Here is a 57,458-nt window from a genome sequence, read left to right on the forward strand (position 1 = left end):
TTGGTCAGTACTTGTCGCCGCCGGCCTGGCCGTAGGCGTCCAGCACGGCGCGGGCGTCGTCGCGGCGCAGGTCACGCACCACTTCGATGCCGCGCTTGTTCAACTCGCCGATCCAGTCTGCCGGCAGCGGGCCCTCGTCGAACTCGGTCAGGCTCATCACGTCTTCCGAGCGCGCGCCAATCAGCAGGCGATCAATGCCGGCCCAGATCGTGGCGCCGTAGCATTGGCAGCAGGGCTGCGAGGAGGTCGCCAGCGTGATCGGCGCGGTCAGCGCATTCAAGCGTGGCGTCTGCATCTTCTGCTGGGCCAGCATGTACACCAGGGTTTCGGCATGGGCCAGCGAGCAGCTGTGCGGAATCACCCGGTTCACGCCGGCGGCAATTACCCGATGGTCGGGACCGAACAACACCGCACCAAACGGACCACCGGTGGCGGCCTCGATATTGCGGGCGGACAAGGCGATGGCCAGGCCCACCTTGTCTTCATCGCCCGGATACACCGCGCTCATGTCGACCGCCTCATGCACCCATGCGGGCAGCGTCAGATGCACCTGGGCGTACAACAGGCTCATGCCTTGGCCCAGGTATCGCGCAGAGTGACGCTGCGATTGAACACCGGCTTGTCGGCTGCGTGGTCGTAGCGATCGGCGACGAAATAGCCCAGGCGTTCGAACTGGAACGATTGTTCGGGCGCGGCGCTGGCCGCGGCCGGTTCGACATAGCCGGTGACGGTGCGGCGCGAATCCGGATTGAGGTAGTCGCGGTAAGTCTTGCCTTCGGCTTCGTCATCCGGATTGGGCACGGTGAACAGCCGGTCGTACAGGCGCACTTCGGTGGCCACCGCATGGCGCGCGCTGACCCAGTGGATGGTGCCCTTGATCTTGCGCTCGGCGCCGGCCATGCCGGGACGCGATTCCGGATCCAGCCAGCCACGCAGTTCGACGATGCGACCTTCGGCGTCCTTGATCACTTCATCGCAGCGGATGATGCCGGCGCCGCGCAGGCGCACTTCGCCGCCGGTGGTCAGGCGCTTGAAGCCCTTGGGCGGCACTTCCTCGAAATCCTCGCGTTCGATCCAGAGCTCGCGCGAGAACGGCACTTCCCGCTTGCCGAAGCTCTCGTCCTTGGGATGGTTGGAGAAACTCAAGGTTTCGACGTGATCGTCCGGCAGGTTGGTCAACACCAGTTTGAGCGGATCAATCACCGCCATGCGACGCGGCGCGGCGGCATCCAGATCGTCACGCAGCGCGCCTTCCAGCAGGCTGTAGTCGAGCAGCGAGTTCTGCTTGCTGATGCCAACGCGGTCCACCATCAGGCGCAGCGCCGAGGGTGTGTAACCCCGGCGGCGGATGCCCTGCAGGGTCGGCATGCGCGGATCGTTCCAGCCATCGACCAAGCCGTCGTTGACCATCGCCAGCAGCTTGCGCTTGCTCATCACCAGGTAATTGAAGTTCAGCCGCGAGAACTCGATCTGGCGCGGCTTGCTGGCTTCCTTCGGCAGGCCGCGCGCCAGCAGCGGCGCAATCAGTTCGGGCGAGTGGGCCAGATCGGTCTTGTCCACGCACCAGTCATACAGCGGGCGGTGGTCTTCGAATTCCAGCGTGCACAGCGAGTGGGTGATGCCCTCGGCGGCGTCGCTGAGCGAATGGGCGAAGTCGTACATCGGATAGATCGGCCAGTCGTTGCCGGTGTTCTGGTGCTCGACATGCTTGATGCGGTACAGCGCCGGATCGCGCAGGTTGATGTTGCCGCTGGCCATGTCGATCTTGGCGCGCAGCGTGCGCGCACCATCGGCAAACTCGCCGGCGCGCATGCGCTGGAACAGGTCGAGGTTTTCTTCCACGGAGCGATCCCGCCACGGCGAGTTGCGCCCCGCTTCGGTCAGGCTGCCGCGGTACTCGCGGACCTGCTCGGCGGTCAGATCGCAGACAAAGGCATCGCCCTGGCGAATCAGCTTGAGCGCGGCCTGGTAGAACACCTCGAAGTAGTCCGAGGCATGGCGCAGATCGTGCCAGTCAAAGCCGAGCCAGCGCACGTCGTCCTGGATGGCGGCGACGTATTCGGGATCTTCCTTGGCCGGGTTGGTGTCATCCAGGCGCAGGTTGCAGACGCCGCCGAATTCGGCGGCGATGCCGAAGTCCAGGCAGATCGCCTTGGCATGGCCGATATGTAGATAGCCGTTGGGCTCGGGCGGGAAGCGCGTCTTGATGGCCTGGTGGCGGCCGCTGGCGAGATCCTCGCGCACGATCTGACGGATGAAGTCGCGCTTTTCCGGGGACGAATCGTCCGGGCTGGCGTCGAGGGGAGCGGCGGTGTTCTCGGACATGCGGGGGGCTGGGCGCTGAATAACCAAACCGCAAGTTTAGCCGCTGGCCCCCGCGCCTGCTCGTCCCGTGGCCCGCCTGCGAGGGCAATCCTGGCGCCGCCGCGCCCGCCAGCTTCTTCACACGGATGCCGCGCGGCAGCGCCAGCGCCTATCCTGTGCACTTCATCGTCCGCTTCCGAGCTGCCCCCCATGAGCCGTCCCGTCCTGATCATCGGCAACAAGAACTACTCGTCCTGGTCGCTGCGCCCCTGGTTGTTGTTGCGCCATTTCGGCGTGGAGTTCGATGAAGTGCGGCTGCTGCTGGATACCCCGGAGTTCTTTGCCGAGGTCAAGCGCTACTCGCCGACCGGCAAGGTGCCGGCCCTGTGGGACGGCGATCTGCATGTATGGGATTCGCTCGCCATCAGCGAATACGCCAATGAGCGCTGGCTGGACGGTCGCGGCTGGCCGCAGGGGCGCGAAGCCCGTGCGCTGGCCCGCACCGCAGCGGCGGAGATGCACTCGGGCTTCGCCGCCTTGCGTACCCAGCTGCCCATGAACAGCCGCCGCCAGCCCGATGCCTATCGCTGGGACGACGCCGCGCAGCGCGACATCGATCGCGTGCAGGCGATCTGGGGCGAATTGCGCGCCCGATTTGGCGGGGCAGGGGATTTCCTGTGCGGTGAGTTCGGCATTGTCGATGCCATGTATGCGCCGGTGGCGATCCGCTTCCAGGGCTATGGCGTGCCGGTGGACGACGTCAGCCAAGCCTACATGCAGGCGCTGTTCGCGTTGCCGGCGATGCGCGAGTGGCGCGAGGCCGGCGCGGCCGAAAGCGAAACCGTTCCCTACACGGATGCGGTCAGCAAGCCGTTCTGACGTGCGCGCGATCAGCCCGGGGGTAGACTGCAGATCCCTCGTTGTTGAATCCTCGCTGGAGCCGCCCATGCATCTGGCTTACCTCGCCGACAACCTGGTCGACGCTCACCTGGTCAAGCACGCGCTGGAAGATGCAGGCCTGCCGGTGTTCGTGTTTGGCGAGTCGCTGATGGGCGGCATGGGCGAACTGCCGTTGTTCGGGGTGCTGCGGGTGTGCGTACCGGATTCGGCCGGCGAACAGGCTGATGCCATCGTGGCGGGTCTGGCGCTGGGCAGCCCGGTCGTGGGCGAGGATGACGCGAGCTGGGACGATGACGGGACGATCGTTCCGGTCTGAAGACGGGACGGCCCGCCCTGTCACCGACTTGCCGACACGGCTGGCCGCAACCCCGCGCGGCGCTTGAAAGTCGGCCTGCGACGCACCAGATCCAAGGCAGTCCTGACGAGCCGAGGTTTCCATGCTGGGTATTGGCGCATTCAAGCAACGCATGCCGCGACCGGAAGAAGCATTGCCCGGGCGCTCGCAGCCCTTGCCGCTGCATGACAGCCACTTCGTGCATGGCCGGCCGTTGCGGGTGGATACCACCGGCCTGCTCACGGTCGAGTTCGGTCTGGGCTGTTTCTGGGGCGCCGAGCGCAAGTTCTGGTCGCTACCGGGCGTCTACACCACTGCCGTGGGCTATGCCGGCGGTGCCACGCCCAATCCCACCTATGAAGAAGTGTGCTCCGGCCTGACCGGCCACAACGAAGTGGTGCGCGTGGTCTACGACCCGAAACAGATCAGCTTCGAACAGCTCCTGCAGGTGTTCTGGGAGAACCACGATCCCACTCAGGGCATGCGCCAGGGCAATGACGTAGGCACCCAATACCGATCCGCGATCCTCTGCCACAGCGCCGAACAGCGCGATGCAGCCCTGGCCAGCCGTGAGGCTTACCAGCAGCGGCTGCGTGAGGCGGGGTATCCGGACATCACCACCGAGATCGTCTACCCGGCGCCGGAGTTCTACTTCGCCGAGGACTACCACCAGCAGTACCTGGCCAAGAATCCGAACGGCTACTGCGGGCTGGGGGGAACCGGGGTGAGCTGTTCAATCGGCCTGGATGCCTGAGAAGGCGTCGCACGCACCAAGCGAGCGGTACTCGCCCGATGAGTCGAGGTGGCCGTCGCGAGCGGCAAGGGACGTCCGTCTCCGATCATGAAATTGATTTCGCTTGCAACCGATGCTTCCGCTTCATGACTTCCTTCATGGGGAACAGCGGCCATGTGAAAGGGGGGCATCCCGGCCACTAGGCGTGAATTTCTTGTCTACGTGCACAGCCAAATCACTGATATATAAGGATATTTTCTAGTCAGAGTGTAATTTACATTCCGCTCATCTCCGTAAAACTTACGTTATTCTTCGGTCACCAGGCGTTTAACTTCGCGCCTGCCATTCGATTCGGGGATGCACGTTCCTGGTCTTCAATATTTGACACGAGAGAGAGAGCACTGATGACTACCCACAAGGGTCGTAACTATTGGTCGGCGGGCGTCAAACGCACCGCGCTGAGCCTCGCACTGACTGCCTGCTTCGCGGGCGGCGTGCAAGCGCAATCGAACACCTCGGGCTCCGTTTTCGGTACGGCTGCGAGCGGCGACACCATTACTGTCGTCAACACCCAGACCGGCCTGAGCCGTACCGTCACGGCCAATGCTGATGGCACGTACCGCGTCTCTGCACTGCCGGCCGGTGACTACAAAGTCACCCGTTCGAGCGCTGCAGGCGAATCCAGCGAGCGGACTACGCGCGTCAACACGGGCGCCGGCGCCAATGTGTCGTTCGTGACGGCTGCTGCTTCGTCCGAAACCAGCAATCTCGACGCCGTGACTGTCATCGGTGCCTCGGCCGTCAACCCGATCGACGTTTCCTCGGTCGAGTCGGTCACCATCCTGACCGAAGCCCAGATCGATCGCATCCCCGTGCCGCGCAGCGTCACCAACGTCGCACTGCTGGCACCGGGCACCGTGCGCGGCGACGGCCGCTTCGGCAACCTGGCATCGTTCGGTGGTTCGTCGGTCGCTGAAAACGTCTACTACATCAACGGTTTCAACGTCACCAACATCGTCAACGGTCTCGCCTTCTCGGAGCTGCCGTTCGAAGCCATCCAGGAACAGCAAATCAAGACCGGCGGCTACGGCGCTGAATTTGGCCGTTCGCTGGGCGGCGTGATCAACATCACCACCAAGCAAGGTACGAACGAGTGGAAGGCCGGCGCCAACGTCTTCTACAGTCCCGATTCGCTGGCCTCCGGCACGCCGCTGGCCTACGACCCCGAGCGCGATGGCAGCTACCGCATTGTCGACACTGACTCCAAGAAGGACTCCGTGGTCTACAACGTGTATGGCGGCGGTCCGCTGATCAAGGACCGCCTGTTCTTCTTCGGCCTGTTCCAAGGCACAAAGGAAGACGAAATCCTGAACTATGCCGCCGGCCATGACAGCAGCACGCTGGACTCGCCGCAGGGCCTGGTGAAGTTGGACTGGTACATCAGCGACAACCACCGTCTTGAATTGACCGCGTTCCGTGACAAAGAAGTCACCGACGGCATCACCTACAGTCGCGCAGACGGCGACTTCACGATTGGTGGGGGCACCCGCACCGGTACATTCCGCACCGAGACGGGTGGCGACAACTACATCGGCCGTTGGACCGGTTACATCACCGAGAACCTCACCCTGTCGGCCCTGTACGGCAAGGGCAAGTACTCGCGCGGTGAAGTCAATTCCAACGCCGCCGATTGCCCGGTTGTCATCGACGTCCGCAGCAGCGGCACGCCGCCGCTCGGCGCCAGCGGTTGCTGGGTCGGTACCGGCGTGGTCGGTATTCCCGATGCAGGTGACGAGCGCACTGCATGGCGCTTCGACGGTGAGTGGGTGCTGGGCGACCACACCGTCCGCTTTGGTCTGGACGACGAAACCTTCGAAACCGTCGACGGCAGCGAGTACTCGGGTGCAGGCTACTGGCGCTATCTGAATGCGTCTCCGGGTGCACGTCTGGCGAACGGTGCCATCGTGCCGGACGGCGTGACCGAAGTCGTCCGCTTCCGCTACTTCGGTAACGGCGGCAACTTCGAAACCCAGAACAGCGCGTGGTACCTGGAAGATACCTGGCAGATCACCGACACCCTGAACCTGTACGGCGGCATCCGCAACGAATCGTTCAAGAACCTCAATTCGAACGGCGGTGCATTCGTCGACATCAAGGACACCTGGGCGCCGCGCCTTGGCTTCTCGTGGGACGTCAACGGCGACTCGACCTTCAAGGTCTTCGGTAATGCTGGTCGCTACTACATCCCGGTCTATTCCAACACCAACGTCCGACTGGCTGGTGCCGAACTTGATTACCAGGAGTTCTACACCTTCTCCGCGATTGATCCGGTGACCGGTGTTCCGACCCTGGGAACCGAAATCGGCACGCGCTCGTACACCAGCAGCGGTGAAGTCCCCGATCCGCGCGCCGTGGTCGACAACGATCTGGACCCGATGTACCAGGATGAATACATCGCTGGCATCCAGTTCCAGCTGGCTCCCAACTGGACCGCAGGCGTACGTGCGATCTATCGCGAGCTGAAGTCGGGCATGGACGATATCTGTTCGGGTGACGGCGCTGAAGCCTGGGCTTTGCAGAACGGCTACAGCGAAGATCAGGCTGGCGCCATCGCCGAAGCCCTGAGCCACTGCTTCCTGACCAACCCGGGCCAGAATCTCTCGGCCAATGTTGATCTGGATGGCACCGGTGAGCTGTCGGTGGTCAACATCCCGGCTACGGCAATCGGCATTCCGGAAGCCAAGCGCAAGTATTCGGCCCTTGAGTTCATGCTGGAAAAGGCGTGGGACAACAAGTGGTTCATGTCAGCTTCGTATACCTTCGCCAAGAGCAAGGGCAACACCGAAGGCTACGTCAAGTCTGATAATGGCCAGGGCGACGCAGGCATCACCCAGGACTTCGACTATCCGGGTCTGATGGACGGTTCCTACGGCTACCTGCCGAACGATCGTCGCCACAGCTTCAAGCTGTTCGGTGCGTACGCTCTGACCGACGAACTGCGTATCGGTGCCAACCTGCTGGTGCAGAGCGGTCGTCCGGTCAACTGCTTCGGTATCTACCCGGCAGACGGCCCGGATCAGCACGCGTCCGGCTACGGCGTGGCTTCGTTCTACTGCGGCGCCAATGGCAGCTACGACTACGCCAACAGCCTGCACCCGCGTGGTACCTCCGGCCGCGTGCCGTGGGTGCGTACGCTGGATCTGCAGTTGGCCTATGAGCCGCAGTGGGCTCCGGGTCTGAACTTCCGCATCGACGTCAACAACGTTCTCGACAGCGACGACTACTATCGCGTCCAGGACAACTGGGACGCCGGCGCGGGCGAGAAGATTTACGACTACAAGAATCCGCGTGGCTTCGTCGCCCCGCGTAGCGTGATGTTCTCGATTGGCTACGACTTCTAATAGCTGCTCGAATTTGTAGATGAGTCAGAGGGCCGCCATGGCGACATGGCGGCCCTTTTTTGTGCAACACAGCATGAAACGTTCACTTATTCTTTACAAATCAGAACGTAATTGTAATTTTGTAATTTTTCGTAAAGAAGGTCTTACGCTCTGCGCGACCGGCTCGCCGGTTAACAAGGTGTTAATTATCCGGGATTACCCGGAGGCCCATAAGTCCTGAGCGGAGAGAGCGCAGATGGCAAGTAACAAACGAAACTGTTTTTCCAAGCATGCAAAACGCACTGCGCTTAGCTTGGCGCTAGGTGCATGTTTCATCGGTGGTGTTCACGCGCAATCCAATACGGCCGGCGCCATCGCAGGTCGTGCCTCGGCCGGCGATACGATCACGATCACCAGCCCGAGTACCGGCTTCACCCGCACCGTGACGGTCGGCGCCGACGGCACCTTCCGCTTCTCCGCGCTGCCCACGGGCCAGTACACCGTCACCAGCAGTGCCGGTGGCAGTCGCAACGTTGCAGTCAATGTGGGTACGGCAGCGAATGCCGATTTTGTGTCTGCAGTCGCGAGTGGTGGTGGCGCCACCACGCTCGACGCCGTGCAGGTCGTGGGTACGGGTTTCATCAATCCCATCGACGTCACTTCGGTGGAATCCAACACCATCCTGACCGCAGAGCAGATCGCCAAGATTCCCGTGCCGCGTGACACCACCAGCGTTGCGCTGCTGGCTCCGGGCACCGTGCGTGGTGATGCTGCGTTCGGCAACCTGGCTTCGTTCGGTGGCGCATCCGTCGCCGAAAACCAGTACTTCATCAACGGCTTCAACATCACCAACTCGTTCCGCAGTCTGAACTTCTCGCAGGTGCCGTTTGAAGCCATCGCCGAACAGCAGATCAAAACCGGCGGCTATGGCGCGGAATTCGGTCGCTCGCTCGGCGGCGTAGTCAACCAGGTCACCAAGCGCGGCACCAATGAGTTCCACGCTGGCGCCAACATTTTCTACACGCCGGAAAGCCTGACCGCCAATACCGACAACATCTACCTGCGCAACGGCACCCTGCGCCAGGACAATTCGCGTGATGAAGGCTGGGCGGCTACGGCGGCCGTATGGGCCAGCGGTGCGCTGATCAAGGACACCTTGTTCGCCTACGCGCTGCTGCAGTACGGCAAGACCGAAAACGATGCCTGGGGCAACGTCCTGTCGCCCAACAACACCAACACCAAGGTCAAGAATCCGAACTGGCTGTTGAAGATGGACTGGCGCATCAATGACAGCAACCTGCTGGAATTGACCGCCTTCTCCGACAAGCAGAAGACGGACATCGACACCTACGTCAATCCGCTCGGCCAGGTCGCACGTGAAGACTACATCGGCACGCTGAAGAACGAGCAGGGTGGTGAAAACTACGTGCTCAAGTACACGGGCTACTTCACCGACAATCTGACCTTCTCGGCATTGGCTGGCCACGGCGAATTCTCGCGTGCGCAGAAGCTGATCACCGCCGATGGCCAGAACATCAGCTACAGCGGCGACCTGAACCAGACGCTGGGTGGTTGCCCCTTCATCCTGGACGTGCGTCCGGTCTATCGCCGCGACATCACCGGTGCGTACTACAGCCGATGCAACGTGGCGGCTGGCGCGCTGTTGCAGCGTGACGATTCCAAGGACACCCGCGATCAGTTCCGCATCGACGTGGACTGGCAGCTGGGTGATCACTTGCTGAAATTCGGCTACGACCTGGACGATTACGAGTCCGTGGCCGGCCAGGCGAACGAAGGCGGCCTGCTGTGGCGCTATTCGACCATCGATCCCACCCCGCTGCTACCGGCTTCGGGTGACGAGTTCGACGTCGTCCGTCAGCAGACCACCACGTCCGGCGCCGTGCTGGAAGTCAAGCAGCGCGCGTTCTACATCCAGGACAGCTGGAACGTCACCGACACGTTCATCGCTTACCTGGGTCTGCGTTGGGACACGTTCGAAAACATCAACGGTTCCGGTCAGAGCTACGTGAAGATCGACAACCAGTTTGGTCCGCGTCTGGGCTTCTCGTGGGACGTCAACGGCGATTCGACCTTCAAGCTGTTCGGTAATGCCGGTCGCTACGCCCTGCCGCTGACTCCGAGCGTGGCCTTGCGTGGCGCCAGCGCCTCGGTGTTCACCCGCCGCACCTGGAACTTCACCGGTGTGGATCCCGTCACTGGCGAACCCGTCCTCGGTACGCCGCGCAACAACATCTCCTACCTCAACGGTGAAGATGGTCGTGGCAAGGATCCGCTGACGATTGCTTCCAAGAACCTCGATCCGCAGTACCAGGACGAGTACATCCTGGGCTTCCAGGCGGCGCTCACCCAGAACCTGAGCCTGGGCATGCGCGGTATTTACCGCGAGTTGAAGGCGGCGATCGACGACAACTGCGACTACACCGCCATCATGGACGCAAACGGCCTGACCCCCGACGAAGATGGCGTGTGGCGTAATGCCGACGGTCGTGCCGCCAACATCCCGGGTCCGGGCTTCCCGTACTGCCGCATGTTCAACCCGGGTGAGGACGCGGTGTTCGTCACCGATCTCTACGGCGACGGCAACTACGTCACCAACACGATTGAAGGCTCGCGTCTGAGCCCGAAGGCCAAGCGTACCTACTCGGCCCTGGAAATCTTCGTGGACGGCAGCTGGGACAAGTTCTTCCTGCAGGGTTCGTACACCTACGCCAAGAGCAAGGGCAACACCGAAGGCGGCGTGAAGTCGGACATCGGTCAGGCGGACACCAACGTCACCCAGGACTTCGACTACATCGAGCTGACCGAGAACACCTTTGGTTATCTGCCCAACGATCGCCGCCACAGCTTCAAGCTGTTCGGCAACTACGAGATCAGCGACGAGTGGTCGGTCGGCGGCAACCTGCTGGTGCAGTCGGGTCGTCCGTACAACTGCCTGGGCGTGCTGGATCGCGATCCCAACCGCGAACCCGGCGATCCGCCGAGCCAGCCGCGCCCGATTGGTACGTACAACCCGCATCCGTACGGTGCCTCGTTCATGCGCTGCAACAACGTCCCGGTACCTCGTGGTACGGCCGGACGTCTGCCGTGGACGACGAACTTCGACTTGAACATTGCCTACCGTCCGTCGTTTGCCGAAGGCCTGCAGTTCAAGGTCGACGTGTTCAACCTCTTCGATACGCAGAAGACGATCGGCGTCAACGAAGTGGCGGAAGATCCGGTGTCGGGCCTGCCGGTGGAGACCTACCTGTCGGCGGCTGCGTTGCAGGCGCCTCGCACGGTTCGCTTCATGGTGCAGTACGACTTCTGATCCACTGCGTCACGCAAGACAGGGCGGCCACCTTCGGGTGGCCGCTTTTTTTTGCGTATCATTTGTCAATGACCGTTTCGATCGTAGAGTTGAGCCGCCAGGCAGAGCAGTTCGCGGGCCAGCGTGACTGGGATCGCGCCAAGGCCGTTTACCACGCCATCCTGGCGCAGCAGCCGCAGCACGCGGCCACCCTGGTGCAGCTTTCCTACGTGGAATCGTTGCAGGGCCACTACCGCGCCGCGCACGATTACGCCTTGCACGCCGTCCAGGCCCATCCGCGCGACCTGGACGTGGTGGCGGAGCTGGTCAAGCGGCTGCGCACCTTCAACGAAGCCGAGGCATTGCACGCGCTGCTGGCGAGGCTGGGGCCAACCGACCGCATTCCTATCCCCTTGCTGATCGCGCTGGCCGCGCAGCTGAGTTATCTCAACGAGCAGGACAAGGCGCTGGCGCTGTTGGACGAAGCCAAGCGTGGTGATCCCGACTACCCACCCACCTTGCTGGCGCGCGCGCAGGTGCTGACCTACCTGGGCCGCTTCTCCGGTGCCGAGCAGGATCTGCAACATTGCCTTCGACGCGCCCCGGACATCGCCCAGGGCTGGTGGCTGATCTCGCGCCTGCGCAAGCAGAGCAGGGACGCCAACCACATCGATCGCCTGCGTCGCCTGCTGGCCATGCCGGGGCGGCGCGCCGAGGATGTCGCGATGCTCGGCATGTCCCTGCACAAGGAACTGGACGACATCGGTGACTACGCCGGTGCCGGCGAAGCGCTGAGCCTGGCCTGCCGCGCCAAGCGCTCCACGCTGAAGTACGACAGCGACGAATCGCGGCGCCTGGTCGATGCGCTGATTGCGTTGCCGGTGGCCAAGCCGGTGGTGCTACCTGACGATGCGCCGGCCCGCACGCCGTTGTTCATCCTGGGCATGCATCGCTCCGGCACCACCTTGCTCGAACAATTGCTGGACGGCCATAGCCAGGTCCATGGCGTGGGCGAACTCTACGACTTCACCAGCCAGATGCGCTGGGCCACCGATTACCATTGCCGCGGCGTGATCGATGAGACCCTGGTGCGCCGCGCCCATGCTGGCGTGGATTTCGCCAGCGTCGGCGCGGGCTATCTGCGCAAGATGGAATGGCGGCTGGACGCGCGGCCCTGTTTCACCGACAAGCTGCCGTCCAACTTCCTCAATATCGGTTTCATCTGCCAGGCGCTGCCGCAGGCGCGCATCCTGCACATGGTGCGCGACCCGGTGGAGATCTGTTTCTCCAATCTGCGCGAGTTGTTCTCCGACGCCAACCCGTACTCGTACGACCAGCGCGAGCTGGCGCTGTATTACCGCCAGTACGAGCGCCTGATGGCGCATTGGAAGCAGGCGTACCCGGGGCGGATACTCGACGTGGATTACAGCCGCCTGACCCGCGACACCGAAGCGGTCCTGCGCGAGGTCAGCGATTTCTGCGGCTTGCCGTTCGAACCGGCGATGTTGGCCTTGCAGGACCGCAAACGCGGCGTGGCCACCGCCAGCGCGGTGCAGGTGCGCAACCAGGTGGTGGCGCTGGAGAAGCCCAAGTGGGCGCCCTACGAAAGCTACCTGCAGCCCCTGACCCAGACCCTGGCCAACCCGGGCTGACCGCGTTTTACCCGGGCCCCGACGGGCCTGATGCCGCTGCCGGATCGGCCTTAAACCTTTCCGGCGATCCCCACATCCAAGGGATATGCTCAACGCCGCCGTGACCGATCTGATGCCCGACGCCGCCGCCACCACGGCCGCCGAAACCGACCACTCGCTGGTGCGGTTGGCCATTGGCGGCGACATGCAGGCCTTTGAAGCCATCTACCGCCGCCACGCCAGCCGCATCCACGGCGTGATTCTCAGGCTGGTAGGCGGGCATGGCGTACGCGCCGAGGACCTGACCCAGGAAGCCTTTGTGCGCGCGTGGCAGGCGCTGCCCAAGTTCCGCTTTGAGAGCGCATTCGCCACCTGGCTGCACCGGCTGGCGGTCAACACCGCCTTGATGGAACTGCGCACCCGCCGCGCCCAGCCGCTGTTCGACGACGACGAAGAGCGCCTGGACGACCTGGGCCTGGCCGACTCGGCGGGACAGAACACCGCCCTGACCATGGACCTGGAACGCGCCGTCGCCACCTTGCCGCCACGCGCGCGCGCGGTGCTGGTGCTGTACGACGTGGAAGGCTGGAAACACGAAGAAATCGCCAGCGAATTGGGCATGGCGGTCGGCAGCTCCAAGGCGCAACTGCATCGTGCGCGCCAGCTGCTGCGCGAAAGATTGGGAGAACCTGCATGAACCAGAATGACGAATCGTTGCGTTGGAAGCTGCGTGGCCTGCGCCAGGATCAACCGCCCGCGCGGGATCTATGGCCGGACATCAGCGCCCGTATCGCCCAGCTTCCGCCGCGACAGGAAGAAGCCCCGCTGCAACGCCTGTCCGGCGTGCGCCGCTTCGCCCCTTGGGCCATGGCCGCTTCGCTGGTGCTGACCGTGGGGCTGGCCTGGCAGGCCACCCGGGTGGCGCCGCAAGATCCGGTCATTCCGCGCGAGGCGGCATCGCTGACCCGCGACTACCAGGGCGCATTGGCGCAGATGCAAGGCGCCGAAGCCCATCCGGAATTCGGCGTCGCCCTGCAGGAGCTGGATCGCAGCGCCGCGCAGATCCGCGCGGCCATCGATCACGATCCTAACGCCATGTTCCTGCTGGAACAGTTGCGTCGTACCTATGCCAAGCGGCTGGCGCTGACCCAGCGCGCGGTCATGAGCTGAAATCCCAAGGAGCCTGTCATGCGTGCCATTCCGACCTCACTGCTGTACCTGTCCCTGCTGGTGGCCTTGCCGGCCCTGGCTGGCACGCCGATCAACGAAAGTCGTCCGCTGGACGCGCGCGGTCGCATTGAAATAAGCAACGTCAAAGGACGCATCCAGGTCCGTGCCTGGGACAAGCCCCAGGTCAAGGTGACCGGCACCCTGGGCGATGGCGTGGAGCGCCTGCGGGTGGAAGGCGATGAGGAAAATCTCAGCGTCGTGGTGGAGTACCCGCAGAACAACTGGGGCGGCAAGGCCGGCCCCACCGATCTGCAGCTGATGGTGCCGTTGCGGGCCGAGCTGGATATCAGCTCCGTGGCGGCTGACGTGGATGTCGAGGGCGTGGCCTCCGGTGAGCTTTCCATCGACGCAGTCAGCGGTTCGGTGAAGGCGGTCGGTGCGCCACGATCGGCCGACGTCAATTCGGTCAGCGGCAGCCTGGATCTGGTGTTGAACAGCGCCGACGTGGAAGCACAGACGGTCAGCGGCGACTTGAAGTTGCGCGGACGCCTCAACGGTGAGGTCAGCGCAGAAACGGTCTCCGGCGGCATCGAGCTGGTGGTCAACAACGAACGCCTCCGCGAATTGACCGCCAATACCGTCAGCGGCAGCATCCGGGTCACCACCGGACTGGCGCAGCGCGGCGAAATCCAGATGGAGACGGTCAGCGGGGATGTGCTGCTGATCTTGCCGAAGGACTTGTCGGCGCAGGTGCGCGGCGAGACCTTCAGCGGCGACCTGCGAGCCACCGGGGTGACCATCGAGAAGCGCCGCGGACCCGGCGCCAGCTTCCAGACCCGCTACGGCAGCGGCGAAGGCGACATCCGGATCGAGACCTTCTCGGGCAATGCCGAGGTGCGGCTGCAGTGAGTCTTGGGCAGTGACAGCAAGAAGAAAGCCGCGCAATGCGCGGCTTTTTTCTTGGGCGGTCCGCTCGCGTGGGCCGCTCAGAGATCCTGTTCGTAGCGCACGTAGGGCACGGTGCCTTCGTCGGCGGCGTCGTTGCTCAACGAGAAGGGATTCTTGCCGCGGCTGATCACGTTTTCCGCACCCACCGTCAGCTGGCCGCTCCAGGGCATGCGCCAGGTCACGCCCAGGCCCAGGCCTTCCCACTTGCCGGGCTGGCCGGGCACATCGACCACGCGGCCGATGATGTTGGCGCTGAAGGGGCCGTAGCCGCCACCGACGCTAATGCTCTTGCTGTTCCAGCGATCGGCCAGCGCGGGCAGGTCAGAGGCGGGGACCAGGCGCGCCTTGGCCACGGTGCCGCCAATCGAGACAAAGCCTTCGCGACCGATGTTCTTTTCGCCGAAGACGGCCAGGTCGTTCTGTTCGATGCGGTTGCCGGCGCTGCGGCCCGGCGACAGCCAGGCGGGCAAGGTGTCACGGCCGGTACCGGCGGACAGGCCCAGGCGGCCCCCCGGTCGGTTGAGGGTGGTGCCGACGCTCAGGCGCTGGCTGCCATTGGCGCTGGTGTAGTCGTCGTCCATCGCCGCCAGCATGCAGTGGCTGGCCAGGTTGCCGATGTTGCCGACGATACCGCTCTGGCGGTTGCAGACCAGGCCGAGCGAATCGCCGGCGTCCAGCCCGAAGGCGGCGTCCAGGGTGTTGCGTCCAAAGCGCCAGCGGGCGCCTGCGGTGGCTTCACCAGTGGGTTCCAGCAGCAGCACGGCTTCGACCTTGCCGCTGGTGTTGTTGAAGATGGGCAGGGCGGTGGCGTTGCTGCGCTCGGCCTTCTGCGCCTTGCTCTGCGCAGACGCGCCCGTCGCTACGCCCAGGGCGAGCAGAACGGCTAGCGGTAGTCGCAGATTTCGCAGTTTCATGGCTCGCTTCAGACCCCGGATCAGATTTCGGAGTTCCCCTCCCGAAGGGGAACTGATGCTATGCCGTTTATGTTTCTTTAACAAGTCCCCGCGCCAACTTCAGCCCACACTACACCTTACTGAAGCCTTGCTGGCGCCTCTAATCCGACAGACGGAAGGGCAAAGAGTTCCCGGATCTGATTGGTATCGAACTGGTATTTCTGCCCACAAAACTCACAACGGACCTCGGCCACGCCATCGGCCAAGGCGGCCGTGGCTTCTTCTTCCCCCAGCGACTGCAGCATCGCGGCCACCCGCTCGCGCGAACAGGAACAGCCGAAATGCAGGCTACGTTCGGCCATGCGCTCGGGGGCTTCCTCATGGAACAGGCGGTGCAGGAGCTGGTGCGGCTCGGTCGCCAGCAGCTCTTCCTCGCCCAGGGTGTCGAACAGGGCGCCCGCGCGGTTCCAGCCATCGGCATCGCCTTCGTCGCCGGGCAGCTTCTGCAGCATCAGCCCGGCGGCCCGCTGGCCGTCGGTGGCCAGCAGCAGGCGCGTGGGCAACTGCTCGGACTGGCGGAAGTAGTCCTCGAACGCCTCGGCCAGGGTCGGCGATTGCAGGCCCACCAGGCTCTGGTAGCGCTGGGGTTCGCGCGGGTCCAGGCCCGGGTTCTCGATGGTGATGGCCAGCAGGGCGTCGTCGCCCAGGCTGCTCAGATCCCGCGGCGCATCGCGGCCTTCTTGCAACTGGGCGATGCCGCGCAACTGCCCGGCGGCCGTGCATTCGGCAAACAGCGCACGCAGCGGCCCGCTGCTGCGCAGTTGCACCGACAGGCGTCCGTCCACCTTGGTGTGGCCGGTGAACAACACCGCCGCCGTGCAGGCCTGGCCCAGCAGTTCGGCAGCGGCCGGCGGATAGTGCTGGTGCGAGAGCAGTTCGCGCCAGCTGGCATCCAGGTGCACCAGCACGCCGCGCACACCGGCCCGGGGCAAGAGGAAACGGATCTGCAGGTCGGATTCGGTGCTGGTGTTCACGGGTACCTCGTGGTTCGGGTGCAGGAGAAGTGGCCGCCTCGGCATAATGCGGCCCTTCACTGAGAAAGGATGAGGCAAACGATGGGGGCAGATCCGGCCTTCCTCAAGACGGCGACCACGGCCGCGCGGCCCCGGCGTCGCCGCTGGCTGCGCTGGCTGCTGGCATTGCCCTTCCTGTTTGCCGCAGCCAGCGTCCTGCAGGTGGCGGTGTTGCGCTTCGTCGACCCGCCGCTGTCTGCCTTCATGGTCGCCCGCCAGCTGGAAGCCTGGGGCCAGGGCGATTGGGGCTTCCGGCTTTCCTATGCCTGGCGGGACCTGGACAAGATTGCACCGAGCCTGCCGGTGTCGGTGGTGGCGGCGGAGGACCAGAACTTTGCCGAGCACAGCGGCTTTGACTTCAAGGCCATCGAAAAGGCCCGCGTCCACAACGCCAAGGGCAAGCGCACCCGCGGGGCCAGCACCATCAGCCAGCAGGTGGCCAAGAACCTGTTCCTCTGGCAGGGCCATAGCGCGCTCACGCGCTGGCCGCGCAAGGCGGTGGAAGCCTGGTACACCGTGTTGATCGAAACTCTGTGGCCGAAGAAGCGCATCCTGGAAATGCATGTCAACGTGGCCGAGTTCGGTGATGGCATCTACGGCGCGCAGGCCGCCGCACGGCATTTCTGGGGCAAGGATGCGGCGCGATTGAGCCCGCTGGAAAGCGCACGCCTGGCCGCGGTGCTGCCGGCGCCAAGGCGCTACAGTGCCAGCAAGCCGGGCCCGTACGTGCAGCGGCAAAGTGCGCGCATCCAGCGGCAGGTGCGGCAGATTGGCGGCACGGCTTACCTGACCACGCTGGACTGAGGAGGTCGCATGTCGCAGCCGCAGCTCACCATCGTCGTCGCCGCGCACAACGAAGCGCGCGCGCTGCCGCTCCTGCATCCGCGCCTGGCCGCCACGCTCGATGGCATCAAGCAGATGCGTTGCCGCGTGCTGTACATCGACGATGGCAGCACCGATTCCACCTGGCAGGTGCTGCAACATCTGGCCGCGCAGGACGAGCGGGTCGGCTTGCTGCGCTTGTCGCGCAACTTCGGCAAGGAAGCGGCGCTGACCGCGGGCCTGGATTTCGTCGACGAAGGCGCGGCCCTGTTGCTGGATGCCGATGGCCAGGATCCGCCCGAGCTGATTCCCCGCTTTATCGAACTCTGGCAGGCCGGTTACGACAACGTGCATGGCACGCGCAGCCAGCGCGATGGCGACGGCTGGCTCAAGCGGACCACCGCGCATGCCTTCTATCGTGTGATCGGGCGGCTGTCCAAGACCCCGATACCCGCCGACACCGGCGACTTCCGCCTGCTCTCGCCACGCGCCCTGGCCGCGTTGCGGCAACTGCGCGAACGCCATCGTTTCATGAAGGGCCTGTTCGGTTGGGTCGGATATCGTCAGACCGCCATCGAATACCACCGCGCGCCGCGCCTGGCCGGCGACAGCAATTTCGGTTTCTGGAAGTTGTGGAACTTCGCCCTGGAAGGCATCACCAGTTTCTCCACCGCGCCCCTGCGCGCCGCCACCTATCTGGGTGTGATGACCGCGTTGCTGGCCTTCGTGTTCGCCGTGTGGGTGGTGGTCAAGGCGCTGCTGTGGGGGGATGCGGTGGCGGGCTGGCCCACGATGATGACGGTCATCCTGTTCCTGGGGGGCGTGCAGTTGGTGGCACTGGGCCTGATCGGCGAATACCTCGGCCGGCTCTACGAGGAATCCAAGCAGCGTCCGCTTTATCTGGTGGACGTGTGGCAACCCGCGGCGGCAGGAGTATCCTTGCCCCAGCCGGGACATGCCCATGTCGGGCCCTTGGCTCCGGAAGGAGACAGCCATGCGCACGGTTCGCCATCTGCTGGGTTCGAAGAACGCTGAAGTCTTTGCGGTATCGCCGGATGATTCGGTGCTCGACGCCATCAGGCTGATGGCGCAGAAGAGCGTAGGCGCCGTGCTCGCCATGCAGGGCGCGCGCTTGAGCGGCATCGTTTCCGAACGCGACTACGCCCGCAAGATCGTCCTGCAGGGCCGCTCCTCGGCCAATACGCCGGTGCGCGACATCATGACCTCCAAGGTGATCACCGTGGGCCTGAGCGACAGCGTGGATCGCTGCATGCAGATCGTCACCGAACACCGCATCCGCCATCTGCCCGTGGTCGAAGGCGACCGCGTCTTGGGCGTGATCTCGATTGGCGACCTGGTCAAGGCGGTGATCGAGGATCAGCAGGTCGAGCTGGATCAGCTGCAGCGCTATATCGCCAGCTGACGGCCTCGGCTACTTGGCGTACTCGCCGCCGCATTGCGGCGCATCTTTGCCCGGGCCCAGTTCCAGCGTGGCCAGCAGGGCGGCCGGCGGCGCGATGCTGCCCAGCACCAGCGCGGTGGCGCCGCGCAGGCCCAGGCGCTTGAAGTCCGGGCGGAACGACGGATCACTGAAGGTGCCGCCCACCACCAGCGGCGAGCGCAATGACAGGATGCTGCGATCCTTCGGGCGCGGGCGCAGTTCCAGGTCCAGGGTTTCGTCCTTCAGGCTGATCTGGCCCTTGCCGACAATGATCGTGTCGGTGGAATCAAAGGCCAGCGCACGCGTGGTCATCACGCCATCCTTGACCGCGAAGTCGCCGAAGGCGCAACGCACCGGCACGGTCTTGTCCTTGGTCACCAGGAACTTGAGCGATTCGGCGATATCCAGGCCGGCCAGTTCCATCAGCAGGTTGCTGATCTGTCCATGGCCCATGCCCACGCCAATGTCGCCATTGGCGCTGCCCAGGATCTGCGCAATCGAGTTGCCGCTGCCGGTAATGGCGATGTCGCCGCCAATCCGCCCGATAGCATCCTGGGTCAGTTTGACGTTGGGAAACAGCTTGCCCAGGTTGAGCTTGCGCACCGCGATGTTGGCGCGCGTGCGGATGATCTGCTCACGCGCATCCATGCGGATGGTCGAACGGATATCGCCGTCGGCCACGCCGAAGTTCAGCGGCTCCAACCGCAGCAGGCCGGCGTCCAGCAATAGGTGCGCATCCATGTCGTCAATCGGCAGGCTCGGCGCATTGATGCGCTGGGCCTTCCAGCGCACATCGGCGTCCATGGCGCGTAGCTTGGTCAGGTTGTAAGGCGTATCAGGCAACACCTTGCCATCGGCATCGAGCTTGGCCGCTTCGGCTTTCTGTTGCGGATTGGCGGTTTCATCACCGCCGGTCTGCGGCGGCGCGCCGACAAAGCCGGCCAGGTCATCGAAGTCCAGGCGCTTGGAGATCAGGTCGGCTTTCAGCAAGGGGCGATCACGCCCGACGGTCACGCTGGCCGAGCCGCCCAGATCGCTATCGCCGACCACGCCGGTGAATTTGTCGTAATGCCAGGTGTTGCCGTCGCGGGTGAAGCGACCATCCAGCTTGTAGGGTGGCGTGGAAGGAATGGCAATGCCCAGCAGCGGATACAGGTCTTCCATGTCCTGGCCGGCCAGCATCAACTGCAGGTTGAAATCGCGCAGGCGCAATGGGTCCAGCAGGGTGCCTCGCGCATGCGCCCGGGTGGCACCAGCGCGTGCCTTCAGATCAATCGTGTACGGGTTGTCGGTGTCCTGCAGTGCCAGCGGCGACTCGGCGCGGCCTTCCAGGCTGAAGGCCTCTCCGGTCCAATGGCCCTTGCCCTGGATGTCCACGGGCGGCGCACTGTCATCGGCACCGCGCGCGACACTGTTGAGGCGGATGTCGATGTCGGTTTTCTTGGCCGCATCGAAGAACTGCAGGCGCCCATCCTCGATCCACAGCTTGCGGAAGCTCAAGTCCGTGTCGCCGCCGCTTTCGCCAAACACCCAATTGCCGCTGCCTTCCGGGCCGGTTTCCAGACGCAGCTGCGGACGCACCAGGCGGATCTCGGGGATGCGCACTTCGCGCTTGAAGATCAGCGGAAACACCTCGATGCTCATCTGCGCTTTCTGCGCCGCCGCCATCGTCGGTTCCTTCGACCAGGTGGCATTGCCGAACTGCAAGGCGTCGGCGCGGATCACGGTGACCCGCCCCAGGTCCACGTCCAGATCGCCATGGATATGGAATTCACGGCCGGTGCGCGCGCTGACCTGACGCTCAATCGGGCCCTTGAACCAGTTCCAGTCCCAGAAAATGATCAGCAGGGCGATCGCCACCGCGATCACGCCGAGGATGATGCTGGTGCGGTGCGAGGGGCGGCGCCAGCGGAAGCGCTGGCGAGGCGTGGTCGGCGCGGCGGGAACGCTGTTCATGATTCCACTCTAGCCAGCGCATGTGTTGACGGTGCGCGAAGGCCAGGTCAAGGAATCAGCGGTATTGCCGCTGCGGTTCAGCCAGCAGTCAAATGCTCGACAGTCGTGGTCGCAACACCTGTTCGGTGACGGCGATGTAGTGGCAGACGCTGCCGGCGATCACGAACAGGTGCCAGATGGCGTGCGAATAGCGGATCGATTCGCGGTGATAGAAGTACGTGCCCAAGGTGTAGAAAACGCCGCCGGCCAGCAGCCAGCCCAGCGTCCATGCATCCAGCGAAGTGAGCAGCGGCTTGATCGCGACGATGACCAGCCAGCCCATCACGATGTAGATGATGGTCGACAGCAATTTGAAGCGGCCGGTGTAGAACAGCTTGAAGATCACCCCGGCGATGGCGATCGTCCAGATCGCGGCGAACAGGCTGTAGCCCCAGGCGCCGCGCAGGCCGATCAAGGTAAACGGGGTGTACGAGCCGGCGATCAGCAGGTAGATCGCGCAATGGTCGAAGACCTTGAGCCGGCCCTTGGCGACCGGATGCTGGATCGCGTGATAGAGCGTGGAGGCGGTGTACAGGAGCAGCAAGGTCACGCCAAACACGATGGATGCGCCCAACTGCCAGCCGTCGCCGTGGATTGCCGCCAACGTGATCAGCACGGCGCCACCGGCCAGCGCCGCCGCCGCGCCCAGGCCGTGGGTCACGGCGCTGGCGATTTCATCGCGGATATCGACCAGATGGTCGGCGCGCTTGCGATTGCGCAGGGTCTGGAAGGAGGAGGGGTCGCTCATGCGGCCACGTTACCGCAACGCAACACGGCTTGCATGAAGCGCGGTCATCCCAGCTCCACGCTGTGCGCATGCTCGCGAGTGGCCCGGAACTCGACTGCCGGTGCACGTTCCTGCGCCAGCTGCAGGTTGACCCGGGTCGGCGCCAGGTAGACCAGCTGGCCGGCCGCATCCAGCGACAGGTTCATGGCGTTCTTGTCGCGGAATTCCTCGAGCTTCTTGGCATCGCTGCAATGGATCCAGCGCGCCGTGGCCACGCTGACGTTCTCGAAGCTGGCGTCCACGCCGTATTCGTCCTTCAACCGGTAAGCGACCACGTCGAACTGCAGCATGCCGACCGCGCCCAGGATCAGGTCATTGCTCATCAGCGGGCGGAAGAACTGGGTGGCGCCTTCTTCACTGAGCTGGGCCAGGCCCTTCTGCAACTGCTTGAGCTTGAGCGGGTCGCGCAGGCGCGCGCGGCGGAACAGTTCCGGGGCGAAGTTGGGAATGCCGGTGAAGCTGATCGCCTCACCTTCGCTGAAAGTGTCGCCGATCGAAATGGTGCCGTGGTTGTGGATGCCGATCACGTCACCGGGATACGCCTCGGCCGCAATCTCTCGATCGCTGGCCATGAAGGTCAGCGCATTGGCCAGCTTGACCTCCTTGCCGGTGCGCACGTGGTAGGCCTTCATGCCGGCTTCGAAACGACCGGAACACACGCGCATGAACGCCACGCGGTCACGGTGCTGCGGATCCATGTTGGCCTGGATCTTGAACACGAAGCCGGTGAGCTTGTTTTCCTCCGGCGCCACCACGCGGCCGGTGGTCGCGCGCGGCTGCGGCGAGGGCGCGTGTTCGACAAAGAAATCCAGCAGCGGCTGCACGCCGAAGTTGTTGACCGCCGAGCCGAAAAACACCGGCGTCTGCCTGCCTTCGCGATAAGCCTGCAGGTCGAACGCGTGCGAGGCGCCCTGCACCAGTTCCAGTTCATCGCGCAGGTTGGCCAGCATCTCGCTGCCGATGCGCGCCTCCAGCTGCGGATCATCGAGCGAGGCGAAGATGGTGGAATCCTGGCGGGTGAAGTTGCGCCCGGGCTCGTACAGATGCACTTCGCCGCTGACCAGGTGCACCACGCCCTTCAGACGGCTGCCCATGCCGATCGGCCAGGTCACCGGCGCACACTGGATGCCGAGCACGCGCTCGACTTCATCGAGCAGGTCGATCGGCTCGCGGCCTTCGCGGTCGAGCTTGTTGATGAAAGTCATGATCGGCGTGTCGCGCAGCCGGCAGACCTCCATCAGCTTGATGGTGCGTTCTTCCACGCCCTTGGCGACGTCGATCACCATCAGCGCCGAGTCCACCGCGGTCAGCACGCGGTAGGTGTCTTCGCCGAAGTCGGCGTGGCCGGGGGTGTCGAGCAGGTTGACGATCTTGTCGTCATAGGGGAACTGCATCACCGAGGAGGTGACCGAGATGCCGCGCTCCTTTTCCAGCGCCATCCAGTCGGATGTCGCGTGGCGGGCGGCCTTGCGTCCCTTCACCGAACCGGCCATCTGGATCGCGCCGCCGAACAGCAGCAGCTTTTCGGTCAGCGTGGTCTTGCCGGCGTCAGGGTGGGAAATGATGGCGAAGGTGCGGCGGCGCGCGGCTTCGGTGGCGACTTCAGACATGGCGACGGCGCCCGCGCGGGCGCTGGGGGTGAAAGGAGGTGCGCGATTATAGCGGGTCCGGCCTGGGTTACTTCGGGAACTGCAACTGGCCCAGCGGCCCGAACATGCGGAACGGGATCGAGGCTAGCGCCATGCCGCGGTTGGCCTGGACCACGAAATGCAGGTGCGGGGCGGTGCTCAGGCCGGTATTGCCTGACAGCCCGATGCGCTGGCCCTTGCGCACGTACTGGCCTTCACGCACCTGCACCCCCTCCGGCTTGAGGTGGGCGTACAGGGCCATGGTGCCGTCGCCATGCAGGATGCGGATGAAGTTGGCGCGGCCGCCGTACTTTTCCTTGTTCAGGCCGGCCTTGTCGAAGTCCGACTCCACCTGCATGACCATGCCTTCGCGCGCGGCCAGGATCGGCGTGCCCACCGGTACCGCGAAGTCCACGGCGTAGCGGTTCTGCGCATCGTTGTGGCTGAAGCTGCCGCCGGGGCCCTGATCCACCCGCACCCGGCCGTAATCGAACGGCAGCCGGTAGTCGTAATCCTGGGCGACACCGTTGGGATCGCCGGGCAGGCTTTCCAGCGCCAGGTCGAAATCGCCGCCCTTGAGTGGGTCGCTCATCATGATGTCGGCCACCAGCAGGCTGCTGCGTGCCGGCACCACTGCGGTGGCGGGCAGGGCCGGGCGCGCGCTGACATTGCGCTGGCGACGGAAATCCAGCCGCACTTCCACCGGCCCATGCAGCAGGTTGTCGGCCCAGGCCTGGTAGCGCAGGCCGCTGCGCTCCAGCCGCAGGCGCACAAAGGCCGAGGGCGAATTGCGGAAACGCAGCACGTCGACGTCTGCATCCACCAGCGCATCGGCCGGCGGCGGCTGGTCACCGTATTGGGTGTAGCCCTGCTTGTCCTTCCAGCGATACAGCCGCGCGGCCTGTCCGGGCATCGAGCTGGCAAGCAGCACGATGGCAAGCAGCACGAGCGCGGCGGTGCGGGGCAGGTTCACGGCACGCAATCATTGCCGAGCTTGAGCGCGCTGGCGACATCGCGCAGATCGAAGGCCGCCAGCGACTGATCGTTGTGCAGCACGAACAGCGCCCCGTTCGGGAATCGCGCCGTGGCGGCCGCGTACAGGGTCTCGCCATCGGTATTGGCCACCTGCTCGCCGCGGAAGATGCCGCGCGGCGCCAGGCTGGCGCGGTCGAAGACGCGGAACAGGGTGGGGGTCAGCTGGTCCACCGCGATCCAGTAGCCGTCCTGCGCGCTGCACGCCCACAGCGCCACGCCTTCGGCATCGGCGTCAAAGCGGGGCAGGCTGAAGTGGCGATACTCCCCGGACAGGCTGTAGTCGCGCAGGGTGGATCCGACGCGGCGATCTTCATCGGCAATCAACAGACGGTTGTGGGTGGGATCGCCGGCGATGGACTCGACCATGCGCAGTGCCCCTTCCGCGTTGGTGGCGCCGAAGCTGTTGCGCAGGCGGGCGTGGACGGCGCCCTGCGCATCGCGGCTGACCCGGAACACCTTGACCCGCTCATTGAGCTCGGCCATCGGCGGCAACTGGCCGGTGCGGAAGTCGGCCATGAAGCTGTCGGTGACGAACAGGTCCAGCTCGCCCGGCGCAACCTCTTCCAGCCACAGGCCGTAGGGCACCTTGAGTTCCTGCTCGCCCAGCACGGCCAGCGGTGTGAAGTCGGGCAGCTGCAGCACCTGGACGCGGTGATTGTCGCGTTCGGCCACGAACAGCAGGTCGCCAAAGACGGCAATGCCGTTGGGGCGGTTGAACTGGCCCGGGGCCTGGCCCTTTTCGCCAAAGGTGCGCAGGCGCCGACCGTCGTCGGCGTCGTAGACCGCCAGGCGGTGGCTGGATTTGGCCGTGGCGATCAGCCAGACATGCCCGTCTTCGGTCGGCCAGGCCGCCACCGAATCGAGCTCATCGGCCGCCACGGGTGCGGAGATCCAGGCCTCCGTGACCATCGCATCGACCTGGCTGACCGGGGCGGGGGCGGGCGGCCGCGATGCATGCGGACGGGATGGAGTGGCGGCACAGCTGGCGAGCAGGGCGGCGCAGGCGCCAGCCAAAAGCAAATTCCTCATTTCACAAATTATGCGGGATGGCTCACGTCGCGGGGAGGGGGCAGGGCACAAATCCATCGCTCCATCCGAATAAAGCGATTGACACTGCCCGAATCCACTGGCAAAGTCGCCTCACCATCGAGACCGGCAGAGGGACAGGCCCTTTGAAGCCGGGGCAACCAGACGACGCGCAAGCGGCGTGGACGGTGCCAAATCCTGCGGGGACCTCAGCGTCTGCCCGAAAGATGGTTCGTAACGTGCTTTCCGCACGGCGAACGCGAGCTCCGCGAAGGCTCGATGGCTGTAGTCCCGTTGCCACCTCCGGACACCGCCATGAGCTTCGCCACCGCCACCGTCAGTTCCCTCGTCTCCCCGCTGCCCGTGCATGACAGCGCCGCCACGTTTGCCGCCGCCGCTTCGGCTGTTGCGTCGCGTCGCGGCGAAATCGCGCTCGAATTGCCCATGCGACACGCCGGCGCCCGCCTGGTGCGCGTGCGCTATGAATTGCAGGGCGTGGAGGGCGCGCCGGTGGTGTTCGTGGCCGGCGGCATTTCCGCGCATCGGCACCTGAGCCCCACTGCGGAGTTCCCGGAAAAAGGCTGGCTCAACGAACTGGTCGGTGCGGGTCGCGCGCTGGATCCGGCGCACCGGCAATTGCTGGCGATCGATTTCGTCGGCGCCGACGGCAAGCTCGACGTGCCGATCGATACCGCCGACCAGGCCGATGTGATCGCACGCCTGCTGGAAGCCCTGGACATCGCGCAGTTGCAGGCATGTGTCGGCTACTCCTACGGCGCGCTGGTCGGTTTGCAGTTGGCACTGCGGCACCCGCAGCGCCTGCAGCGCTTGATCGCGGTCAGCGGCGCCCATCGTGCACATCCTTATGCCGCCGCCTGGCGCGCGCTGCAGCGGCGTGCGGTCAGCCTCGGCCAGTTGCAGTGCGCCGATGCGCAGGGACTGTCGCTGGCGCGCCAGTTCGCCATGCTCAGCTACCGCACCCCGGAAGAATTCGAAGAGCGCTTCGACGCTGCGCCGGAAATCGTCCATGGCCGCGTGCGTTGCGCCGCCGAGGATTATCTGGACGCGGCCGGCTCGCAGTACGTGGCGCGCACACCGGTGACTGCCTACCTGCGCCTGTCCGAATCCATCGATCTGCATCGCATCGACGCCAGCGCCATCCGCGTGCCCACCACCGTGGTCGCGGTGGAAGGCGACCGGCTGGTGCCGCTGTCCGATTCGGTGACCCTGGTCGAAGGCCTGGGCACGCTGGGCAGCCTGCGCGTGCTGCGCTCGCCGTATGGCCACGACGCCTTCCTGAAAGAAACCGATCGCATCGACGCGATCCTCAAAACCGTCCTCATCCCCACCACCGCCAGCCCGGCCCCGACTTCCGCCGAGCGCGGCAATGGAGCAACCGTATGACTCGTTTTGACGCCACCGCAGACATTTCCTGTTGTCCCGCCACCGCCGCCGTGCGCGCCGGCATCGATCGCGACACCGCCTACGGCGCGGTGACGCCGCCGATCGTGTTGTCGTCCAACTTCAGCTTTGACGGCTTCGGCAACAAGCGCGAGTACGACTACACCCGCAGCGGCAATCCCACTCGCGATCTGCTGGGCGAAGCGCTGGCCGAACTGGAAGGCGGCGTGGGCGCGGTGATCACCTCCACCGGCATGGGCGCGATCAACCTGGTGCTCAACGCCCTGCTGCAGCCCGGCGACCGGCTGGTGGTGCCGCACGATGCCTACGGCGGCAGCTGGCGCCTGTTCAATGCGCTGGCCAAGAAGGGCCACTTCGAGCTGATCACCGCCGACCTGACCGACCCGCGATCGCTGGCCGATGCGCTGGCGCAGTCGCCGCGCCTGGTGCTGATTGAAACCCCGTCCAATCCGCTGCTGCGCATCACCGATCTGCGCTTCGTGATCGAAGCCGCGCACAAGGCCGGCGCGCTGACCGTAGTCGACAACACCTTCCTCTCGCCGGCGCTGCAGAAGCCGTTCGAGTTCGGCGCCGACGTGGTGGTGCATTCCACCACCAAGTACATCAACGGCCACAGCGATGTGGTCGGCGGCGCCGTGGTGGCTCGCGATGCCGACACCCACCAGCAACTGGTGTGGTGGGCCAATGCGCTGGGCCTGACCGGCTCGCCGTTCGACAGCTTCCTGACCCTGCGCGGCCTGCGCACGCTGGATGCGCGCCTGCGCGTGCACCAGGAAAACGCCACCGCCATCGCCGAACTGCTGGATGGCCACGCGGCCGTCTCGCAGGTGTATTTCCCCGGCCTGGCCGCGCATCCGGGCCATGCCGTGGCCGCGCGCCAGCAGAAGGGCTTTGGCGCGATGCTCAGTGTTGAACTGCATGGCGGCGAAGCCGCTGTACGCGCCTTCGTCGATGGCCTGCGCTATTTCACCCTGGCCGAATCGCTCGGTGGCGTGGAAAGCCTGGTCGCGCATCCGGCTTCGATGACGCACGCCGCCATGACCGCCGAAGCGCGCGCCAAGGCCGGCATCTCCGACGGCCTGCTGCGTTTGTCGGTGGGCATCGAAGCGACCGAGGATCTGATCGCCGATCTGCAGGCCGGCCTGGCCCGCGCCGAACGCGCGGCGGCCGGCGGCGAACGAAAACTCGCCGACGCATGAGCACCGTCGTCCAACTGGCCACGGCGCGCCGCCGCGTACCGCGTCTGGCCCTGCTCGGCACCGGCGTGGTCGGCACCGCGTTTGTCGGTCGTTATTCGCGCCTGCGCGATCAGTTGGACCGCCTGCCGGAGTTCACCTGGTTGGCCAATTCTCGCAGCCTGCAGGCCTGCAGCGCGGGCCTGGCCGACGCGCTGGAACTGGCGCGGCAGGCGCCCGCACAAGCCTCGGCGCTGCCGCCGTGGGCCGAAGCCGAATCGCTGCACGCCGGCGACGTGGTGGTCGACGCCACCGCCAGCGAGACCGTGGCCGACTGGCATGCCGAATGGCTGTCGCGCGGCATCCATGTGGTCACCGCCAACAAATTGGGCAACGGCGGCGCGCTGCAGCGTTCGCAGGCCATCCTTCGCGCCCGCCATCTAGGTGCGTCGCACTATGGCGACAGCGCCACCGTCGGCGCCGGCTTGCCGCTGCTGCGCAGCTTGCGCGCGCTGGTAGCCGGGGGGGATCGCATCCACAGGGTGGAAGGCATCCTGTCCGGATCGCTGGCGTGGTTGTTCAACCACTACGACGGCGTGCGGCCGTTCTCGGGCTTCGTGCGCCAGGCGCGCGATGCCGGTTATACCGAACCTGATCCGCGCGACGATCTGTCCGGCGAGGACGTGCGCCGCAAGCTGCTGATCCTGGCGCGGGCGGCCGGCATCGATCTGCACGCCGAACAGGTGCAGGTGGAATCGCTGGTGCCGGCGTCGCTCGCATCGTTGTCGGTGACGGAATTCGACGCGCGTATGGAGGCGCTGGATGCGCCGTTGGCGGAGCGCTTCCAACAGGCGGAGCAGGCGGGTGCGAAGTTGCGTTTCGTCGGCCGCTTCGACAGCCAGGGCGCCAGCGTTGGCCTGCAGGCTTTGCCGGAATCGCATCCCTTCTGTGCCGGCGGCGGCACCGACAATCGCGTGGCGATCTACAGCGATCGTTATGCGGAACAGCCGTTGGTGGTGCAGGGACCCGGCGCTGGTGCGGAAGTCACCGCGGCGGCGTTGCTGGACGATGTGTTGAACATCGTCCGCTGATACTCAACACTCGATAACGTTGACCGCCAGCCCGCCGCGGCTGGTTTCCTTGTACTTGTCCTGCATGTCGCGGCCGGTGTCGCGCATGGTCTTGATCACCTTGTCCAGTGAGACCTTGTGCTTGCCGTCGCCGCGCATGGCCATGCGGCTGGCGTTGATGGCCTTCACCGCGCCCATCGCATTGCGCTCGATGCAGGGAATCTGCACCAGCCCGCCAATCGGGTCGCAGGTCAGACCCAGGTTGTGCTCCATGCCGATTTCGGCGGCATTCTCGATCTGGCTGGGGCTGCCGCCGAGCGCGGCGACCAGGCCACCGGCGGCCATCGAACAGGCCACGCCTACCTCGCCCTGGCAACCGACTTCGGCGCCGGAGATGCTGGCGTTTTCCTTGTAGAGGATGCCGATGGCCGCGGCGGTGAGCAGGAAATCGAAGATGCGCTGTTCGTTGGCGCCGGGGCAGAAGCGATCGAAGTAATGCATCACCGAGGGGATGATGCCGGCCGCGCCATTGGTGGGTGCGGTGACCACGCGGCCACCAGCGGCGTTCTCTTCGTTCACCGCCAAGGCGTACAGGTTGACCCAGTCCAGCACGGTCAGCGGATCGCGCATGGCCGCTTCCGGCCGCAGCGACAGTTCGCGGTTCAACGCCGGTGCGCGGCGTGACACATGCAGGCCACCAGGCAGCGTGCCTTCCTCGCGGATGCCGCGGCTCACGCAGGCCTGCATCGCATTCCAGATGGCGCGCAGGCCTTCGCGGATCTCGTCGGGGCTGCGCCAGCAGGTCTCGTTCTCGAACATCATCTGCGCGATGCTCAGACCGCTGCGCTGGCACTGCGCCAGCAATTCATCGCCGCTCTTGAACGGGTAGGGCAGCGGGGTTTCATCGGCGACAATGCGATCCACCGCCGCGTCATCCTGGTTGACCACAAAGCCGCCGCCGACCGAGTAGTAATCGCGGGTGGCGATGACTTCATCATTGGCGTCATACGCGGTAAAGCGCATGCCATTGGTGTGGTACGGCAGCTTCTGCCGCTTGTTCATCAGCAGGTCGCGTTTTTCCTCGAACGCCACCGCGTGCGTGCCTCCCAGCAGCACCCGCTTCTCGCCACGGATGCGCGCCAGCGCCGGCGGGATGATGTCCGGGTCGATCTCGTTGGGGTAATGGCCTTCCAGGCCCATCAGCACGGCCTTGTCGGTGCCGTGGCCGCGCCCGGTCAGGGCCAGCGAGCCGAAGACTTCGGCGCGGATCCGCGCCACCTCGTGCAGGCGGCCGGGCTCCTGCAGCCAGCGCGCGACAAAGCGCGCCGCTGCCCGCATCGGGCCGACGGTGTGGGAGGAACTCGGGCCAATGCCGATCTTGAAAAGGTCGAAAGTGCTGACTGCCATCCGCGTATTCTATGCCGCCGGCCGGGTCAGACCTTCCCGCGCCGCAGCAGATGAGCTGGAGAGCCCGTGCGCCTGACCCTGTTCCAACGCGATGACTGCCACCTCTGCGACCTGGCGCTGGAGGTGCTGGCCGCCGCGCGCGTGCCGGAATTCGACAGCGTCTTCATCGACGACGACCCGGCGCTGGAAGAACGCTACGGCGTACGCGTGCCGGTGCTCAGGCGCGAAGACAATGGCGCCGAGCTGGACTGGCCGTTCGGCGCCGATGAGGTGAAAGCTTTCTCGCCTTTGTAGGAGGGGCTTTAGCCCCGAACCCTTTGTCTTTTGTAGGAGGGGTTGACCAGACGAACGTCTGATCAGCCCCTCCTACAGGGTCACTTCGCCTTCAATACAACCTTCGTGCTGATCGCCACGTCATTCGGAATGGTCGCCGGGTCGGCCCAATCGCCGCCGCCCACGCCGAAGTCCAGGCGCTTGACGCTGGCCTTGCCGGCCAGCACGGGCTGGGCGCCCGGGGTCCAGGTGAAGGTCAGGGTGACCGGCTTGCTGACGCCGCGCAGGCTCAGGGTGCCGTCGGCGGCGTACTGGTTGCCACCCAGCGCACGGAACTTGCTGGCGGTGTAGCGCGCCTGCGCGAACTTGCTGACATGGAAGAAGTCCGCATCGGCCAGGGTGCTGTCGCGATCATCGTTGCCGGTCTTGGTGCCGGCCAGCTGGATGGTGACGTCGAGCTTGGCCGTGGCCAGGTTGGCCGGATCAAAGCTGACCGTGGTGTTGAAGCCGCCAAAGCGACCGACAAAGGTTTCGCCCTGGTAGTTGCTGGCGAAGATCAAGGTCGAGCCCGGCGCCTGCACATAGTCGGCGGCGAAGGCGGGCAAGGCAGCGGCGGCAAGCAGGCCGGCCAGGGCCAGGCGAGCGGTGGTACGGATCATGGAGCGGTCTCCTCGGGGGGCGGAGCGGTGGGGGAGGCGAGCACGCGGCGGCGCGCGGGCAGCATGCGTCGCAAGGTGTCGTCGTTCTGGAACAGGTGATGGTAGAAGGCTGCGGCTGCGTGCATGACCACCAGCACCACCAGCACCCAGAACAGGGTTTCGTGGACGCTTTCGGCCAGCTCATGCAGGTCGTGGTTGCGGCCGGTGATGGCCGGCAGGTTGAACAGCTTGAACCACTGCAGCGGGTAGCCGGCGGCAGAGTTCAACACCCAGCCCGACAGCGGAATCGCGAACATCAACAGATACAGCGCGCCATGGGTGAGCGTGGCAATGCGGTGCTGCCATCCAGGCGTACCCGGCACCGCCAGCGGCGCACCCGCATACACCCGCCAGAACACACGCAGCGCCACCAATCCCAGGATGGTCAGGCCAATCGACTTGTGCAGTGCATAGATGTTGATCTTGCGCGGACCGTTGGGCAGATCGCCCATGGTCAGGCCGATATAGGCAATGACCAGCAGCAGGATCACGATCAACCAATGGAACAACTGGCTGACCGCGCCCCAGCGCTCGGCGGTGTTTTTCAAACTCATGGTGTGGGCTCCGGTTCGGATTCGGCTGGCTCGGTGGCGGGCACGGAGGGATCGGTGGCGGGAAGGGTATCGTCGGGCGTCGGCGCTGCTTCATTGTCGGCGGCGCCGCCGCGGATGGCTTCGGCCTCGATGCGCAGTTCGACCTCGTCGCCGATCACCGATTTCCAGCTGGTGATGCCGAAGTCCGAACGCTTGATCGTGGTCGTGGCGGAGAAACCGGCGGTGCGCCGGAACGGCGGCATCGGGTGGCGCTTGAGCGCATTGAACGTCACGTCCAAGCGGACCTCGCGGGTGACGCCATGCAGGCTCAGATCACCGTAGACAAAGGCGCGGTCGGCGGCCTGCGGTTCCACCCGGGTGGAGACAAAGCGGGCTTCCGGAAAACGCTTGCCGTCGAGCAGGTTGCCGGCCAGCGCGGCCTTGTTCCATTTGTCATCGCCCAGATCCAGGCGGGTCAACGGCACGCTCACGTCCAGCCGCGCCTGGCTCCAGTCCTGCGGATCGAAACGCAATTGCCCGCTGCTGCCCGAGACCGTGCCGATGGCGTGGGAGAAGCCGGCATGCTCCACCGCAAACATCACGCGGGTATGCACGGGGTCGATTCGATAGTCCTGCGCTTGTTGGGCCTGCGCCTGCGCCATCAGGCCCGCGGCCAGCAACAGGCCCACCAGGCCAGGCACGGCGGGCAACGGGCGCGACAACAGGGATAGGCAGCGTCTGCTCATGCCGGGGATTCTAGAGGGCGCGTCTGAAGATACGCTGCTTGCGCCTGAAACGGTCCGTTGCGAGGATTCGCCATGGTCGAGGCGTGCACAGGGACGGGCGGAATGAAAGGCAGGACGAGCGGGCAGTGGAAGGGCAAGGCTGCCGCCGTGCTGCTGTTGCTGGTCTCGGCATGGGCCCTGCCCGCATGGGCGAGCGTGCCGGAAATTCCGCGCTTCCGCCTGATGAGCGTGGCCGACGGCCTGCCCTCCACCACCATCCCGGTACTGGCGCGCGACAAGGCCGGCTTTCTGTGGCTGGCCACCTGGGATGGGGTGGCGCGCTACGACGGCGTCAACTTCCGCGTATGGCGGCACGAGCCCGATGATCCGGCGTCGCTGCCCGGCAACGTGGTGCAGGCGCTGCACATCGACGAGCAGGACCGCGTGTGGGTCGCCACCGAAAATGGTGGTTTGAGCATGATGGGTCCGGAGCGGCGCGGCTTCCGTCATTTCCGCCGCGCGCAGTACCCGGAAATGGGCAGCGACGACATCTTCACCATCACCAGCCACGGCAAGGAAGTCTGGTTCGGCACCTTTGGCGGCGGCTTGAACCGGATCACCGCCGACGGCCGCTTCCTGCGTTTCCGCCCCGGTGCCGACGACGAGAACCTGCCGTCGGACAACGTGCTGTCAATCGCCTTCGATCAGCAGGGGCAGATGTGGGTGGGCACCATGAGTGGCCTGGTCAGATACGACGGCAAGCGCACGCATGCGGAAACCCTGCCGGCCGGCGAAGCGCTGATCATCTATTCGCTGACCCCCGACGGCGACAGCCTGTGGGCGGGCACCTCCGGCGGCATGTTCCGCTGGCGCAAGGACAGCGGCTGGAGCACGCCGAGCTGGTCGCGGATGTTCGAACGTCCCAATGCAGTCAACGCACTCACGCCCGATGGCAGCGGCGAGTACTGGTTGGCCAGCCAGGGTGGCCTGTGGCACACCGATGGCGATCGCGCACCCACGCCGATCGCGCAGGACAGCCAGGGCGCCGGCGTGGGACGCGTGGTGCAGACCCTGCTGCGCGAACCCGATGGTGGCCTCTGGGTGCCGGTGCCCACGCGAGGGGTGGCTTACCTGCGCGCGGACTGGCGCCGCATTGCTTCGTTCACCCCGGCCCAGGGCCTGGGCGGGGGTTTGTATCGCGGCCTGGCGCGCAGTGCGCAGGGCTTGTGGCTGGTCAGCAGCCTGGGCGGCGTGGAGCGACTGGACACCGTCAGTGGCGAGGTCACGCCGCTGGGCCAGCAAGCGGAGCGCTTCCGCCAGTTGCGCTTCACTTCGGTGCTGGAAGATCGCCAGGGCCGGCTCTGGCTGGGTCATCGCTATGGCCTGATCCGCCTGGACCCTGGCAGCGGCGAGGTCCGCGAATGGAGCAACGGCAACGGCGCCGACGCGGTACCTGATTCCTCGTCGATCGATTGGCTGGTGCAGGCCCGCGACGGCAGCCTGTGGCTGGGTACGCAACTGGGCTCGCTGCAACGTCGCGATGCCGACACCGGCAAGGTGCTGACCACGCTCACGCAATCGGAAAGCGATCCGCTGCCGCAGGAAATCGAGGCGATGACGCTGGGCCCCGACGGGCAACCGTGGACGGCCGGCACGGCGGGTGTGCGCCGCTGGGACAGCGACACGCAATCCTTCGTCACCGTGGTGCGCGCGGGCGTGGAGCGGATCCTGTCGTTCGCCTTTGTCGGCACCGACACCATCTGGCTGCATCGCCTGTCCGGCCTGGAACGCTGGCAGTCCAGCGCCGATGGCTGGCAGCAATCCGCCACGGTGGGGCCGCGGCAAGGCCTGCCTGCGCTGGAATCCACCGGCCTGGCGGTCGATCCGCAGCGGCGCTTGTGGCTGGCCACGCGTCGTGGCGTGTTCCGGATTGAGCTGGCGGCGGACAAGACGCCCGCGGCCACCCCAAGCGTGCGGGTGCGCAACTTCGGCGTGCGCGATGGCCTGATGAGCCAGGAATTCAACGACCGCGGCCTGCTGATGGTCGATGACGGCCTGCTCGCCGGCAGCACCGCCGATGGTTCGGTGATGCTGCTGGACACGCAGTTGCCGGACTCGCCGCCGCACACGCCCAATCTGCTGATTGACGGACTGCACGTCTCGCGCGGTGATCGCGCCGTGCCGTTGTCGCCACAGGGCGGCTTCGAACTGCGTCCGGATGATCAGGAGTTGCAGTTGAGCCTGCGACTGCTCAGTTACGAAAACCCACTGGCCAACCGCTATCGCTCACGCCTGGAAGGCTTTGATCCGGACTGGGTGGATCAGGGCGCGAGCGGGGAGCGGGTGTTCTCCACCTTGCGGCCGGGCCACTATCGCCTGCACCTGCAAGCCTTCGATGCCTCCGGCACGCCATCGGAAGAAAAAGTGCTGAAGTTCCAGGTGCTGCCGCCGTGGTATCGCAGCGGCTGGGGCATCGCCCTGCTCAGCGCCTTGGGCGTGTTGCTGCTGCTCGCGTTGGCCGCGGCCTATCGGCGCCGCGTGCGTCGGCGCACCGAGTACCAGTTGGCCCAGCACAAGCGTGAAGTGGCCGAGCAGGCCTCGCTGGCCAAGACCCGCTTCCTGGCCACGCTGGGTCATGAAGTACGCACGCCGATGACCGGCGTGCTCGGCATGAGTGAACTGCTGCTGGGCACCCCGCTGGATGACCGGCAACGCAATTACACCAGTTCGATCCAGCAGGCCGGCCAGCACCTGTTGCGCCTGGTCAACGACGCGCTGGACCTGGCGCGGATCGAGGCCGGCAAACTGGAACTGGACCTGCAACCTCTCGATCTGCGTGCGCTGGTCAATGAAGTCACCACCATGAATGCACCGATCGCGCAGAAACGTGGCCTGCAGTTCGAATTGGACTACGCCGCCGATGCGCCCGCGCATGTCATGGGGGATCCGCTGCGCCTGCGCCAGATCCTGCACAACCTGCTCGGCAACGCCATCAAGTTCACCGAACGCGGCAAGGTCGGCCTGCGCGTGAGCTCGCTGTCACCGCAGGGCGTGCGCCTGGAAGTCCACGACACCGGCCCCGGCATCAACACCCACCAGCAGGCGAGGCTGTTCCAACGCTTTGAACAGGCCGAAGGTGCGCGAACCGCCGCACGCTACGGCGGCAGTGGCCTGGGCCTGGCGATCTGCCAGGAGCTGGCGGTGGCGATGGGTGGAGCGATCCAGGTGGACAGCAAACCCGGATTGGGCACGCGCTTCCTGGTGGATTTGCCCTTGCAGACGGTTGCCGCTCCGACGCCGGTCGCCACGCAGGGCAGCGGCGCGGTGGAACCGCTGAACCTGCTGCTGGTGGAGGATGACGCGACCGTGGCCGAAGTGATCGTCGCCCTGCTGCGTGCGCGCGGCCACCAGGTAACCCATGCGCCCAACGGTCTGGCGGCGCTGGGCGAAATCGCCGCCCAGCGCTTCGACATCGCCTTGCTGGATCTGGATTTGCCCGGGCTCGATGGCCTGGCGTTGGCGCGCCAGCTGCGCCTGGGCGGCTTCAGTGCGCCGTTGCTGGCGATCACCGCCCGTGCCGATGCCGAAGCAGAACCACAGGCGCGCGCGGCGGGCTTCGATGCATTCCTGCGCAAGCCGGTGACCGGCGACATGCTGGCCGAAGCGGTGAAGCTGGCGCGCGGCTAGGCGGATTGGATTCAGCGCATCCGCACGCAGACCAGTCGCGCGCGGCGGGCGTCTTCGGGATCGGCATGCAGCCACAGGCCGCCAGCTTCCGTCGGCAGGTACAGGCCATCGCGGCCAAGCGGGTCTTCCTGCATGCGCGCGTCAGTGCCGTTATTGCCGCGTCGTTCAATCAGGGTGCGCAGGCTGGCGCGTCCGCGCAGATAGCTGCAGGCCAGCAGGTAATGCCATTCGCGGCTTTCGCCATCATCGATGTTGTGCAGTTCCAGCACCGGCACGCCGCCTAACGTGATGGCGCCAGGCTGGAGTACCGCGCGCGCATGCTGGTGCGGCGCTTGGTCCTGGTCATCCAGCGGCGGTGCGAGCAACTCCAGCGTGGCAATCGCCTTGCACCAGGGCCAGGCCAGCGCGGCAGGCGGCTTCACCCCCACGATGGCGCCGTCGCGCCCGCGCGACGTGCGCGCAAACAGCGACGGGAACGGGAACTCGGCGGTGGCCGGCATGCGCGCCAGTTCCAGCGGCGCCTGCGTGCGCTGCGCCGGGCGGAACATGCGACGGCCGCCGGCCATACGCCGCGGCGAGGTCATGAGCGCGGACCAGAAGGTAGTCAGACGATTGGGCATGAGGACAGGGCTGGCAAACTTGGCCGCGCAGCGTACAGGCGCGATTGCGCCCAGTCATCTCACATTGAAATCAATCCGCCCAGGCTTCGGAGTAAATGGTGCGACTGGCGTCGTCGGGATCGGCATGTATCCAGATGCCGCCGACCTCATTGGTTTCCAGATACAACTGATCGGCCGATTCCGTCATCACGCAGCCAATCGGAGTAGCGACTTCCTCACGTATCGCGCGCAGCTGGCATTGCGTTTCCACGTGCGTGCGCATGTCAGTGGCGACTTCCTGGTAGCGACCGGTCACGATGTATTGGTGGTCGCCGTACAACTCCGAATCCATTAGATGGATTTCTGCCACCGGGTGGCCGGCCAGCCACACGCGACCGGGTAGCAATAACGCGCTCACGTCCAGGCTGATCAGCTCATCCGCCTCGCCCAAGGGCTGGCAATCGAAGCGGATGCGATCCACCGCCTCGCGCCAGGGGTAGGGCAGTTCGTCCACGCGTCTTGCGCGCACGGCCTCGCAACCGGGCGTACGCGGCAGGCCGTTCTCATCCAGCGGCGGCGGCAAGCCGGTCTCGTGCACCAGCACCGGGAAGTCATCCCCGCGCACTTCGATTGTCACCGGCGCCTTGTCCGGTGTTGCGGCCTGATTGCGCGCACCTGCCGGAGCGCCCACCAGCAGGCCGGCCGCCAGCAGGGCGGCAGGCATGGCATCGAGCGAGGCGCGCACCGACTTCACGATCAGCGCGTGCTGAACTCGTGCACGGCATCGACCAGCACCTTGACGTGATCCGGGTTCATGTCCGGCGACATGCCATGGCCGAGATTGAAGACATGGCCTTCGCGGCTGCCGCCATTGCCTTCGGCATAGCTGTCCAATGCCGCGCGTACCTGTATGCGAATGGACTCGGGCGAGCCGTACAAGGTCGCCGGGTCCAAATTTCCCTGCAAGGCCACGTTGGCACCGGCGCGATGACGCGCATCACCCAGTTCAATCAACCAGTCCACACCGACGCCTTCGGTGCCGCTGGCGGCCAGCGCCTGCAGGTGCGCGGCGTTGCCCTTGCCAAACAGGATCAGCGGCGTGCGATCCGCACCTTCACCGCGTTGCAGTTCCTGTGCGATGCGGGTGAGGTAGGGCAGCGAGAATTCGCGGTACATCGCCGGTGACAACACGCCGCCCCAGGTATCGAACACCTGCAGCGCCTGCGCGCCGGCCGCACGCTGCGCCGCCAGGTAGGCGATCACCGCATCAGTATTGACCGACAGCAGATGGTGCAGGGCCTTGGGCTCGTTCAGCGCCATCGCCTTGATCCGCGCGAAGTCCTTGCTGCCGCCGCCTTCGACCATGTAGCAGGCCAGCGTCCACGGGCTGCCGGAAAACCCGATCAACGGCACCTGGCCATCGAGTTCGCGCCGGATCAGGCGCACCGCGTCCATCACGTAGCGCAGTTCGGTTTCCATGTCGGGCACGCCCAGCTTCTGCGCCTCGGCGGCGCTGCGGATGGTGCGCTCGAACTTCGGGCCTTCGCCTTCCACGAAGTACAGGCCCAGGCCCATCGCGTCGGGCACGGTCAGGATGTCGGAGAACAGGATCGCCGCGTCCAGATCAAACCGGCGCAGCGGCTGCAGTGTCACTTCGCAGGCGATCTCCGGATTCTTGGCCATGCCCAGGAAGCTGCCGGCGGCGGCGCGGGTGGCGCGATATTCCGGCAGGTAGCGGCCGGCCTGGCGCATCAGCCATACCGGCGTGCAATCCACGGGTTCGCGCTTGAGCGCGCGCAGGAAACGATCGTTTTTCAGGGGGGACATGGGGTTTCCGGAAGTGAAGGCTTAGATCGGCGCCTCGGCGCCGCGGGTGAACATGATCTGGTAGCCACGCTTGAGGTGGCTGTCGCGGGCCTTCTCGAAGGCCGCATTGGCCTCGTCCTGCAGCAGGTACTGCTCGCGCTTGAGACTGGCGCGGCCACCGATCTGCCCGCTCTCGCGCAGCAACTCCCAGCCGCCGAACAGATCCGGCTGCAGGGTCAACTGCACGTAGCGGGGGGCTTCAGCCCCTTCGGGCCGCTGCTGGAGGAAGACTCGCATGGGGCCGGATTGTAGCGGCTGGCCGTGAAACACGGACGCGGCGCCCTGCCGCAGGGTGGGCCGAACAAGGATGACATCCCAGAAGCGGGTACCCCTGAAGGAGGGGCTTCAGCCCCGAAGCCGGTAGCGTTGGACCGCCAGCCCGGCGCCTAAGGCGCCAACACCGCCAACACCGCCGCCTCATCCACGTCCGGCACCACCTCGGCGCGGCCAATGCCCCGCCACAGCACCAGCCGCAGCCGGCCGGCCAGGTTCTTCTTGTCCAGCCGCATCCGAGCCAACAGCGCCGCCGGATCCAGCCCGGCCGGGATGGCGGTCGGCAGGCCGTAGTCGGCCAGCAAGCGGGTCAGGCGCGCGCCATCGGCGGCATCGGCCAGGCCCAGCGCGGCCGACAGGCGCGCGGCCAGCACCATGCCCACGGCCACGGCTTCGCCATGATTGAGGTTGTCGTTGTCCGGGCTGCCGTAGCCCTGCTCGGTCTCGATGGCGTGGCCGAAGGTGTGGCCCAGGTTGAGCAGGGCGCGCTCGCCGCGCTCGAGCGGATCGCGCTCGACAATCTCGGCCTTGTGTTCGCAGCTGCGCGCAATCGCCTGCGCCAGCGCGCTGGCATCACCAGCCAGCAAGGTTTCGCGCTCGGCTTCCAGCCACTGGAAAAACAGCGGATCGCGGATCGCGCCGTACTTGATCACTTCAGCCAGGCCGGCACGCAGTTCGCGCGGCGGCAGGCTGCGCAGGGCGTCGGTATCGGCGAACACCGCCCGCGGCGGATGGAACGCGCCCACCAGGTTCTTGCCTTGCGGGATATCCACCGCGGTCTTGCCACCGACCGAGGAATCGACCATCGACAACAACGTCGTTGGCAGTTGCACGCAGTCCACGCCGCGCATCCAGCAGGCCGCGGCAAAACCGGCCAGATCGCCGACCACGCCGCCGCCCAAGGCAAAGACGCAGGCATCGCGGGTGGCGCCCAAGGTGGCGAACGCGTCGACGGCGTGGCCGAAATGGCTCAGCGTCTTGGATGCCTCGCCCGCCGGCAGGATGAAGGTGCCGATCGCCAGTTCCGGCCGCGCCGCGTGCAGCGCTTCGCGCACCGCGCCGGCATACAGCGGGGCCACGGTGGAATCGCTGACCAGCAACACGTGCCGGCCACGCACGTGAGCGGCCAGCGCCTCGCCCTGACTGATCAGGCCCGGACCGATATGGATGGTGTAAGGCGTGGCGCCGCCGACGTCGACGGTGCGGTGGGGGGTACTCATGCTGGCATCTCTTGCTGGCGCCAGCGCGTGGCCAGCAGTTGGCACAGGCGCGCGGTGGCTTCGGGGGGACTCAAGTCGTCGGTTTCCAGGCTCAGGTCGGCCACCTGTTCGTACAGCGGGGTGCGCACGCGCGCCATCTCTTCCAGCACCTGCTGGCGATCCGGGCGTTGCAGCAGCGGACGATGGGAGCAGCGACCGAGCCGGCGCAGCTGGGCGTCGACGCTCACACCCAGATGGACGACAAAGCCGCGCTGACCGATCAGTTCGCGATTGGCCTGCGCCAGCACGGCGCCGCCGCCGGTGGAGATCAGCTGCCCTTCGCCCGCCAGCAGTTGCTTGAGCATGTCGGCTTCAAGCTGGCGGAAACCGGCTTCGCCCAGGTTCTCGAACAGGGTGGCGATGCTCGCCCCGGCGGCCTCCACGATGGCCTGATCCACATCGACAAACACCAGGCCAAAGCGCTCGGCCACGCGTTTGCCGATGGATGTCTTGCCAGCGCCGGTCGGTCCGACCAGGACGAGGTTGGGGGCGGGATTCATGGACGAAGATGCTAGCACCGCACGCGTCAGCGGATGCCGCGTGCGGCATCGAGGGCGACCACGTGATCGGCCATCGCCGGCAACGTGCGCAGGGCCTGGCGGCTGACCCGCTCGAAATGCTGGACGAAGCGGACAATCCCGGCGCGATCCATCGAAGCCGGTCGACCCTGCGCCGCGGCCAGTGCCTGTTCCTGTTGCCAGCGCCAGTCCACCACCACCTCGAAGCCGGGTGGTTGCAGGAACCACAGCTGATCGAAGCGCTGCCACAGGGCAGGGTAGTCGCGCGCCAGCGCGCGGTTGCAGTAGGCGCGCCACACGCCGTGCGCATCTTCATCGCACTCCAGCGCATTGATGGGCGCGGCCAGTGCGGCGTCGTCCTCGGCCGGCGCGCCCAGGCACCAGCCTTCCACGATCACCAGATCCACCGGCGTGTCGACGGCGTGCAGCTGGCCGGTCGGCACGCGGTCATCGGCCAGTTTGTCGAAGCGCGGCAGCAACACCGACTGACCCATGCGCAAGGCATCCAGCAGGGCGCAGCCCAGCGCGACGTCGTGCGTGCCCGGCGGGCCACGGGTGGCCAGCAGAGGATGGACTTCAGCGGCCAGTTGCTGGCGGGCCCAGCGCGGCAGGTACAGATCATCCAGTGACAGCACCACCGCATGCAGGCCCTGCGATCGCGCCAACGCGGCCATCTGCGCGGCCAGCGTCGACTTGCCCGTGCCTTGCAGGCCGGACAAGGCGAACACCGGCACGCGTGCGTCCACCGCCAGCGCCGCGCGCAAGGCGGCGGCGACCAGTTCGGCTTGGAAGCCGGGAGACGTCGGATGCATGTTCACCACCATCGCGAGACAATAGCGCACGCCTGCCGCGGCGGATGCGCGGCGCCCCAGTGGAACTGCCATGACGGATGACGTGTACACCGAAGCCCTGACCACCTTCGCCTCGCTCTACCAGGAGGCGGTGACCTCCGGCACCGAGACCGAAGCCAATGCCATGACCGTGGCCACCGCATCGGCGCAGGGCATCCCGGCCGCGCGGACGGTGCTGCTGAAGAACTTCGACGAACAGGGCTTTGTCTTCTACACCCACCTCGACAGCCCCAAGGGCCGCGATCTCCAGGCCAATCCGCATGCGGCGCTGCTGTTCCTGTGGCGCAGCCTGCGTGAGGCCGGCATCCAGGTGCGGGTGGAAGGCGAGGTGGAGCTCGTCGCTGACCGCGAAGCCGACGAGTACTTCGCCACCCGCGCACGCATGAGCCAGATTGGCGCGTGGGCCTCGCACCAGTCCGAAACGCTGGCCTCGCAGGCCGAGTTCGACCAGCGCATCGCCGAGACCGAGGCACGCTTCCAGGGCCAGGATGTGCCACGCCCGCCGGGCTGGAGCGGCTTCCGCGTGCGTCCGCGCGCGCTGGAGTTCTGGTACGGCGCACGCTTCCGCCTGCACGAACGCTGGCGCTACGAACGCGCCGCCGATGGCAGCTGGAGCAAGCGGATGCTTTTTCCGTGACGGGACCGCAACGCATCGTCTGCCTGACCGAGGAGCCGACCGAAACGCTGTACGCGCTGGGCCAGCAGGATCGCATCGTCGGCATCAGCGGCTTCACCGTGCGACCGGCGCAGGCGCGCAAGGAAAAGCCCAAGGTCAGCGCCTTCACCAGCGCCAAGGTCGAGGAAATCCTCAAGCTCAAGCCCGATCTTGCGATTGGCTTTTCAGACATCCAGGCCGACATCGCCGCCGAGTTGATCCGGCGCGGGGTGGAAGTGTGGATTTCCAATCACCGCAGTGTGGACGGCATACTGGATTACATTCGTCGCCTGGGTGCCCTGGTGGGCGTGGCGCAGCAGGCGTCCGCTTACGCCGATGGGCTGCAACGCGATCTGCAGGTGATCGCCGACACCGCGGCCAAACTGCCGCGACGACCGCGCGTCTACTTCGAGGAATGGGACGAGCCGCTCATCACCGGCATCCGCTGGGTGGCCGAGTTGATCCAGATTGCCGGTGGCGATGATGTGTTCCCCGAACTGTCGCGCGAACCGCTGGCCAAGCAGCGCATCCTCGCCAACGGCGATGAAGTGGTGCGACGCGCGCCGGAGATCATCCTGGGCTCATGGTGCGGCAAGAAATTCCGCCCCGAGCGCGTCGCCGCGCGGCCGGGATGGGACACGATGCCGGCGGTGCGCGATGGGCAGCTCTTTGAAATCAAGTCGCCGCTGATTCTGCAGCCGGGGCCGGCGGCGCTCACGGATGGTGTGCGCGAGATGGCGCGGATTTTCCAGGAGTGGGGTCGTCTGCACGGCTGAAGGGCGGATGGGGGCAGACGCTCGCGGGGTCTCTCTACTCAAAAATTCCGCTGGAACTGGAACTGCCCGGTCTTGCCATCGGCCTGGATGGCGACATCGAACCGATACGTATCGCGCGCGCTGACCTTCATCGTGGCGATGTAATCCACGTACTCGCCGGTATGCGCTTCGCGGAACACCAGTTCCTGCGTGCCACCGGACAGATCGCGCACCTTGGCCGTCACCGCGCCGGTCGCCGGCACTTCTTCATTGGCCGCCACGCGACGAATGGCGATCACCACCAGCGCCGTGCCTTCCTCGCGGCGCACGCCATACTCCTTCGCCACCGGCGCGGTCAGTGACTGCGAAGGAATGGCGTTGAAGTGCACGCGCAGATCGCCAAAGTCCTGCCGCGTCGGCACCGGCTGGACGAATTCGGCCGGCTTGGGCGCCTCGCCGTTGGAACATGCGGCCAAGCCGAGGGCCAGCAGGCTGCAGAGAATCAGGCGATGCATCGGCATACCTCAGTCGTTGGCCGCGGCCAGCTCGCGGCCGCGTCGGGTGGCGGCGTCGATGGCACGGGCGACCAGCGCCTCGAAACCACCGGCCTGGAAGGTCTCGATGGCCGCCTGCGTGGTGCCGTTGGGTGAGGTCACCCGGCGCCGCAGTTCGGCCGGCGCTTCGCCGGTTTCAGTGAGCATGCGCGCCGCGCCCAACAGGGTCTGCAGGGTCAGCGTGCGCGCGGCCTCGTCGCTCAGGCCCTGCTCGAGCGCGGCGGCTTCCATCGCTTCGGCCAGCAGGAACACATAGGCCGGGCCACTGCCGGAGACCGCGGTGACCGCATCCATCTTGGCTTCGTCATCAATCCACACCGTACGACCGACGCTGTTCAACAAGGCCTGCGTGCGATCGCGGCCTTCCGCATCCACGTGCGCATTGGCAAACAGGCCGCTGGCGCCGGCGCCGAGCAGGGCCGGGGTATTGGGCATGGTGCGCACCACCGCCACATCACCGCCCAGCCACTGCGAAAGTTGTTCGGACGTAATGCCGGCGGCAATCGACACCACCACCGGCTTCTGTTCCTGCGCGCGCTTGGCCAGTGATTCGCAGAGTTCGCGCATCACCTGCGGCTTGACCGCCAGCACCCACAGCCCGGCGCCGTAGACCGCCTCGCTGGCCTGGGCGAACACCTGCACGCCGAAGTCGCCCGCCAGGGCCGCGCGCAGGGTTTCCACCGGCTCGGCCACGCGGATCTGCGCCGCATGCGCACCGCGCTGGACCAGGCCACCAATCAAGCTGCGCGCCATGTTGCCGCCGCCGATGAATGCAATGGGATGTTGGGATGTCATGGCCAGCCTCAGGAAATTGCAGCGAACATTCTGCCGTGGATGGAGAGCCGGGTGATCCGACCATTACCGGTCGGGGCTAGAGCCCCTATTACGGTGTGGTGCCCACGCCAGCCGATTTTGCGATCTTTATTTTGCCGGCCGCGCTCCGAACAGCGCCGTGCCGATCCGCACCTGGGTGGAACCTTCCGCGATGGCCAGCACCATGTCATCACTCATGCCCATCGACAACGTGTCCACCTGCGGGTACTGCGCAGCCAGCGCATCGAACAAGGCTCGCGTCTGCCGGAACGCCGGCCGTCGCCGTTCGATATCCGCATGCGGGGTAGGGATGCACATCACCCCGCGCAGGCACAGCCGCGGCTCGGCGGCAATCAACGCGGCCAGCGCAGGCACCTCGCCGGGCGGGCAGCCATGCTTGCTGGCCTCGTCATCGATGTTGACCTGGATCAGCACGTTGAGCGGCGCCCGCTCGGCAGGCCGGTAGCGGGCCAGCGCCGTGATCAGCTTGGCGCGATCCACGGTCTCGACCCAGTCGAACACCTGCGCGGCCAGCTCGGCCTTGTTCGATTGCAGGTGGCCGATCAAATGCCAATCCAGCGAAAAGTCGACCAGATCACGGACCTTGATAGCCGCTTCCTGCACATAATTCTCACCGAAGGCGCGCTGTCCGGCGGCCGCGAGCATGGCCACGGCCGGGGTCGCCTGGGTCTTGGACACGGCCAGCAACCGGGGGCGTGGCCGCTTGGCCTGTTCCGCAGCGTTTTCAATACGTTGCAGGGTCTCGCGCAAGTTCTCTGCGAGGGGCATTCGGGTCGCTTGGAAGGTCGGACGGGAGCGCTATACTGCCCTTCGGGGAAGTATCGTTCCAGTTCGCGGCACATTAGGGGAAGGCAAGCGTATGGATATCGCCGAGCTGTTGGCGTTTTCGGTCAAGAACAAAGCATCGGACCTGCACCTGTCGGCAGGCCTGCCGCCGATGATTCGCGTGGACGGCGACGTGCGCCGCATCAACATCCCGGCGCTGGACCACAAGCAGGTCCATGCCCTGGTGTACGACATCATGTCGGACAAGCAGCGCCGCGATTACGAAGAATTCCTGGAAGTGGACTTCTCCTTCGAGATTCCCAGCCTGGCCCGCTTCCGCGTCAACGCCTTCAACCAGAACCGCGGCGCCGGCGCCGTGTTCCGCACCATTCCCTCCGACGTGCTGACCCTGGAAGACCTGGGCTGCCCGCCGCTGTTCCGTGAGCTGATCCAGCAGCCGCAGGGTCTGATCCTGGTGACCGGTCCCACCGGCTCAGGCAAGTCGACCACGCTGGCGGCAATGGTCGATCACGTCAACAAGAACGAGTACGCGCACATCCTGACGGTCGAGGACCCGATCGAATTCGTGCACACCTCGCAGAAGTGCCTGATCAACCAGCGCGAAGTGCACCGTGACACCCATGGCTTCAACGAAGCCCTGCGCTCGGCGCTGCGTGAGGATCCCGATTACATCCTGGTCGGCGAATTGCGTGACCTGGAAACCATCCGCCTGGCACTGACCGCCGCGGAAACCGGTCACCTGGTGTTCGCCACCCTGCATACCAGCTCGGCGGCCAAGACCATCGACCGCATCATCGACGTGTTCCCGGCCGGCGAAAAGCCGATGGTTCGTTCGATGCTGTCCGAGTCGCTGCGCGCGGTCATCTCGCAGGCGCTGCTGAAGAAGGTCGGCGGCGGTCGTACTGCGGCGTGGGAAATCATGGTCGGCACCCCGGCCATCCGCAACCTGATCCGCGAAGACAAGGTGGCGCAGATGTACTCGTCCATCCAGACCGGTCAGCAGTACGGCATGATGACCCTCGACCAGCATCTGCAGGACCTGGTCAAGCGCAGCCTGGTCACGCGCCAGCAGGCCAAGGAATACGCCCGCGAGAAGCGTTTGTTCGAGTGAGGCAAGGAACCGGTAACCGTTAGCCGGTAGCCGGTCCTTTCATCGAGTCTTTTCCGGCTAACGGCTATCAGCACACGGCTTCCGGAGTTTCCTATGAGCAGCATCGATTTCACCTCCTTCCTCAAGCTGATGGCGCACCAGAAGGCGTCGGATCTGTTCATCACCGCCGGCATGCCGCCGTCGATCAAGGTGCACGGCAAGATCTCGCCGATCACCCAGACCCCGCTGACGCCGCAGCAGTCGCGCGACCTGGTGCTGAACGTGATGACGCCGGCGCAGCGCGAGGAATTCGAAAAAACGCACGAGTGCAACTTCGCCATCGGCGTGGCCGGCGTGGGCCGCTTCCGTGTCAGCTGCTTCTACCAGCGCAACCAGGTCGGCATGGTGCTGCGTCGCATCGAGACGCGCATTCCGACCATCGAAGAACTCAACCTGCCGCCAATCATCAAGACGCTGGCGATGACCAAGCGCGGCATCATCATCTTCGTCGGCGCCACCGGTACGGGTAAGTCCACCTCGCTGGCCTCGATGATTGGCTACCGCAACCAGAACTCCACTGGCCACATCATCACCATCGAAGACCCGATTGAATTCGTGCACAAACACGAGGGCTGCATCATCACCCAGCGCGAAGTCGGCATCGACACCGACAGCTGGGACGCCGCGCTGAAGAACACTCTGCGCCAGGCGCCGGACGTGATCATGATTGGCGAAGTGCGCACCCGCGAAGGCATGGACCACGCCATCGCCTTCGCCGAAACCGGCCACCTGGTGCTGTGTACGTTGCACGCCAACAACGCCAACCAGGCGATGGACCGCATCATCAACTTCTTCCCCGAAGATCGCCGCACCCAGCTGTTGATGGACATGTCCCTCAATATCAAGGGCGTGGTGGCCCAGCAGCTGATTCCCACCCCCGACGGCAAGGGTCGCCGCGTAGCGATGGAGATCCTGCTCGGCACCCCGCTGGTGCAGGACTACATCCGCGACGGCGAAATCCACAAGCTCAAGGAACTGATGAAGGAGTCCACCAACCTGGGCATGAAGACCTTCGACCAGAGCCTGTTCGAGCTGTACCAGGCCGGCGAGATCTCGTACGAAGATGCGCTGCGCTATGCCGACTCGCAGAACGAGGTGCGCTTGCGGATCAAGCTGTCGCAGGGTGGTGATGCACGGACCTTGGCGCAGGGGTTGGATGGGGTTGAGGTGGCGGAAGTGCGCTGAGGCGCTGACACTGCAGAATGACGACAAGAGCCCGCAGAGATGCGGGCTCTTTTATTGGAGAAGATCCTTCGTTCTAGCTTGCTATTTGCAGGTGGCAAGAAGCAGAAGAAACCGAGGTATATTTAACTTGAAGTGATGCTCGACTGTTCAATCTCAAGGAAGGATTTAATGAAACGGAAGCTTGGGCGGAGTGCTGCAGATTGCGTCGTGGCGGATTGGGCAAAGGCGCTAAATCCAGCTGGTTTCAGGTTGGTCCTAGCGGCACTGCTTGTGTTCCTTAGTGCGCCGCTGGGAGCATTCCCCACATATGCAGACCAAGGCGAAGCGTTCGCAGCATGCATGGCGAAAGCACATATTCAAAAACCCTCTGGTTCATCTGTTGCGGATTGTAAATTCCAGGAGCCGGGATACCGCCTCTATTGGCGCGGACCGTCCGGGTGGGGCAATACGATTGGAAACTCGGAGAACTGGCATACATACCCTTCAAACAACAAATGTTCGGCCCGAACCGGTGGTCCGACTCAAGCGATGTCCAGCGAGAGTTTGAGCTGTGATCGAGGATGTGAGTATGCCGCTGGACAAGGAGGACTTCCCGAACAAACGGGAAGAACATGCCATGCACTGCCCACGTTTCCTGACCCATTCAAGAACACATGCTGCACTGGGGATGCGGCGGTAACCGCAGGAAACCCTGTCAACTTCAATACCGGAGCAAAGATAGCGACTGCCGTCGATTTCACTGCCGGGAGTGGGCGCCTTGAATTTTCGCGCATCCATTCCAGCGGGTGGCGGGTGACGCTGCTGACGGAGATGGGTAGCACGTGGCAGCACACCTATATGCGGAAAATCGCCACGGTCGACTCCGACACTGTCAAGGTAATGCGGCATTCGGGAGAGGTGTACGTGTTCCGCAAGTACGGCGGCGCGTGGATGAGAGATCCGGATGTCCCCTACACGTTGGAGGAAATGACGTCGGGTGGCGTACTCTCAGGATGGGTGCTTCGAGCTCCGGACGATTCGGATGAATTCTTCGATGCCGATGGCAAGCTGATTGCCGTTGACTGGGGCGACGGTGACTCCTTGGCGTTGGAGTACACGGGAGGCCAGTTGACCAAAGTGGTAGATGCCCATGGTCGAGCATTGCTGCTCGGATACACCAATGGCGTCGTCACAAGCGTGGCCACGCCGGATGGATCCACATTGGTGTACACCTACGACACCGCGATGCGCATTACCAAAGTGGAGATCAATGACGGAGTCTCCACAAGTCAGATTGCGCGCTATTCTTACACCAGCGCCTCCTATACCAAGGCATTGACTCAGCGATGGGATGAGAACAATGCCATCTATGGGACTTGGACCTACGGCAGCAATGGACGCGTGAGTCGAAGTGTTCACGGGAATCCTGCGGGAAAAATCGATGAGCTGACCTTCACCTATGGCACCGGAACAGCGACCGTGACGGACGCTCTGGGTGCACAAACTACCATTGGATCGACCGTCATCTATGGGCGAGCCAGGTCGACGGGTGCCGACAAAATCTGTCCATCCTGCAACGGCAAGGTATTCGCTGCCCAAACGCTCGATGTCAACGGCTATGCAGACACTCAAGTCGACTTCAATGGCGTATTGGCAGACCTCGACTTCAACCCGAGAGGACTGCTCGTAAAGCGGGTGGATTCCGCCAACGAGCCGGATTTCAAGCGAACAACTGAAACGGCGTGGCACTCAATGTTTCGCAAGCCAGTCCAGAGAGACGTTCGTGACGCCTCCGGTGGCCTGCTGACCCGACAGACATTCACCTACAACAGTCGGGGACAGTCGCTGCATTCAACGCGCTGGGATGCCAACCTAACTAATGGACGTGCCCAGACGACTGCCTACTGCGAACCTGCGGATATCGCCGCGAACCTGTGTCCGCTGGAAGGCCTAGTACGGGCAGTAGATGGCCCCCTGCCGGGCATCGTGGATCGGACCAACTTTGAATACTACCCTGCGGACGAAGCCAGCTGTGCCTCCGCTCCTTCGACCTGCCCTTATCGGAAAGGCGACCTGTGGAAGGTGACCAATCCCTTAGGGCACCTCGTTGAAACTTTGAAGTACGACGGTGCGGGTCGGGTCTTGTCGAGCAGGGACGCAAATGGTGTCGTCACCGACCGCCAATATCATGCGCGTGGCTGGCTGACCGCCGTCAAAGTGCGCGGCACCGACGATGCGGTCGAAACCGACGATGCCATCACTCGAATTGAGTACTGGCCCACCGGTCTGGTCAAGCGAGTCACGCAGCCGGATGGTGCATACACGCAGTTCACCTATGACCAGGCTCATCGGCTCACCGACGTCACCGACAACGGCGGAAACTTCATCCACTACACGCTGGACTTCAACGGAAATCGCATCAAGGAGGACACCAAGAACAGCAGCGGCGTCCTCAAACGTACGTTGAGTCGGGTCTTCAACCAACTGGGACAGTTGACCACGCTGGCAGATGCACAGGCCAATCCGACGGACTTCACCTATGACGCAAACGGCCACAGCAACACCGTGACCGATGCGCTCAGCCGGGTCACTGATAGCGACTATGACCCACTGAACCGGCTGTCGCGGACTCTGCAAGATGTCGGGGGCATCGAGGCAGAGACCAAGCTTGCCTACGGTCCGTTGGACAACCTGACCAAGGTGACGGACCCGAAAGGACTGGACACCATCTACACCTACAATGGTTTGGGTGATCTGACTCAGCTGAGTAGTCCAGATACGGGCGTTACGACATACACGTATGACGCCGCAGGCAACCGCGCCACGCAGACCGATGCTCGCGGCATCGCCTCCACCTATTCGTATGATGCCTTGGGCAGGATCTCGGCTATTTCCTATCCAACTTCGTCATTGAACGTGGGCTACGTCTACGACACCACACAGGCGGCGTGCATCGCTGGCGAGACTTACTCCATTGGGCGCACGACCCGGATGGATGATGCCAGTGGCAACACCCAGTACTGCTACAACCGATTAGGCCAGCTGGTCCGCAAGGTTCAGACCACCAATGGCATTCCCTTCACCGTGCGCTACGCGTGGGACAAGGCAGGTCAGCTGATTGGCATGGTCTACCCGGATGGCAGCGAAGTCGACTACACCCGCAACGCATTGGGCCAAATTACGGCCATGGGCATCACCCGACCGGGCCAGGCGCGAGAAGTGCTGGTTAGCCAAGTGACCTACCTGCCTTTTGGACCAACAGCCGGCTGGACCTTTGGCAATGGACGAGTCATGACCCGTTCGTACGATCAGGATTACCGACCCACCGCCATTCTCGATTCCGCGCCAGGCGGACTGTCGCTTGGATTTGGCTATGACGTCGTAGGCAACTTGACCAAGTTGGGTACAGTCGCGGGCATTACCTCTCCGGCCATCACGTTTGGTTACGACACATTGGGCCGGCTGACGCGTTCCGAAGATGGCCCTACCGCCGTGGCAATCGACGCCTATAGCTATGACGCCACTGGCAACCGTCTTTCGCATAGCACTGCGACCGGAACTTCCGCCTATACCTATCCGTCCGGCAATCACCACCTGACCTATGTAGGTGGCACGGCGCGCGGCTACGATGCGGTGGGCAACACCACCAACATTGGCAGCGGACGCGAGTTCGTCTACAGCGACGCCAATCGCCTGAGCCAGGTGAAGAACGGTGGCACGGTCGCGATGAACTACACGTACAACGGCCGGGGAGAACAGGTACGCCGTCACCTTGGCAGCACCAACAGTTACACCATATATGACGAATCTGGCCACTGGCTGGGAGACTACGACAGCAGCGGTGTAGCGCTGCAGCAAGCGTTGTGGATGGATGAGCTACCGGTAGGACTGATCGCCAATGGTGGACAGTTGCATTACATCGAGCCGGACCACCTGGGTTCACCAAGGGTTGTCATAGAAGTGGCGCGAAATGTGGCCGTATGGAGGTGGGATTTGAAGGGAGAAGCATTTGGCGCGACAACGGCTGAGGAGGATGTGGACGGTGATAGCGTGCCGCTTGTGTTGGATATGCGATTCCCTGGGCAGCGTTATGACCGTCATTCCGCGCTGAATCAAAACTACTTTCGAGACTACGAACCTTCAACCGCCCGATACATTCAAAGCGACCCAATTGGGCTTATCGCTGGGACTTCAACATACACATACATAGAAAGTAACCCGCTGATCAACTACGACCTGCTGGGGCTGGCCGGCGGAATGGACTCGCCGAATGCGACACTGAGATCGGCGATCGCGAGAGGCGACGTTAGGCAACTGGAAGCGATCATGGAATCCCTCGCGCCAGCGGAGCAACAATTGGCCAAAGAAGCAATTCGGAAGTTCAATTCACGTGCCGCAGACTGGATTTCAAGAGAATGCAGAGGTTCTATCAATCGTGAATTTCCGAGCCAGTTCCGCGACAAGACTCTCAAGGAAATACTTGAGCTTTCAAAATCTGGCGATTCAATGGCAAAAAAAGCATGGAAACTCCTCAATGACTCAAGATTCAGAAAATAACTTCTACATTGCTTTCATACTTAGTCGTTCAACGAGAGACAACTCGGAGCCTGGCTTGTGGGAAGAGTGCGTTGCGGTAGTAGAGGCTTCCTCAGAAGATGAGGCGACGAGAGTCGCGGCCGCTTTTGGTCGAGAACGCCAGACATCATTCACTTCCATTGACGGAACATTGATTGCATGGGAATTCCATTCGGTGACGCAGGTTTCCATGCTCGAGATCCCTCTCAAGAATGGGTATGAAATTAGTAGTCGTCACTTGCGCAATGATGAGGCTGTCAGTTTGCTGAGGCCAATCGATGATGATTGATGGGCGAGATGAGGAAAGGCAGCGCCATTTTATTGGGTATGTATGCAGGTCTGACGGATCGCGCTTGGCACCATGGATTTTCTTTTCTGATTCGCGTGCGTGACGGCGACTTGGAATTATTCATAGTGCGTCCGATAGCGCCTCTGGTCGAACGAGAGTTGCGTGTATGGCTGGCACAGAGCGCTCATCCCTTCGTCCTCACCGGCGCCGGCATCAGCACCGCCTCCGGCATCCTCGACCACCGCGACACTAACGGCCAGAGGAAGCGCATGCCGCCGGTCACATATCAGGCCTTCGTCGGTGACCCGTTGACCAACGCGCGCTACTGGGCGCGCAGCGTAATCGGCTATCCGTGCATGGCGCAGTCGCTGCCCAATGCGCGCATCGCGGAAGAGCGGTAGCCACCTACGCATCTGGAGAAAGACAAAAGCCCGCAGTGATGCGGGACTTTTGTTTGTCGCCGTCTCGACGAACAGCGGTGCCGCTTGATTAGCCGCTACTCGGCTTTGGGACGCAGGTCAAAGTTGCGCCAGCCAACTTGACCTAGCCTCAGCCAAGTCGAGAACCGCACAGCCGGCTCGCCGACGCAGGGGACACTCCAGGATGGGGGAATCGCATGCTTGAAGGATCGTGGCAAACCGCAACGAACGCCGTTCCAGGCAATTGCCTTCTCCAGGCGCGCAGCATCGCGCGCGACCCATCGCACCCGCCGTAACGTCACCAGCCACCGCGGGCCAACGCGCCTGCTGTCCGTCTACAACCCGCTCATCTGAAACAGAGACCTGCGCAAGGAGCATTTATGGGATCTCGCACGCTGGCTGCCCTTGCGGGCATGGCTTTGTTCTTGATCAGCTTCTCCAGTTGGGCGGGAGATGAGGTGTGCCTGGAAAATGGTGGGACGAAAAGCTGCGCTCGACCGAGCGAAGATTGGACGGCAGCTGTATGCGTCGAACAGATGAGCCACTTCGCGATTGACAGTGCAATGTGTCGACTGCTCGGTGGCGTGTATCAGGGTGGAAATTCGAATCCCGCTTGCATCGGCGGCGAACCATTCATCACGAAAGAGACCGCTGCCGAGCTGGCAGATGAATACTTCGCAGAAAGATACAGCTGTCCCTACACATCAAAATCAGATACGGGTTGGGGCGCCTCGCTGCCTGCCAGCTATTTCTGCTATGCCGGACCCTCTACATACAGGTACGGACAGCTCAAGGAGGAGTTTCGCAAGTTCACGTTCTCCGGCAAGGCAAGGAATTTCGACGGGACATGCTCGCTTGATACAACTGTCTCGCTGATTACAACCAATGTCCGTGACGTCATGTGCGCGCCAGGAGCTGTTTCGTTGTACGGCGCAAACAATACGTGGCTGGATTGCTTCAACGAGCATGACAAGACGTGTCCCATCAACAACCCGGTGATGCCGGGCGATGGCATGCATGTGAAAAGCGAAGTCGACTTTCAGGCTCCGGGAAGCCCACTTCGATTCGTTCGGACATTCGCACCGGCAAATGGATCCGTACCGCGCGTTTCGACGGCAAGCAGTCCGATGACCGTTGGAAAGTACTGGTACTTCAACTATGGGATGAGAGTCGACAAAGTAGTGAACTCCGATTACGTCGCGGCCATAGCTACTCGGGATGATGGTTCACGAGTGTACTTTGATCCAAGCGGCAATCCGCTTCAGAGATCCGATGGGGAATTCATTCGCTACGAAGAACTGCCGGACGGAAGCATGGTTATTACGCAAGGCGCGGACACCGAGCGGTACACGTCCGACGGAAAACTAGGCCGCATCGACTACGCTTCAGGCCAGTACGTCCAGCTCACTTACGACGACCCAAACAGGAGGATCGATGCGCAGGACCAGAATGGACGGACGCTATCGATCCATTACTGGAGGGCGAGGGTTCCGAGCCATATCGTGATGCCCGATGGCGGAACAATCACGTACGGCTATGACAGCGTCAAGCGGACACTGAACAAGGTGAAGTTTGCAGATGGCGCATCCCGTACGTTCAACACGACATTCACCGGCAATGGCCGTTTCGACGTTTATGACGAACTTGGAGTCCTCTATTCGACCCATCTTTACACACACCAGACTTTGGGAGCCCGCATAAGCAGTTCCAACCTTGCTTCCGGACTCTCGGGAGGGCAAGTCGGACGACAGATATACACCTACACTCAAGGCAGCAACGGAGCCTCCAGCCTCGCCGTCACCGGCCCCCTCGGGCAGGCAGTGACCAGGAACTACCAAACCAAAGGCAACACCAAGAAGCTGGTTTCGCAGACCCAACTATGCGCCACTTGTGGCGGCTCGACCGCCAGCAAGACCTACGATGCCAACGGCTATGTCGACGTCGAGACGGACTTCAAGGGCAGCACCACCGACTACACGATAGACAGTGCCGGTCGGGAGCTTTCCCGCATTGAAGCGGCCAACGACACCACCGGCCAGAAGCGAACCATCGAAACAGACTGGCACGCCACGCTGAAGTTGCCCCTGGAGCGGCGTACCCGGGACGCAACGGGCCTGCTCAAGGCTCGTACGGTATGGACCTATAACGCGCGGGGCCAGGTGCTGACACTGTCGGCAGTGGATACCCTCACCGGTGCGCAGCGCACGCAGTCCTACGCCTACTGTGAGGCATCCGATGTGTTGGCCAACACGTGCCCGCTGGTTGGCTTGCTGCTGTCAGCGGATGGTCCGCTTGCAGGGACGGTCGACAGGTCAACGTATCACTACTACGCGGCCGACGATGCTTCGTGCGCGACTACGCCGACCACCTGCCCTCACCGCAAGGGCGACCTGTGGAAGGTCACCAACGCACTCGGCCAGACCATGGAGACCCTGCGGTATGACGGCGCCGGTCGGACGCTTTCAGTCAAAGACCCCAACGGCGTGGTGACGGATCAGGAGTACCACGCGAGAGGTTGGCGGACAGCAACCAAGGTTCGCGGCGCCGATGACAACGTCGAGACCGATGACGTCATATCACGGGTGGAGTACTGGCCGACGGGTCTGGTCAAGCGGGTTACCCAGCCCGATGGTTCCTATACCCAGTTCACCTACGACCAGGCGCACCGGCTGACGGACGTGACGGATGCTGCGGGAAACTACATCCACTACGTGCAGGACTTTGCAGGCAACCGCATATCCGAGCAGACCAAGGACAGTGGTGGAAACCTGAAACGCAGTTTGAGCCGAGTGTTCAATCAGCGCAGCCAACTGCTCACCCAGGCAGACGCACAAGCCAATCCCACCGACTTCACCTACGATGCCAACGGCAACACGAAGACCATCACCGACGCGCTGGATCGAGTCACGGATCAGAGCTACGACCCACTGAACCGGTTAGCGCGCACGTTGCAGGACATGGGCGGAATCGCGGCGGAAACGCGCTTCGCCTATGACGCGCTGGACAACCTGGTCAAGGTCACCGACCCCAAGGGTTTGGATACAACCTACTCATACAACAGCTTGGGTGATCTGACTCAACTAAGTAGTCCAGATACTGGCGTCACGACATACACCTACGATGCAGCTGGTAACCGGTCCACACAAACCGATGCGCGAAACGTCACCTCCGTATACGCTTACGACGGGCTGGGGCGAATTACCGGAGTCAGCTACCCGACCACATCGCTCAATGTTGGCTATGTCCATGATCTGACGCAGGGTGTGTGCGCGACGGGCGAGACTTATTCCGTAGGCCGCTTGACCCGCATGAATGACGCCAGTGGCAATACACAGTATTGCTACAACCGGTTTGGCTACCTTGCCAGAAAGGTACAGACCACCAACGGCATCGCATTCACCGTTCGCTATCTTTGGAACGCGGCCGGCCAGATGCTTGGCATGGTGTATCCAGATGGAAGCGAGGTTGATTACAGCCGCAATGCCTTAGGGCAGTTAGTTGGGATTGGCATAACTCGGCCAGGTCAGGCGCGCGAGGTCCTGCTTAATCAGGTGACGTACCTACCGTTCGGTCCAACTTCGGGATGGATCTACGGCGATGGGCGGGTCATGACGCGTTCGTATGACCAGAACTACCGGCCCACTGCCATCTTGGATGCTTCACCCGGCGGTCTGTCGCTTGGGTTTGGTTACGACGCAGTCGGCAACTTGACCAAGCTCGGTACGGCTATGGGCATTTCAACTCCAGATATGGTGTATGGCTACGACGCTCTAGATCGGCTGACTCGGACAGCAGATGGTCCGACTAATGTAGCCATTGACTCTTACAGTTACGATAAAACCGGCAATCGACTGTCTCATGCGACAGCTGCTGGAACAGCACTTTACGCGTACTCGCCAACCAGTCACCGTTTGGAATCGGTGGAAGGAGTTACGAGAACTTTCGATTCAGCAGGAAACACTTTGGCGATTGGAAGTCGGACCTTCGTGTACAGCGCTGCGAATAGGATGAGCGAAGTTCGGAACGAAGGGAATGTAGTGATGAGCTACGCCTACAACGGGCGGGGCGAGCAAGTGCTTCGGCAGTCGGGAGGTGAAAACTTCATTACCATCTACGATGAGCTGGGGCATTGGTTGGGCGATTACAGTCAACTCGGAACGCCAGTGCAGCAAGTAGTCTGGAATGATAATTTTCCAATCGGTTTGCTTGCCAACGGAGGGAGGTTGCACTACGTCGAACCTGACCACCTTGGAACCCCTAGGGTAGTAATCGAGTCGGCGCGTGATATCGCTGTCTGGACGTGGGACATTCACGGCGAGGTGTTTGGTGAGTCATCGCCGAAAGAAGACCAAGATGGAGATCTTCTCCCATTAGTTTTTAACCTGCGATTCCCTGGGCAGCGATATGACGCCGCAGCGGGGCTAAACTCCAACTACTTTCGGAATTATGAGCCTGGCAGTGGGCGCTACATGGAGAGTGATTCAATGGGGATGGCTGCCGGCGTAAATACCTAC

Annotated in this window: 48 protein-coding genes, 1 pseudogene and 1 riboswitch (2 of these 50 cut by a window edge); of the genes and pseudogenes, 25 read left to right on the plus strand and 24 right to left on the minus strand. The window is 64.0% G+C overall.

The window, feature by feature from the left end; all coding sequences use genetic code 11:
* The 3 genes in view from rlmM to B5X78_RS12955 are tightly spaced (at most 3 nt apart) and all read right to left on the minus strand, a layout consistent with a single transcriptional unit that may run on beyond the window.
* Nucleotide 1 carries a 1-nt sliver of a 23S rRNA (cytidine(2498)-2'-O)-methyltransferase RlmM gene (rlmM, locus tag B5X78_RS12945; protein ID WP_079724937.1) on the minus strand. 1,061 nt of this gene lie to the left of the window's left edge, so only 1 of the gene's 1,062 nt is visible here; the start codon is cut by the window's left edge — 1 of its three bases falls inside, at nucleotide 1; the stop codon falls past the left edge of the window.
* A gap of 3 nt (nucleotides 2–4) precedes the next feature.
* Nucleotides 5–565 carry a nucleoside deaminase gene (locus B5X78_RS12950; RefSeq protein ID WP_079726181.1) on the minus strand — a complete coding sequence of 187 codons (561 nt, stop codon included), beginning with the start codon at nucleotides 563–565 and terminating at the stop codon, nucleotides 5–7.
* A 2-nt stretch (nucleotides 566–567) separates the two neighbouring features.
* Nucleotides 568–2,325, minus strand: coding sequence for a glutamine--tRNA ligase/YqeY domain fusion protein (locus tag B5X78_RS12955; RefSeq protein WP_079724938.1), 1,758 nt, complete (start codon nucleotides 2,323–2,325; stop codon nucleotides 568–570).
* Between the two features lie 189 nt (nucleotides 2,326–2,514).
* Between B5X78_RS12955 and B5X78_RS12960 the strand changes: the two genes are divergently transcribed.
* The 9 genes from B5X78_RS12960 (at nucleotide 2,515) to B5X78_RS13000 (ending at nucleotide 14,668) form a co-directional block, all read left to right on the plus strand.
* On the plus strand, nucleotides 2,515–3,183 hold the full coding sequence (locus B5X78_RS12960; protein WP_079724939.1) for a glutathione S-transferase family protein: 669 nt from the start codon (nucleotides 2,515–2,517) through the stop codon (nucleotides 3,181–3,183).
* Between the two features lie 67 nt (nucleotides 3,184–3,250).
* Nucleotides 3,251–3,520, plus strand: a complete 270-nt coding sequence (locus B5X78_RS12965) for a putative signal transducing protein (RefSeq protein WP_079724940.1) — start codon at nucleotides 3,251–3,253, stop codon at nucleotides 3,518–3,520.
* Between the two features lie 121 nt (nucleotides 3,521–3,641).
* A complete protein-coding gene (msrA, locus tag B5X78_RS12970; protein ID WP_079724941.1) occupies nucleotides 3,642–4,292 on the plus strand; it encodes a peptide-methionine (S)-S-oxide reductase MsrA in 651 nt (216 codons plus the stop codon).
* A gap of 383 nt (nucleotides 4,293–4,675) precedes the next feature.
* Nucleotides 4,676–7,672, plus strand: coding sequence for a TonB-dependent receptor (locus tag B5X78_RS12975; RefSeq protein WP_079724942.1), 2,997 nt, complete (start codon nucleotides 4,676–4,678; stop codon nucleotides 7,670–7,672).
* A 292-nt stretch (nucleotides 7,673–7,964) separates the two neighbouring features.
* Nucleotides 7,965–10,979, plus strand: a complete 3,015-nt coding sequence (locus tag B5X78_RS12980) for a TonB-dependent receptor (RefSeq protein WP_176140859.1) — start codon at nucleotides 7,965–7,967, stop codon at nucleotides 10,977–10,979.
* Between the two features lie 68 nt (nucleotides 10,980–11,047).
* A complete protein-coding gene (locus B5X78_RS12985; protein ID WP_079724944.1) occupies nucleotides 11,048–12,610 on the plus strand; it encodes a tetratricopeptide repeat-containing sulfotransferase family protein in 1,563 nt (520 codons plus the stop codon).
* Nucleotides 12,611–12,695: 85 nt separating this feature from the next.
* Entirely contained in the window at nucleotides 12,696–13,286 is a 591-nt protein-coding gene (locus B5X78_RS12990; RefSeq protein WP_079724945.1) for an RNA polymerase sigma factor, read from the plus strand.
* Nucleotides 13,283–13,759: a hypothetical protein gene (locus B5X78_RS12995; RefSeq protein ID WP_079724946.1), complete on the plus strand. Its 477-nt coding sequence runs from the start codon at nucleotides 13,283–13,285 to the stop codon at nucleotides 13,757–13,759. The genes B5X78_RS12990 and B5X78_RS12995 overlap by 4 nt, the downstream gene beginning before the upstream one ends.
* Before the next feature lie 18 nt (nucleotides 13,760–13,777).
* Nucleotides 13,778–14,668: a DUF4097 family beta strand repeat-containing protein gene (locus B5X78_RS13000; protein ID WP_079724947.1), complete on the plus strand. Its 891-nt coding sequence runs from the start codon at nucleotides 13,778–13,780 to the stop codon at nucleotides 14,666–14,668.
* Nucleotides 14,669–14,745: 77 nt separating this feature from the next.
* Here the strand turns inward: B5X78_RS13000 and B5X78_RS13005 are convergent, their stop codons facing one another.
* Nucleotides 14,746–15,585 (minus strand): XOO1806 family protein, encoded by an 840-nt coding sequence (locus B5X78_RS13005; RefSeq protein ID WP_176140914.1) that lies wholly within the window; start codon nucleotides 15,583–15,585, stop codon nucleotides 14,746–14,748.
* Nucleotides 15,586–15,737: 152 nt separating this feature from the next.
* The gene (gene hslO / locus B5X78_RS13010) at nucleotides 15,738–16,679 is read right to left on the minus strand and encodes an Hsp33 family molecular chaperone HslO (RefSeq protein ID WP_079724949.1); all 942 of its coding nucleotides are present in this window, start codon (nucleotides 16,677–16,679) and stop codon (nucleotides 15,738–15,740) included.
* 36 nt (nucleotides 16,680–16,715) lie between these two features.
* On the opposite strand from hslO, the gene mtgA reads away from it, so the two are divergent.
* The 3 genes from mtgA to B5X78_RS13025 are packed head-to-tail and all read left to right on the plus strand — an operon-like array spanning nucleotide 16,716 to nucleotide 18,918.
* On the plus strand, nucleotides 16,716–17,477 hold the full coding sequence (gene mtgA, locus B5X78_RS13015) for a monofunctional biosynthetic peptidoglycan transglycosylase (RefSeq protein WP_079724950.1): 762 nt from the start codon (nucleotides 16,716–16,718) through the stop codon (nucleotides 17,475–17,477).
* Between the two features lie 9 nt (nucleotides 17,478–17,486).
* Nucleotides 17,487–18,530 carry a glycosyltransferase family 2 protein gene (locus tag B5X78_RS13020; RefSeq protein WP_079724951.1) on the plus strand — a complete coding sequence of 348 codons (1,044 nt, stop codon included), beginning with the start codon at nucleotides 17,487–17,489 and terminating at the stop codon, nucleotides 18,528–18,530.
* Nucleotides 18,490–18,918: a CBS domain-containing protein gene (locus tag B5X78_RS13025; RefSeq protein ID WP_079724952.1), complete on the plus strand. Its 429-nt coding sequence runs from the start codon at nucleotides 18,490–18,492 to the stop codon at nucleotides 18,916–18,918. The genes B5X78_RS13020 and B5X78_RS13025 overlap by 41 nt, the downstream gene beginning before the upstream one ends.
* A 9-nt stretch (nucleotides 18,919–18,927) precedes the next feature.
* Here the strand turns inward: B5X78_RS13025 and B5X78_RS13030 are convergent, their stop codons facing one another.
* The 5 genes from B5X78_RS13030 to B5X78_RS13050 all read right to left on the minus strand — a co-directional run bounded on the left by B5X78_RS13030 (nucleotide 18,928) and on the right by B5X78_RS13050 (nucleotide 25,410).
* A complete protein-coding gene (locus tag B5X78_RS13030; protein WP_079724953.1) occupies nucleotides 18,928–20,892 on the minus strand; it encodes an AsmA family protein in 1,965 nt (654 codons plus the stop codon).
* 88 nt (nucleotides 20,893–20,980) lie between these two features.
* Nucleotides 20,981–21,679: a PAQR family membrane homeostasis protein TrhA gene (gene trhA / locus B5X78_RS13035; protein ID WP_079724954.1), complete on the minus strand. Its 699-nt coding sequence runs from the start codon at nucleotides 21,677–21,679 to the stop codon at nucleotides 20,981–20,983.
* Between the two features lie 44 nt (nucleotides 21,680–21,723).
* Nucleotides 21,724–23,328 (minus strand): peptide chain release factor 3, encoded by a 1,605-nt coding sequence (locus B5X78_RS13040; RefSeq protein ID WP_079724955.1) that lies wholly within the window; start codon nucleotides 23,326–23,328, stop codon nucleotides 21,724–21,726.
* A 67-nt stretch (nucleotides 23,329–23,395) separates the two neighbouring features.
* Entirely contained in the window at nucleotides 23,396–24,319 is a 924-nt protein-coding gene (locus tag B5X78_RS13045) for a peptidoglycan DD-metalloendopeptidase family protein (protein WP_229730725.1), read from the minus strand.
* The gene (locus B5X78_RS13050; protein WP_176140860.1) at nucleotides 24,316–25,410 is read right to left on the minus strand and encodes an NHL repeat-containing protein; all 1,095 of its coding nucleotides are present in this window, start codon (nucleotides 25,408–25,410) and stop codon (nucleotides 24,316–24,318) included. The genes B5X78_RS13045 and B5X78_RS13050 overlap by 4 nt, the downstream gene beginning before the upstream one ends.
* A 111-nt stretch (nucleotides 25,411–25,521) precedes the next feature.
* A riboswitch (SAM riboswitch) is annotated at nucleotides 25,522–25,641 on the plus strand.
* Nucleotides 25,642–25,722: 81 nt separating this feature from the next.
* Here B5X78_RS13050 and metX point away from each other — a divergent pair.
* Genes metX through B5X78_RS13065 form a run of 3 tightly spaced genes read left to right on the plus strand, consistent with a single transcriptional unit; the run spans nucleotide 25,723 to nucleotide 29,095 of the window.
* A complete protein-coding gene (metX, locus tag B5X78_RS13055) occupies nucleotides 25,723–26,811 on the plus strand; it encodes a homoserine O-succinyltransferase MetX (RefSeq protein WP_079724957.1) in 1,089 nt (362 codons plus the stop codon).
* Complete coding sequence (locus B5X78_RS13060; RefSeq protein ID WP_079724958.1) at nucleotides 26,808–28,028, plus strand: O-succinylhomoserine (thiol)-lyase; 1,221 nt, start codon at nucleotides 26,808–26,810, stop codon at nucleotides 28,026–28,028. The genes metX and B5X78_RS13060 overlap by 4 nt, the downstream gene beginning before the upstream one ends.
* The gene (locus tag B5X78_RS13065; protein ID WP_079724959.1) at nucleotides 28,025–29,095 is read left to right on the plus strand and encodes a homoserine dehydrogenase family protein; all 1,071 of its coding nucleotides are present in this window, start codon (nucleotides 28,025–28,027) and stop codon (nucleotides 29,093–29,095) included. Before B5X78_RS13060 ends, B5X78_RS13065 begins: the two co-directional genes overlap by 4 nt.
* Before the next feature lie 3 nt (nucleotides 29,096–29,098).
* Here B5X78_RS13065 and B5X78_RS13070 read toward each other — a convergent pair whose 3' ends face one another.
* Complete coding sequence (locus B5X78_RS13070; RefSeq protein WP_079724960.1) at nucleotides 29,099–30,481, minus strand: L-serine ammonia-lyase; 1,383 nt, start codon at nucleotides 30,479–30,481, stop codon at nucleotides 29,099–29,101.
* Nucleotides 30,482–30,547: 66 nt separating this feature from the next.
* On the opposite strand from B5X78_RS13070, the gene B5X78_RS13075 reads away from it, so the two are divergent.
* Nucleotides 30,548–30,775, plus strand: a complete 228-nt coding sequence (locus tag B5X78_RS13075) for a glutaredoxin family protein (RefSeq protein WP_079724961.1) — start codon at nucleotides 30,548–30,550, stop codon at nucleotides 30,773–30,775.
* Nucleotides 30,776–30,855: 80 nt separating this feature from the next.
* Here the strand turns inward: B5X78_RS13075 and B5X78_RS13080 are convergent, their stop codons facing one another.
* From B5X78_RS13080 to B5X78_RS13090, 3 genes are read right to left on the minus strand one after another with little or no spacing between them, the layout of a single operon-like run.
* On the minus strand, nucleotides 30,856–31,413 hold the full coding sequence (locus B5X78_RS13080; protein ID WP_079724962.1) for a YceI family protein: 558 nt from the start codon (nucleotides 31,411–31,413) through the stop codon (nucleotides 30,856–30,858).
* The gene (locus tag B5X78_RS13085; RefSeq protein ID WP_079724963.1) at nucleotides 31,410–32,006 is read right to left on the minus strand and encodes a cytochrome b; all 597 of its coding nucleotides are present in this window, start codon (nucleotides 32,004–32,006) and stop codon (nucleotides 31,410–31,412) included. The genes B5X78_RS13080 and B5X78_RS13085 overlap by 4 nt, the downstream gene beginning before the upstream one ends.
* Nucleotides 32,003–32,647 carry a YceI family protein gene (locus B5X78_RS13090; protein WP_229730772.1) on the minus strand — a complete coding sequence of 215 codons (645 nt, stop codon included), beginning with the start codon at nucleotides 32,645–32,647 and terminating at the stop codon, nucleotides 32,003–32,005. The genes B5X78_RS13085 and B5X78_RS13090 overlap by 4 nt, the downstream gene beginning before the upstream one ends.
* A 186-nt stretch (nucleotides 32,648–32,833) precedes the next feature.
* Here B5X78_RS13090 and B5X78_RS13095 point away from each other — a divergent pair, with 186 nt between their 5' ends.
* A complete protein-coding gene (locus B5X78_RS13095; RefSeq protein WP_079724965.1) occupies nucleotides 32,834–36,397 on the plus strand; it encodes a hybrid sensor histidine kinase/response regulator in 3,564 nt (1,187 codons plus the stop codon).
* Nucleotides 36,398–36,408: 11 nt separating this feature from the next.
* Here B5X78_RS13095 and B5X78_RS13100 read toward each other — a convergent pair whose 3' ends face one another.
* The 7 genes from B5X78_RS13100 to B5X78_RS13130 all read right to left on the minus strand — a co-directional run bounded on the left by B5X78_RS13100 (nucleotide 36,409) and on the right by B5X78_RS13130 (nucleotide 41,724).
* Nucleotides 36,409–37,017, minus strand: coding sequence for a hypothetical protein (locus B5X78_RS13100; RefSeq protein ID WP_139381558.1), 609 nt, complete (start codon nucleotides 37,015–37,017; stop codon nucleotides 36,409–36,411).
* Nucleotides 37,018–37,087: 70 nt separating this feature from the next.
* On the minus strand, nucleotides 37,088–37,750 hold the full coding sequence (locus B5X78_RS13105; RefSeq protein ID WP_079724967.1) for a hypothetical protein: 663 nt from the start codon (nucleotides 37,748–37,750) through the stop codon (nucleotides 37,088–37,090).
* Between the two features lie 2 nt (nucleotides 37,751–37,752).
* Complete coding sequence (gene hemE, locus B5X78_RS13110; protein ID WP_079724968.1) at nucleotides 37,753–38,823, minus strand: uroporphyrinogen decarboxylase; 1,071 nt, start codon at nucleotides 38,821–38,823, stop codon at nucleotides 37,753–37,755.
* 21 nt (nucleotides 38,824–38,844) lie between these two features.
* On the minus strand, nucleotides 38,845–39,099 hold the full coding sequence (locus B5X78_RS13115; RefSeq protein ID WP_079724969.1) for a WGR domain-containing protein: 255 nt from the start codon (nucleotides 39,097–39,099) through the stop codon (nucleotides 38,845–38,847).
* A 149-nt stretch (nucleotides 39,100–39,248) separates the two neighbouring features.
* Complete coding sequence (gene aroB / locus B5X78_RS13120; RefSeq protein WP_079724970.1) at nucleotides 39,249–40,355, minus strand: 3-dehydroquinate synthase; 1,107 nt, start codon at nucleotides 40,353–40,355, stop codon at nucleotides 39,249–39,251.
* Nucleotides 40,352–40,894: a shikimate kinase gene (locus tag B5X78_RS13125; RefSeq protein ID WP_079724971.1), complete on the minus strand. Its 543-nt coding sequence runs from the start codon at nucleotides 40,892–40,894 to the stop codon at nucleotides 40,352–40,354. Before B5X78_RS13125 ends, aroB begins: the two co-directional genes overlap by 4 nt.
* A 26-nt stretch (nucleotides 40,895–40,920) precedes the next feature.
* Nucleotides 40,921–41,724, minus strand: a complete 804-nt coding sequence (locus B5X78_RS13130) for a kinase (RefSeq protein ID WP_079726183.1) — start codon at nucleotides 41,722–41,724, stop codon at nucleotides 40,921–40,923.
* Between the two features lie 70 nt (nucleotides 41,725–41,794).
* Between B5X78_RS13130 and pdxH the strand changes: the two genes are divergently transcribed.
* Together pdxH and B5X78_RS13140 are read left to right on the plus strand one after the other, a co-directional pair.
* Nucleotides 41,795–42,400, plus strand: coding sequence for a pyridoxamine 5'-phosphate oxidase (pdxH, locus tag B5X78_RS13135; protein ID WP_079724972.1), 606 nt, complete (start codon nucleotides 41,795–41,797; stop codon nucleotides 42,398–42,400).
* Nucleotides 42,397–43,194, plus strand: coding sequence for a cobalamin-binding protein (locus B5X78_RS13140; protein WP_139381559.1), 798 nt, complete (start codon nucleotides 42,397–42,399; stop codon nucleotides 43,192–43,194). The genes pdxH and B5X78_RS13140 overlap by 4 nt, the downstream gene beginning before the upstream one ends.
* A gap of 38 nt (nucleotides 43,195–43,232) precedes the next feature.
* Here B5X78_RS13140 and B5X78_RS13145 read toward each other — a convergent pair whose 3' ends face one another.
* The 3 genes from B5X78_RS13145 to B5X78_RS13155 all read right to left on the minus strand — a co-directional run bounded on the left by B5X78_RS13145 (nucleotide 43,233) and on the right by B5X78_RS13155 (nucleotide 45,329).
* A complete protein-coding gene (locus B5X78_RS13145) occupies nucleotides 43,233–43,688 on the minus strand; it encodes a DUF4426 domain-containing protein (RefSeq protein ID WP_176140861.1) in 456 nt (151 codons plus the stop codon).
* 9 nt (nucleotides 43,689–43,697) lie between these two features.
* Entirely contained in the window at nucleotides 43,698–44,522 is an 825-nt protein-coding gene (gene proC, locus B5X78_RS13150; RefSeq protein WP_079724974.1) for a pyrroline-5-carboxylate reductase, read from the minus strand.
* Between the two features lie 126 nt (nucleotides 44,523–44,648).
* Nucleotides 44,649–45,329, minus strand: a complete 681-nt coding sequence (locus B5X78_RS13155) for a YggS family pyridoxal phosphate-dependent enzyme (protein ID WP_079724975.1) — start codon at nucleotides 45,327–45,329, stop codon at nucleotides 44,649–44,651.
* Between the two features lie 91 nt (nucleotides 45,330–45,420).
* On the opposite strand from B5X78_RS13155, the gene B5X78_RS13160 reads away from it, so the two are divergent.
* From B5X78_RS13160 to B5X78_RS13185, 6 genes and pseudogenes are all read left to right on the plus strand, one after another.
* Nucleotides 45,421–46,458 carry a type IV pilus twitching motility protein PilT gene (locus B5X78_RS13160; protein ID WP_079724976.1) on the plus strand — a complete coding sequence of 346 codons (1,038 nt, stop codon included), beginning with the start codon at nucleotides 45,421–45,423 and terminating at the stop codon, nucleotides 46,456–46,458.
* A gap of 93 nt (nucleotides 46,459–46,551) precedes the next feature.
* Entirely contained in the window at nucleotides 46,552–47,682 is a 1,131-nt protein-coding gene (locus B5X78_RS13165) for a PilT/PilU family type 4a pilus ATPase (protein ID WP_079724977.1), read from the plus strand.
* A 528-nt stretch (nucleotides 47,683–48,210) separates the two neighbouring features.
* Nucleotides 48,211–52,218, plus strand: a complete 4,008-nt coding sequence (locus B5X78_RS13170) for an RHS repeat-associated core domain-containing protein (RefSeq protein ID WP_217698676.1) — start codon at nucleotides 48,211–48,213, stop codon at nucleotides 52,216–52,218.
* A complete protein-coding gene (locus tag B5X78_RS13175) occupies nucleotides 52,196–52,525 on the plus strand; it encodes a DUF4288 domain-containing protein (protein ID WP_079724979.1) in 330 nt (109 codons plus the stop codon). The genes B5X78_RS13170 and B5X78_RS13175 overlap by 23 nt, the downstream gene beginning before the upstream one ends.
* A 158-nt stretch (nucleotides 52,526–52,683) precedes the next feature.
* Nucleotides 52,684–52,902, plus strand: a pseudogene (locus B5X78_RS13180) (hypothetical protein); the annotation flags it as partial.
* Nucleotides 52,903–53,324: 422 nt separating this feature from the next.
* Nucleotides 53,325–57,458 carry the 5' portion of an RHS repeat-associated core domain-containing protein gene (locus B5X78_RS13185; RefSeq protein ID WP_229730726.1) on the plus strand. Its footprint extends 537 nt past the window's final position, so 4,134 of the gene's 4,671 nt are visible here — the first part of the coding sequence; it begins with the start codon at nucleotides 53,325–53,327; its stop codon lies off the right edge, out of view.

It is taken from the genome of Pseudoxanthomonas indica (assembly GCF_900167565.1).
Classification (GTDB): domain Bacteria; phylum Pseudomonadota; class Gammaproteobacteria; order Xanthomonadales; family Xanthomonadaceae; genus Pseudoxanthomonas_A; species Pseudoxanthomonas_A indica.

What these genes read in the sequence shown, in the direction of transcription:
- B5X78_RS12955 (WP_079724938.1), bottom strand. Translation starts at nt 2,325, where the DNA reads ATGTCCGAGAACACCGCCGCTCCCCTCGACGCCAGCCCGGACGATTCG.
- B5X78_RS12960 (WP_079724939.1), top strand. Translation starts at nt 2,515, where the DNA reads ATGAGCCGTCCCGTCCTGATCATCGGCAACAAGAACTACTCGTCCTGG.
- B5X78_RS12965 (WP_079724940.1), top strand. Translation starts at nt 3,251, where the DNA reads ATGCATCTGGCTTACCTCGCCGACAACCTGGTCGACGCTCACCTGGTC.
- msrA (WP_079724941.1), top strand. Translation starts at nt 3,642, where the DNA reads ATGCTGGGTATTGGCGCATTCAAGCAACGCATGCCGCGACCGGAAGAA.
- B5X78_RS12975 (WP_079724942.1), top strand. Translation starts at nt 4,676, where the DNA reads ATGACTACCCACAAGGGTCGTAACTATTGGTCGGCGGGCGTCAAACGC.
- B5X78_RS12985 (WP_079724944.1), top strand. Translation starts at nt 11,048, where the DNA reads ATGACCGTTTCGATCGTAGAGTTGAGCCGCCAGGCAGAGCAGTTCGCG.
- B5X78_RS12990 (WP_079724945.1), top strand. Translation starts at nt 12,696, where the DNA reads ATGCTCAACGCCGCCGTGACCGATCTGATGCCCGACGCCGCCGCCACC.
- B5X78_RS12995 (WP_079724946.1), top strand. Translation starts at nt 13,283, where the DNA reads ATGAACCAGAATGACGAATCGTTGCGTTGGAAGCTGCGTGGCCTGCGC.
- B5X78_RS13000 (WP_079724947.1), top strand. Translation starts at nt 13,778, where the DNA reads ATGCGTGCCATTCCGACCTCACTGCTGTACCTGTCCCTGCTGGTGGCC.
- hslO (WP_079724949.1), bottom strand. Translation starts at nt 16,679, where the DNA reads ATGCCGAGGCGGCCACTTCTCCTGCACCCGAACCACGAGGTACCCGTG.
- mtgA (WP_079724950.1), top strand. Translation starts at nt 16,716, where the DNA reads ATGGGGGCAGATCCGGCCTTCCTCAAGACGGCGACCACGGCCGCGCGG.
- B5X78_RS13020 (WP_079724951.1), top strand. Translation starts at nt 17,487, where the DNA reads ATGTCGCAGCCGCAGCTCACCATCGTCGTCGCCGCGCACAACGAAGCG.
- B5X78_RS13025 (WP_079724952.1), top strand. Translation starts at nt 18,490, where the DNA reads ATGCGCACGGTTCGCCATCTGCTGGGTTCGAAGAACGCTGAAGTCTTT.
- B5X78_RS13030 (WP_079724953.1), bottom strand. Translation starts at nt 20,892, where the DNA reads ATGAACAGCGTTCCCGCCGCGCCGACCACGCCTCGCCAGCGCTTCCGC.
- trhA (WP_079724954.1), bottom strand. Translation starts at nt 21,679, where the DNA reads ATGAGCGACCCCTCCTCCTTCCAGACCCTGCGCAATCGCAAGCGCGCC.
- B5X78_RS13040 (WP_079724955.1), bottom strand. Translation starts at nt 23,328, where the DNA reads ATGTCTGAAGTCGCCACCGAAGCCGCGCGCCGCCGCACCTTCGCCATC.
- B5X78_RS13050 (WP_176140860.1), bottom strand. Translation starts at nt 25,410, where the DNA reads ATGAGGAATTTGCTTTTGGCTGGCGCCTGCGCCGCCCTGCTCGCCAGC.
- metX (WP_079724957.1), top strand. Translation starts at nt 25,723, where the DNA reads ATGAGCTTCGCCACCGCCACCGTCAGTTCCCTCGTCTCCCCGCTGCCC.
- B5X78_RS13060 (WP_079724958.1), top strand. Translation starts at nt 26,808, where the DNA reads ATGACTCGTTTTGACGCCACCGCAGACATTTCCTGTTGTCCCGCCACC.
- B5X78_RS13065 (WP_079724959.1), top strand. Translation starts at nt 28,025, where the DNA reads ATGAGCACCGTCGTCCAACTGGCCACGGCGCGCCGCCGCGTACCGCGT.
- B5X78_RS13070 (WP_079724960.1), bottom strand. Translation starts at nt 30,481, where the DNA reads ATGGCAGTCAGCACTTTCGACCTTTTCAAGATCGGCATTGGCCCGAGT.
- B5X78_RS13080 (WP_079724962.1), bottom strand. Translation starts at nt 31,413, where the DNA reads ATGATCCGTACCACCGCTCGCCTGGCCCTGGCCGGCCTGCTTGCCGCC.
- B5X78_RS13085 (WP_079724963.1), bottom strand. Translation starts at nt 32,006, where the DNA reads ATGAGTTTGAAAAACACCGCCGAGCGCTGGGGCGCGGTCAGCCAGTTG.
- B5X78_RS13090 (WP_229730772.1), bottom strand. Translation starts at nt 32,647, where the DNA reads ATGGCGCAGGCGCAGGCCCAACAAGCGCAGGACTATCGAATCGACCCC.
- B5X78_RS13095 (WP_079724965.1), top strand. Translation starts at nt 32,834, where the DNA reads ATGAAAGGCAGGACGAGCGGGCAGTGGAAGGGCAAGGCTGCCGCCGTG.
- B5X78_RS13100 (WP_139381558.1), bottom strand. Translation starts at nt 37,017, where the DNA reads ATGCCCAATCGTCTGACTACCTTCTGGTCCGCGCTCATGACCTCGCCG.
- hemE (WP_079724968.1), bottom strand. Translation starts at nt 38,823, where the DNA reads ATGTCCCCCCTGAAAAACGATCGTTTCCTGCGCGCGCTCAAGCGCGAA.
- B5X78_RS13115 (WP_079724969.1), bottom strand. Translation starts at nt 39,099, where the DNA reads ATGCGAGTCTTCCTCCAGCAGCGGCCCGAAGGGGCTGAAGCCCCCCGC.
- aroB (WP_079724970.1), bottom strand. Translation starts at nt 40,355, where the DNA reads ATGAGTACCCCCCACCGCACCGTCGACGTCGGCGGCGCCACGCCTTAC.
- B5X78_RS13125 (WP_079724971.1), bottom strand. Translation starts at nt 40,894, where the DNA reads ATGAATCCCGCCCCCAACCTCGTCCTGGTCGGACCGACCGGCGCTGGC.
- B5X78_RS13130 (WP_079726183.1), bottom strand. Translation starts at nt 41,724, where the DNA reads ATGCATCCGACGTCTCCCGGCTTCCAAGCCGAACTGGTCGCCGCCGCC.
- pdxH (WP_079724972.1), top strand. Translation starts at nt 41,795, where the DNA reads ATGACGGATGACGTGTACACCGAAGCCCTGACCACCTTCGCCTCGCTC.
- B5X78_RS13145 (WP_176140861.1), bottom strand. Translation starts at nt 43,688, where the DNA reads ATGCATCGCCTGATTCTCTGCAGCCTGCTGGCCCTCGGCTTGGCCGCA.
- proC (WP_079724974.1), bottom strand. Translation starts at nt 44,522, where the DNA reads ATGACATCCCAACATCCCATTGCATTCATCGGCGGCGGCAACATGGCG.
- B5X78_RS13155 (WP_079724975.1), bottom strand. Translation starts at nt 45,329, where the DNA reads ATGCCCCTCGCAGAGAACTTGCGCGAGACCCTGCAACGTATTGAAAAC.
- B5X78_RS13160 (WP_079724976.1), top strand. Translation starts at nt 45,421, where the DNA reads ATGGATATCGCCGAGCTGTTGGCGTTTTCGGTCAAGAACAAAGCATCG.
- B5X78_RS13165 (WP_079724977.1), top strand. Translation starts at nt 46,552, where the DNA reads ATGAGCAGCATCGATTTCACCTCCTTCCTCAAGCTGATGGCGCACCAG.
- B5X78_RS13170 (WP_217698676.1), top strand. Translation starts at nt 48,211, where the DNA reads ATGTCCAGCGAGAGTTTGAGCTGTGATCGAGGATGTGAGTATGCCGCT.
- B5X78_RS13175 (WP_079724979.1), top strand. Translation starts at nt 52,196, where the DNA reads ATGACTCAAGATTCAGAAAATAACTTCTACATTGCTTTCATACTTAGT.